The sequence below is a fragment of the Microbulbifer variabilis genome (assembly GCF_023716485.1).
Taxonomy (GTDB): Bacteria; Pseudomonadota; Gammaproteobacteria; order Pseudomonadales; family Cellvibrionaceae; genus Microbulbifer; species Microbulbifer variabilis_B.
In genome coordinates, this window is record NZ_CP092418.1 from 1 (window position 1) to 57,671 (window position 57,671).

The following is a 57,671-nucleotide window of genomic DNA, read 5'->3' on the forward strand; positions in this document are numbered from 1 at the left end:
AGGTATACTGCGCCGATCTTATTTGACGGCTAGGGCACTCCAGTCCTTTCATGCCGTTGTCTCCGTGGTCTTACCATTTTGGGGTTTTGGGGGGTTTCTTGACTGAATCCGTTTGGAAGCAGTGCGCGAGCTGTTTGCAGGATGAGCTGCCATCTCAGCAGTTCAATACCTGGATCAGACCGCTGCGCGTCAATCCCGCGTGTGCAGAAGGCGAGTTGCGACTGGTTGCACCAAATCGCTTTGTACTGGACTGGGTTGGCGGTAAATTCCTTCATCGTATCCGCGAGCTGGTCCACCAGTTCTCTCCTGGACAGCCACTTCAAGTAGGGCTGGAGATCACTGCTCGTCGCCCCGCGCGTTTTCAGCGTAGTCGCGCAGCAATGGAAGCGGCACCTGTACCGGCTCCCGTGCCCCCTACGGCTCCGGTTGCCAGTGCTATGCCGCCGCCGATAGCACCTACAACTTCCCCAGCACCTTCTGTTTCATCGGGTTTGGTGGATTTTTCCACAACACCTGGTGTGGTTTCTCCCTCTGTCTCTCAGGGGTTTATGAGCCATGCGGAGCCACAGGCTCCTGTTTCCAATCAGCCGCTGAATGGTGGCGGCTTTGGTGGTGGCCCTGGTGTAAATCCTCATTCAATACTGGAAGAGGAGACCAACTCCAGACAGGTCAGCAAGGGGGAGCAGGCGGTATCCGATATTCGTCCTGCGGTAATGAACGACATGGTGCGTTCTATCCCGGAACAACCCGCGCGGCAGGTTGAGGTTGAGGGTGCCATTAAGCACGGCAGCTCCCTCAATCGAAACTTCACTTTTAAATCTTTTGTTGAAGGCAAGTCCAACCAATTGGGCTTGGCTGCTGCGCAGCAAATCTCCGACAACCCTGGTGGCGCCTATAACCCGCTCTTTATTTATGGTGGTGTGGGCCTGGGTAAAACACACCTTATGCATGCGGTGGGCAATGCGTTGTTAGAGCGCAATCCCAATGCCAAAGTGGTCTACCTGCACTCTGAACGTTTTGTCGCGGATATGGTGAAGGCTCTACAGCTCAACGCCATCAGCGATTTCAAGCGCTATTACCGCTCTGTGGATGCGCTGCTGATTGACGATATTCAGTTCTTTGCTGGTAAGGAGCGCTCTCAGGAGGAGTTTTTCCATACCTTTAATGCGCTTCTCGAGGGTGGCCAACAGATTATCCTGACCTGCGACCGCTATCCCAAGGAGATCGACGGCCTTGAAGAACGTCTCAAGTCCCGCTTTGGTTGGGGCCTGACTGTGGCTGTGGAACCGCCTGAACTGGAGACGCGGGTAGCCATATTAATGAAGAAAGCGGAGCAGTTCGGTGTAGAGTTACCCCACGATTCCGCTTTCTTTATCGCGCAGCGTATCCGCTCCAATGTACGCGAGCTAGAAGGCGCCCTGCGCCGTGTGATAGCCAACTCCCAATTTACCGGCCGTGCCATTGACGATGTATTGGTGCGCGAGGCCCTCAAGGATCTACTCGCCTTGCAGGATCGTTTGGTGAGTGTGGACAATATTCAACGCGTGGTGGCCGAGTACTACAAGATCAAGGTGGCCGACCTGTTGTCCAAGCGCCGCAGCCGCTCTGTCGCGCGTCCGCGTCAGGTGGCTATGTCTCTGGCTAAAGAGTTGACCAACCACAGTTTGCCAGAGATTGGCGATGCCTTTGGCGGGCGTGACCACACTACGGTCTTGCATGCCTGCCGCAAAATTCGCGAATTGCAGGAGTCTGATGCGGATATCCGCGAGGACGTAAAGTTACTGACACGGTCGTTGACCACTTAATCGAATAACTGACAAACAAGGCGAAACTACCGATGAAATTCAATGTGAGCCGGGACGCCCTGCTGAAGCCCCTACAACTGGTAGCCGGTGTCGTTGAGAAACGCCAGACCCTGCCGGTCCTGGCCAATGTATTGATGCAATTACAAGGTCAGGAGTTGTCCCTGACTGGTACTGATCTCGAAGTGGAAATTGTCGGCCGCTTGCCGGTGGATGGCGTGGAAATGGAAGGTGAAGTAACTGTTCCAGCACGCAAGCTGCTGGATATCTGTCGCTCATTACCGGATGGCGCTGAATTAAAATTTGAGCGCGATGGCGAGCGCCTGGTATTGCGCAGTGGCCGCAGCCGTTTTCAGTTATCCACTTTACCCGCAGCGGACTTCCCCAATCAGGAGGAAGCCAGTGCCCAGACTCGATTCGATATTTCTCAGCGCGAGATTCGCCGTCTGATTGAGGCAACCAGCTTTGCCATGGCCCAGCAGGACGTGCGCTATTACCTGAATGGCCTGCTGCTGGAGTGTCGCCCACAGCAGCTGCGCGCAGTCGCCACTGACGGTCACCGCCTGGCACTGTGCGACCGCGATGCTCCGGGCTTGAATGTATCGGCACCCATTCAGGCGATTGTACCGCGCAAGGGCGTGTTGGAATTGGGGCGTTTGCTGGAAGATAGCGACGTGCAGGCGCAGGTAGTATTGGGCAACAACCACATCCGTGTGATGAGTGGCCAGTTCACCTTTACCTCTAAGCTGGTGGATGGCAAGTTCCCGGATTATGAGCGCGTTCTGCCACGTGGTGCCGGCAACGTGGTCTATGCCGACCGTCAGGGCCTGCGTCAGGCTTTCTCCCGAGCAGCGATTCTTTCCAATGAAAAATATCGTGGGGTACGTTTGCAGGTCTCCGAGGGTTTGCTGCAGATTGTGGCCAATAACCCCGAGCAGGAGGAGGCCGAAGAGCAAATGATGGTGGATTACGTGGGGGAGCCCATGGAAATAGGCTTTAACGTTTCCTATTTGCTCGATGTTACTGGTGCTATTCACAGCGACCAGATTCGCATTAGTCTGGCGGATGCCAACAGCAGTGCTTTACTGCAGCAACCTGAGGACGGAGATGCCCTCTACGTGATTATGCCGATGCGTCTGTAAGCCCTGGTTAGTAAGCATTTGGCTCACAATCGAGAAGGGACCGCACTGTATTATCAACAGGCGGTCCCTTTATTTTTTCTGAATATTGCCGCTGAAATTTTCCCAGCCAGCGGGGCGAGGGGTCTATGGCGCTGACCCGCCTTCTGATTTCTAATTTTCGAAATATCTCTCACGCCGATCTGCTTTTGGACACTGGGGTTAACCTGTTCTGTGGCGTCAATGGCAGTGGCAAGACTTCCATTCTTGAAGCTGTTCATATGTTGGCTACAGGCCGCTCTTTTCGGTCTCGCCAGCACAAATCGGTTATCCGCCATGATCATTCAGGGCTCACGGTTTTTACCCAGCTGGATACGGGCTTCAATCTTGGGGTCGAGCGCCTAGCTGATGGCGGTGGCCGTGTGCGTATCAACCAGGCGGCGGCTGAGTCCAGTTCACAGCTTGCTAACTGTCTCCCCTTACAACTGATTAACAGCGATAGTTTCTCCGCCCTGGATGGCGGCCCTGGAGTGCGCAGGCGACTTCTGGATTGGACAGTGTTCCACGTGGAACATCTCTTTGCTCAGGAATGGAAAAACTATCAAATCGCACTGAAGCAGCGAAATGCCTTGTTGCGACGTGGTAAAATCGATCCGGACGCGATCGGGATTTGGGAGCATCAGTTGTCCCAAAGTGGCGAACAGGTGGATACCCTGCGTCGCAGTCAATTCGAGCAATTGCGTGCGGCCGTAACAACGCTACTGGAAGAGTTACCTCCCAGCCTGCTAAATCGGGTGGATATGAGTTATCGACGCGGTTGGCGAAAAGAGGTTGAACTGGCCGAGGCGCTTAGAGAGTCTCGGGATAGTGATCTCAGTCAGGGACATACCCGCACTGGGCCTCACAGAGCAGATCTCCGTTTTACCGTTGCAGGTGAGCCTGCACACAATGTTTTATCCCGTGGCCAGCAGAAAATGCTGGTATGCGCCGTACGCACGGCTATGGCGCAGTTGGTTTGTCGTCACCGAGAGAAACCGGTATTTCTTGTGGACGACCTTCCAGCAGAGCTGGATGATCACAATCAGCATGTTTTTGCCCAGTGGGTTGGTCGTTGTGCCAGCCAGGTACTGGTAACCGGAATAGATGAGGGCACTACAAGCCGCCCCTGGCGACAATTGGAAGCCCCTTGGAATTGCCCAAAAGTGTTCCACGTGGAACATGGGAATATCAGCGCCGATGCATCGGCTGCATAATAAGTTGAATGGAGCGAATAAATGTCAGAGCAGCAAAGCTATGACTCGAGCAGTATCAAGGTACTCAAAGGCCTGGATGCGGTGCGCAAGCGCCCCGGAATGTATATCGGTGATACCGACGATGGCACCGGCCTGCACCACATGGTGTTCGAGGTGGTCGACAACTCCATCGATGAAGCACTAGCAGGCCATTGCGATGAGATTCGCGTAACCATCCATCCGGATGAATCGATTTCTGTCTCAGATAACGGCCGTGGTATTCCAACAGAAATCCACCCAGAAGAGGGGGTTTCTGCAGCAGAAGTAATTATGACCGTGCTGCACGCCGGTGGTAAGTTCGATGACAATACCTATAAGGTATCCGGTGGTCTGCATGGCGTGGGTGTGTCAGTAGTAAATGCGCTGTCAAAAGAGTTGAAGCTGACTATTCGCCGTGGGGGTAAGATCCACGAGCAAACCTATCATCACGGTGTGCCCCAGGCTCCACTGGAGGTGGTGGGAGATAGTGATACCACCGGCACCACCGTGCACTTCAAGCCCTCTGCAGATACCTTCAGCAATATCGAATTCCATTTCGATGTACTGGCCAAGCGCTTGCGCGAGCTGTCCTTCCTCAATTCAGGTGTACGTATTGTCTTGAAGGACGAGCGTAGTGGTAAGGAAGAGGTCTATGAATACGAGGGCGGCTTGAGTGCCTTTGTGGAGTTTCTTAACCAAAACAAAACTCCCATCAACAAGGTGTTGCACTTCCAGAGCCAGCGCGATGACGGCATCGCCGTAGAAGTGGCGCTACAGTGGAATGACAGTTTCCAGGAAAGCATTTTTTGCTACACCAACAATATCCCCCAGCGCGATGGTGGCACCCACCTGGCAGGCTTCCGCGCGGCACTGACTCGCGGTTTGAACACCTATATTGAGCGCGAGGGCCTGGGCAAAAAGGATAAGGTCAACACCACCGGTGACGATGCCCGAGAAGGGCTCACTGCGATTATCTCTGTGAAGGTACCGGACCCGAAATTCTCCTCGCAGACCAAAGACAAGCTGGTTTCCTCTGAGGTGAAGCCCGCTGTTGAGCAGGAGATGGGACACCACTTCAACGACTACCTGTTGGAGAACCCCCAGGAAGCCAAGTCCGTCGTTACTAAAATGATCGATGCGGCGAAAGCCCGTGAGGCGGCGCGTAAGGCGCGTGAGATGACCCGCCGTAAGGGTGCCTTGGATATCGCTGGTCTGCCCGGAAAACTGGCAGACTGCCAGCAGAAAGACCCAGCCTTGTCGGAAATCTACCTGGTGGAGGGTGACTCTGCCGGTGGTTCTGCTAAGCAGGGCCGCGATCGTCGTACCCAGGCGATCCTGCCGCTGAAGGGCAAAATCCTCAATGTGGAAAAAGCGCGCTTCGACAAAATGCTTTCCAGTGCCGAAGTGGGCACCTTGATCACCGCACTGGGCTGTGGCATCGGTAAGAGCGAGTTCAACCCGGACAAGCTGCGTTACCACAGCATCATCATCATGACCGATGCCGATGTGGATGGAGCCCATATCCGCACCCTGTTGCTCACCTTCTTCTTCCGTCAGATGCCGGAGCTGATCGAGCGGGGCCATATCTACATCGCCCAGCCGCCACTGTATAAGATTTCCAAGGGTAAGCAGGAGCAGTACCTAAAAGATGAGGGTGCTCTGACTCAGTTCCTTACCAACGCCGCCCTGGAAGGCGCCACATTATTTGTGAACCCGGATGCCCCTGGACTATCTGGCGCTTCTCTGGAGAGCCTGGTGGGCGAGTATCGCAGTGTGCTGGCTACTATTGATCGTCTGTCCCGCCTGTATCCAGAAGAGGTGCTGCGCAGCATGATCTACCTGCCCAGCTTGTCTCAGGAGGATCTGCAATCCCAGGAGAAGGTGGCTGAATGGTGTGCTCAGCTGCAGGAAAAACTTGCCGATGAGGAGAGCGGCGGAACCCGTCGCCATGAAGTGACTGTGCAGGAAAATACCGAGCGCGGTCTATTCCTGCCCCATATTCACATAGTGGCGCACGGCGTTGGCAGCGACTACCTGATCAACCACGAGTTCTTCGATTCCGCTGAGTACGCGTCTGTTTGCGCTCTGGGTGAGAAGATGGTGGGTCTGTTGGAAGAGGGTGCCTTTATCCAGCGCGGCGAGAAGCAGCACCCTGTTGGCAGCTTCCCTGAAGTGATGGACTGGCTGATGGGTGAGAGCCGCCGTGGTTATGGTATCCAGCGCTATAAGGGGCTGGGCGAGATGAACCCGGAGCAGCTTTGGGAAACCACCATGGACCCAGAGAGCCGTCGTATGCTGCAGGTAACTGTTGAAGATGCTATCGCAGCAGATCAGATCTTTACCACCTTGATGGGGGATCAGGTAGAGCCACGCCGTGACTTTATCGAGACTAATGCCCTAGCGGTGGAAAACCTGGATGTTTAAGTCTTCCAGACGCTCTTACGCTTAAAAATAGATGGATTGCCTGGGGCGGTTTTATACCGCTCCAGGTAAGTATTGATCGAAATCACCCCGCCAGCTTGCCTTCCAGCTTATCCTCAAGGCGCCTGAATAGACTCACAATAAACTCTCGAAAGACTTTAAAGCGCAGTACATTGCGGTGTTCCGGTGTAGAGACCAGCCACAGATCGTGCAGGCTGGAAGGCTCCGCGCCGGGTAAGCGAATTACTCCATTAATCCCATCGGCGAGAAAGCAGGGAAGCCTGGCTAAGCCCAGTCCACTTCTGACGGCTTCTAGCTGTATCAGGCCATGGCTGATCTGATGTTGATAGGGCAAATCTGGATAAGGGGTGTTTTGAGCCCAGTTCACCTTGCCATCCTCACTACTCCAGCCGAGCCAGCGGCCGTGCTCTGGTAGAGATTCTGCAATATAGGCTGGCGAGCCGTAACAGCAACTAGGTAGGTTGGTAAGCTTACGGGCAATAAACCTTTCGGGTATCTCAGCACCTTTGGGCAGGATTCTCAAAGCCACATCCGCCTCGTGCTTCTCAAGGCTGAGCACCTGGCTGGTCACTAGGAGCTGAACGTTTATCTGCGGGTAGGCGTTAGTGAACTCATTAAGGTGCGGAATCACAAGATGGGCAGCCACGACATCAGGCATGGTAACGCGTATTTCCCCAGAGAGCCGATGGCTACCACCCTGCAAGTGTTTCTGTGCCGCGTCGAGGTACTGCTCTGCGGATTTGGCATAACCGAGCATGGCTTCTCCATCTTCGGTTAGTTGATAACCTTTGGAGTTACGGTAAAACAGTCTGGCTTGAAGCCTCTCTTCAAGAGCGTCAATACGGCGGGATACAGTGGAGTGGCTTACTCCAAGGTCTTCGGCAACGCTGCGGGCACTATGACTCCTGGCAACCGCAATAAAGAATTGAATATCAGTCCATTCAATGGATCCTTTATGCAACACAGTGTCCTATTTTGTTATATTCCGTTGCAAATAGTGTCCAGCTAATCTGTCTCTCGTCAATATTTATTGCACCGAACATCCTGGGAGAATCCAATGAAAATCGTTCAAGTTAAGAGAGAAGTTGCCATAGACCGCCCGATTGAGGAGGTCTGGAAAGTGCTTGCTGTGGATTTTGATACCGCTTACCAATGGATGACGCTGATACCGCATTCCTTTGCCAAAGAGGGTACACCGGTTGGCAATGCCAGTGTAAAAGGGCGTGTCTGTGTACTGACAAATAAAGGCCCCAATGGTCTTGTCGCCGATGAAACCATCACAAGATTTGATGATAAAAAGCATGAGCTGGATGTGTCTGTAGAAACCAAGAACACACCGCCAGGATTTCCGGTGAAGAAAAGTTTATCGCAGTTTAAATTAGAGGCTTTATCCGAAAATGGGACAAGGGTGAGCTTCACTGCGAACATGGAGCTGGGTGCCATTGGTGGCGTACTGAGCCCGGTAGTGAAAAAAATGACGGGCACACAGTTTGGTAAAATGTTGGAGGACCTAAAAAATCATTTGGAAAAAGGCCGGCATCTTACCGGTGAGGCCGCTGCTTAGTTGGCTGAATATTAAGAATATAGTTTTATAAGCCCTTCTGTTTCTGCTATCAGCAAGCAGAAGGGAATGGGAAAAAAGCAAAGATAAAAAAATATTTTTTGCAGAGAAATCTGACAAAAGCCAAAATTATGAATTAATCGCTATGCATAAATAAGAACTATTTGATCGCGGAAGATTGGGTATTTTGGAAGAAAAACTAAGGGAAAAAGAAAGTTTTTAAAAAAAGGCGGAGAAAAAATTCCCCCGCCGATCTATGAATTTATTTCTCCAGTAATAACCCGCACTCGCGATGTTCTTCACCCTTGGTCGGATCGAAATACACATCATTGTCCGGCAGTTCGTTTTCGTAAACGTACTCTTCTACATCAATCTCTTTCAAATGAAACATTGGCGCTACGCGAATGGTGCCGTGATTCCCCTGGGTAAAAACATCCAGGTTTTTACGGTGTGCATTCTGATCGTGACGAATGCCGTTTAACCACACATCCGGTTTCAATTCCTGCATGGCGCGGTTAAACGGCTCGAGCTTGACCGTACGCGAAAAGAAGTCGTGCTCGGGAGTATCCAGGGCTGGAATACCACCGTATACAGCGTTGTAGTGGGCCGCGGACATCTTTGGAGAGTAGGTACGCAGATTGAGGCTCAGCTGTTTTACCACATTTTCAATATGGCGATAGGTCTCAGGAGTGTTGTAACCGTGATCCACCCAGATCACCGGAATATCCGGCTTGGCTCTGCTCACAAGATGCAGAAAGGCCACAGCAAGGGGGCGGAAATTGGTAAAGACTACCGGGTTCTGGGCCTTTTCCATGGTGAATTGCATGATTTCGCTGGGTTTAGCCTCAGCAAAAGTCTGATTCAATACTGCCAGGTTGGCATTGTGATGAAAGAAGCGGCCTCTCGAAGACTGCAGGGCATTACTGGAAGCGTTGTGTCCCATAAAAATCAGCGCATTGGAAAACTAGAATGGATGTCATGCTACCCGGATAGCTTGTCGCGTAGAAACAATAAAAAGGAGTGAATCAATAAGCTTCGGTTATAAGTAATGGGTTCAACCTCGGATATTAGGTTATGAACTCAGGGGCGAAGACCTCCACAGGACATAAAAATCTGATGCTGGCCATATTCGGCATTGTATCCGCGTTGTGTTTCTACAAACCCATGTTTTTGCAGGAAATAACGCGTGCGCAGGTTTTCACGAAATACTTGAGCCTGGAGTTGTTTACATCCCCTGGCAACAGCCTGAAGTAAGGTGGCGCCAATACCACAGCCGGTGAACAGTGGGCTAACACAGAGGTGGGCGATGTTATCCCTGTCCACCAGGGTAATAAAAGCCTCCGCAACGGCGCTGTGGCGGCCGGTAAAGACCAGGCATTGGTTGGATCGGCGGCAGTCTCTACGAAATTCACTTCGGCGCTGCAACCAGAACTGACGGGGCAGCGAAGGGTGTGAATTTGTTACAGCGTGTAGCCAGAGCTGTTCCAGCCTATCCAACTCTTTGAGTTCTGCCATTCGTATCATGGGCATTCCCAAAGTGGATACATGGGCCCAATGCTAGTCAGCTCAAAGAGTAGATCCTAGGAAACATCCAGTTATTAGGATAGAAACTAAAAACAAAGAGGTTTTTTCCTCGTAAAGGCGCCAAAAAACAAAAAAATGTTCTGTCATATCCCACCCTTCTAAGTGGTAAAATACAATCATTCTTATTAACAAAAACAATTACAAATCACTTAGATTCATTGGAGGGTTCATGAAGAGATTTTTCCTGTCGCCAATGGCTTTTGCCCTGGCGGTTGCTGTCGCAGCTCCCAGCCTCGCTGAGGAACGTTTAGAGAGCGTATCCGTTATTGGTAACTCCGATTCTGTCTCCAAGCTGCCGGGCTCCGCGCACCTGGTTGATGCCGAAGAGCTGGCAAAATTCGAGTTTGTGGATATCAACCGTATGATGCGCTCGGTTCCGGGGGTCTACATCCTTGAAGAGGATGGCTACGGCCTGCGCCCGAATATTGGAATTCGCGGTGCCCAGGGTGGGCGCTCCGCCAAAATTTCCCTGATGGAAGATGGAGTCCTGGTGGCTCCAGCACCCTACTCGGCACCGGAAGCGTATTACTTCCCGAGTGCCGGCCGCATGGATGCCATTGAAGTAGTGAAGGGCCCCGCTTCGTTGCAATACGGCCCATTCACCGTGGGTGGTGCGGTAAATATGTTGAGTACCCCCATTCCCACTTCCAGCCAGGGGATGGTGCAGCTGGAAGCCGGTGAATACGGTGAGACCCGTGTGCACGCACACTATGGCACCAGCACAGAAAATACCGGCTGGCTACTGGAGACCCAGCAACAGTATGCCGACGGTTTCCGCGAAATTGATCGATCTGGCAGTGCAGATATCGCCAAAGAAGACTATCTGCTGAAAGGTCGCCTGCAATCCAATGCGGATGCGACCTACCGCCAGCAGTTGGATATAAAGTTGCAGTACTCCGAAGAGGAGTCTGGCATGAGTTATCTGGGCCTAACGGATGCCGACTTTAAGAAAGATCCGAACCGTCGATACGGTATCAGCGCCCTGGATGAAATGCAGAATCGCCACAGCACTATCCAGCTGAACCACAGTATCGAACTGAGTGACAGTTTTACCCTGCATACCCAGGCTTACTACAACAAGTTTAAACGCGACTGGTTTAAGGTCAGCGAGGGTGACTTGATAGATGCTGTTAATACCGGCGGCAGTGTTGATGGAGTTTTAGACCCTCAAGCGGTTTTGGATGGTACTGAAGATTACACCTTCGGTGTTAAGCACAACAATCGTGAGTACGAGGCCAAGGGCCTGCAGATCAGTGCCGATTGGCGCTTTAATACTGCTTCCGTTAGTCATGAGCTGTCCTTTGGAGTGCGCCAGCATCGAGATGAGGTGGATAGATTCCAGCCTGTGGAAAACTATGAGCAGGTTGATGGCAAATTGGTGTATCTGAGCACAGATATTCCCGATACCGCTGAAGAAAGCAGCAATAACCGTGTTGAAGAAGCGGATGCAACTTCGTTCTTTATCTACGACGATATCCAGCTGAACGATAAGCTGACTCTCACTGCTGTTCTTCGCTACGAGGATATAGAGACCGAGCAGCAGCGTTATAACGACGCCGAGCGTACCGAGAAGGGCAGTTATCGCACCAATCAGGTGGATGAATGGCTGCCAGGTTTGGGACTTGTTTACCAGGCAAGCGAACAGTGGAGCCTGCTGGCAGGTGTGCACCGTGGCTTCGCCCCTCCCGGCGCAGGTGCAGCCGATGGCCAGGGGCCGGAGTTATCCACAAACTATGAATGGGGTGCTCGCTTCGATAACGGCAGCCTGAATGCTGAGTTGATCGCCTTCTACAGTGACTATGAAAATGCTGTGCAAAACTGCTCGGTGGCGGTGAAATGTCCCAATGGTGCCGAGAGTGGTACCTACCAGTTGGGTGAAGCAGAAATCAAAGGGCTGGAAGCTACGTTTGGAAGTGAGTGGGTGCTCACAAACGGTTGGATACTACCGGTGCGGGCAACCTATACCTTTACTGATGCAGAAATCAGTGAAGATAGTGACGGTAATGACCTGCTTGCCGGCGATAATCTCGAATATCTGCCGGAAAATGTTTTTGCCGTATCCGCCGGCCTCGACAGCGGTGCAGCCTGGCGTTTAAACCTGACCGCGGCTTACCAGGACGAGATGTGTGTGAATACCGGTTGTAACCGGGGGAATACCGATAAATTCGATTACACAGAGTCTCTGTGGGTTGTGGATGCCGCTGCGCACTACGATTTCAGCGCAGACCTGACCGGTTACCTGAAAGTGGATAACCTGTTTGATGAGCAGGTGATTATCAGCCGCAGTCCCGATGGTGCCCGCGCCAACCGGCCGCGCACCGCCACACTGGGTATGAAATACGTTTTCTAATCCCACAGAGTGACAGAGCACTCAATTAGAAACCCCGGCTTTCGCCGGGGTTTCTTTTATAGCGAATAAGTGCACGCTACCAGCGGCTGCCGCCCAAATGGGCAAAGTGGGCCTTGAGGTAGTTGGTCTCAGGAATTGCCGGATGTATTGGATGGTCTGCGCCCTGGCCACCGCTGGCGAGTATTGAAGCTCTACGACCCAATCGGTGCGCAGCACCGCGTATACAATCGAGCAGTTCTTCCGATTGAAGATGCATAGAACAGGAAGCACTTACTAACAAGCCGTCCTCCGACAATAAACGCATAGCCAGTTCGTTTATGTGGCGGTAAGCGGCAAGGCCGGCTTTGTGATCTTTGCGTCTTTTAATAAACGCGGGGGGGTCTAGCACTATGACATCAAACTTCTCGCCCTCGGCCATCATGGCCTTCAGAACCTCCAGCGCCTTACCTTGCACCGTATCCAGTCTGTCGGCAAAACCGTTGTGCTGTGCATTCAATTGACACCAGTCCAGGGCCTGCTGCGAGGCATCTACACAAACTGCGTGACTGGCGTCGTTGGCCAGAGCCTGGATTCCCCAGCCGCCCGCATAGGAGAAGAGGTCCAACACACGCTTCCCCCGTACCCAGCGGTTTAACAGGCGGCGGTTTTCGCGGTGATCGTAGAACCAACCGGTTTTTTGCCCCTGGTGAACTGGCGCCAAAAGCGGAACGCCATTTTCCTCAAAGGGCACTAGTTCTGGTACTTCTCCGTAAGCAATCTGGTTAATGAGGGGCATATCCTCAACTGCACGGCCTTGGTGATCATTGCGCAGTAAAATTCCTGTAGGTTGAGTCAGCTCGATTAACTTATCCACAACCACCTGTTGGTAGCGATCCATGCCCCAGTTGCTGACTTGTACGACTAGATGATCGTTAAAGCGATCAACTACCAGCCCCGGTAGGGCATCGGAATCTCCGTAAACCATACGGTAGCTGGGGTGGTCGAAGTAGCGTTGCCGCTGTAGCAATGCGGTTTGCAAGCGCTCACCAATGTCGTCTTCGGAAAAATTGTCCTTGCGGCTCAATAGGCGGGCGCAGATTAATTGGCTGGGGTTGACCCAGGCTGTGCCCAGAAGTTTACCCTGACTATCCAGAACCTGGCACTGGCTCCCCGCTTCCAAGCCTTTCAGCGGGGAGCGCTTGGTGTCCACCTCATTACTGTATATCCACAGGTGGCCGCGCTTTAAACGGCGCTCTGCGCCGCGATTCAATATTAATTCCGCCAATTGGGGTCTCCGTAAGCTGGGGTGATTCGCGGAGGCAATTGTGCTTGGCTCGGGGGATAGGTCAAGGATTTCGAGTCTTTGTGGATAAACAGGATCGATGTGCAGTGATCAAAGAGCAAAGTACGAGTAAAAGTGTGAATAACTAGCTACTGGGTCATCTTGTGGATAACCCACAGGAATTCAGATATTAAGTAAGCAGAGTAGCTCACTAAGGATGTGAGCACTTACAAACATAATGTATTCTCGACAATAAATGTAGTCACAACCTCTGCAGGAGGAGGGGTATTTAGCAGAAATGGTTGGTAAAGTGCGAATTAATCGGCAGAATTTACCGCCAAGATAAAATTGTGCCTTGTTGGCGTTGTGGAAAACTCTATCAATGAAATTGACTCAGGACCAGTCTATTCAAATTGCCATGTTTATCTATCCGGGCGCTTCCAGCTTGGATGTGACTGGGCCACTGGAGGTTTTTGCTCTGGCCAATCATCTCCTCCGTGAGGAGGGGCGTTACCCTTCTGACTTTTACAAAATCCAGTTATTGGCTGAAGAATCCGGGCTGGTACAGATGGGCACGGGTGTAAAGCTGTATGCGGATTGTGGATATCGTGAGGTGAAAGATATCCACACCCTGTTGATGAGTGGTGGGCCGCCTGGAAGTTCTAAAGCCCTCTATTCCCAAACAGACATTCTCGACTGGCTGTGTGAACAAAAACAGGTGGTTAAACGGATGGGCTCAATTTGTAATGGTGCTTTGATTTTGGCTAAGGCTGGGGTGCTGGCTGGTCATAAAGCAACTACCCATTGGGCAAATGTGGATGAGCTACGGCAGTTTGCCGATATTGAAGTAGACCCTGATGCAATTTATGTATGTGATGATCATATTTATACCTCGGCCGGTATTACCGCAGGTATTGATCTCGCTCTGGCGTTAGTCGAGGAAGATCACGGGCGTAGTTTGGCACTGGCAATCGCCAAACTAATGGTCCTCTATCTCAAGCGGGATGGCGGCCAGCGGCAATACAGCAGCCACTTGATGAATCAGCAACAGAGTGATCGCTTTGCCAGGCTTGTGGAGTGGATTTACCAAAATTTGAATCAGTCTCTCACAGTAGAAAAATTGGCACAGGAATCTGCTATGAGTCCCCGTAATTTTTCTCGCTGCTTTCTCAAGGAGCTGGGAGTGACCCCAGCGCGCTTTGTCGAAAATATCCGTGTGGAAAAAGCCTGCCAATTATTGTCTGAACAAAACCTGTCGCAAGAAAAAATAGCCTGCCTCTGTGGCTTTCAATCCCAGGAGCAATTGAGACGCACGTTTCGAAGACATAAAGGCATACTTCCCAGTGAGTTTCGTCGGCGTTTTCATTAAATAAAACTACAAAGGCAAACTCATAATCCATCGTGAAATAATATTATTTTGTGTTCGGCTGTGTTCAATTGAGAATTAAATGAATTATTGGCCTTTTGATAATTTTTTAATTCTCCTGAATGACTGCTTTTTCAACTAAAAAAGATGAATAGTTACAGTATGGGAAAAACACTTTCTTAGATTGCTCCCCAATTAAAATGTCAGAATTCGTCGTAAGTGTGTCTCTTGTTCCAATAGCTGCAATGTAATAATTCTAGGTTCAAAATTTTTAGGTACGTGTTAACCGTTAGATCTCACAGATATGGCTTAGGGGCTAAATAGATAGATCAGATGAAAAATAAAAAGTTTGTGTTGGGTATCTTTGCCCTGCTGTCTTGTATTGGCTATTTGCTCTGGCCGGTTTATCAATTTTATGCCTGGTCTCTGGATTCGTTACCACTTAGTCCATTTGGTTGGCAGGCGTTAGCCACCGAGGCACCATCGACACAAAAGCTTTACCAAAAAGAGCTGCAACCGGCAGCAGATCAGTCGCTTAAAGCCATTGAAAAGCATCGCCAGAAGATTGGTTCTCCTGCAATTTCTGCTGCAGTCTCGGCTTGTGGCAAGCTTGTTTGGGCTGGCGCATCTGGATGGGCAGATTTGGAAGAGCAAATACCTGTTACCACTGAGACACGTTTTCGTATCGGCAGTACCTCTAAGGCTCTGACTGGAACAGCTCTGGCGCGCTTGGCACAGAAGGGAAGTGTTGACCTTGACAGTTCAATATCAAACTACCTAGAAGCATTGCCCAACCCGGAATGGGCAGAGATAACTCCACGCCAGTTGGCCTCTCATATGTCGGGTTTACCACATTATAAGAAGAATTCTGATTGGCTTGGTTTGTATAAGACACTGGAACTGGACACTCATTACGACAGTATGTATCAGGCCCTGGAAATTTTTGACAATAGTGAATTGTTATTCCAACCAGGCACAAATTTTTATTACAGCACCTTGGGCACTGTTCTTCTGGGAGCAGTTCTGGCTGGTTCAGAGCAAAAAAGCTATTTGAATGTGATGGAAGACGAAGTCTTTATTCCTGCCGGAATGAAAAATACTGAGGTCTCTCCATTAAATGGCAATATGGAAAGAAATATTGCCCGTTTCTATAAAAGTAATGGTTTAAGCGGGGATGAACTTCGCCTGCGTGAATGGCGACCGGTGGATTTAAGTCATCGTCTGCCGGGAGGTGGTTTTATTTCCACACCCACTGACCTGGTAAAGCTTGGTGCACACTATCTCGACGACAACTTTTTAGCTGCTGAAACCCGGGAAGTTTTTTGGTCCCCACAAAAGCTTGCTAATGGAGAGGTCAATAAGCAGCACTATGCGTTGGGTTGGCGGTACCGAGAACAAGAAATTCCATCTGTGGGAATAGTGCGTCATGCTAATCATGGTGGTGTCAGCCGCGGCAGTCAAAGCTGGTTGATGATTATGCCGGATCACAACCTGTCAGTGGCAGTAAATATCAATCGTAAAACAAAAGCTTTTTGGGATTTTGGTCGTATCTCAATGGATATTGCTAAAGCTTTTATTCGGCAACAGGGTAAATTAGGTTGTAAATAAAAAAACCGGCCAAGACCAATAGCTCGGCCGGTTTCTAAAAATACCCCCTCTCTGTCAATCATTGGAGGGAATGGCTTTCTATTGGGTATTCACCATAACTTCGGTTTCGGCAAATACGGTCTCACCGTTACCGTGGCTGAGAATTCCCAAGGCTCGGGTACCAGGGGAGATATCCTGCCACTCCAGATTGATAGTGCCACTACTATTTATTTGTGCCTGCGGCGGAGCTGTGAGCTGGGTATTGCCGTTGTCTCCACTCAGGTTAAAGTTAAATAGGGTAAATGGCGTAGGGCCCTCCGCAGAGGCGTAGTCCACTACGAATACTGCATACTGACCTGCGGAGGGATTGACCAAATCGACAGATTCAGCGGAAGTCGGTGAACCGCTGGTGCCCACCTCTGGGAAGTCGGGGCCGGGGCCGTAGACTTGTAAATCCAAGTCGTCGCTGCCACTACCATCGCCCACATCCGCATCAAATAAGGCTACGCGGGCAAGCTTTGTACCCTCCGGAATATCGAAGAAAATCAGCTGGTTTTCTCCATCCTCAACGCTACCAGGGAAAGGTACGCCTTCCGCTAAGCCGTTGATATCCACTTGATAGTTGCCGTTATAACCAAATTGTACGGGCAGGTTTACTGCACCATCGCTGCCATCGACACTGATCTTCTGAGTTGTGGATAGTGGAACCGGGCGTACAGCGATAGGACTGCGTACTTCCTGGCGTAAACCAACAGATTTCCAGCTTAATTCGCCAAATACCCACTCGTTCATGGCCGCTTCTTCGGTAACCGTAAAGGTAACTTCAAACTCGGCGCTATCTCCCTCTCTAAGGCGTAGGGTTTTAGGGTTAACACTGACCTCGACACCTGCGGGTGCCTCTACAGAAGCCCAATACCATCTCTGGCCGCGGCCGACGCTGGTGACACGGCGCTTGATGGTTTGGGTGCCAACCAATTCACCGATGCCGATTGATGGCAGGTTGAGATCACTGGAATCCAAAGAATAGCCAGCGGAAACCAGTCCCTCACAGGTACTGGCCTCGATAATCTGCGGCTGATTTTCTGCGCCACAGAGGAAGGCTAGATAGTCGTTGAAACCGGCATCGTAGACTAGACCGGGGTCGAAAGCCGCGGCGGGCACTATAGCGCCAGCACCAATATCGAAGGGATCAGCGGCTTCGGGTCCGAAGGACTTTTGCAGGTTGGTGCGCGCTGTACTCATCAGTGCGGATTTGGCCATAGCCGGGCTCCAGTCCGGATGAGCCTGTTTTAACAGGGCCATAATACCGGCGACATGGGGGCTGGCCATGGAGGTGCCATTTTTGGCGGCGAATAGGTTGCCGCCACTCAGTACTGGTGAAGTACCGGCGAGAATGCCTACGCCCGGTGCTGCCACATCCGGCTTGATAATATCCGTCGCACCCACGTTGTGGCCGCGGGAAGAAAAGCTGGCGATGCGGTCTTCGCGGGAAATCTTCAGCTCTGGATCCAGGGTGCCCGTGGCCCCCGAATTCTCAACCAGCATGGCGCCATCCGCATGGCGAATCATCACACCGGGGATCGTAGTATCCGGTGCCGACATAACGATCGGATCCATACGGTCTACAGCACTGCCGTCGTTATAGACAACAATGGCCACTGCGCCGGCGTCTGCAGCATTGTTGTATTTAGTACTGAAGGAGCATCCCCCACGCTTCACCAGCGCGATTTTGCCTTCAATGGCCTCGGAGTTGGTGAGTGCGGAGCAGGCCTCCAGAGGGGCACCCACAACAACAGGTGCCGATAGTAGACCTGCATCTTCCATAGTGATCGGGCCGTTGCCTTCACGGGCATCGTAGGTGCCCACAACCGCTTCAGGGGCATCCACCTGCAGGGCCGTGCCAAAGCTCTGGTCGTCTTCGGCGGCCGCCACTGCGGTAATCCAGGGGACACCAGAAGGCGTGCCCATTGTTTGTGGGCCTGGGCCATTATTGCCGGCAGAAGTGGCAACAAAAACGCCCGCATCGGCGGCAAACAGGAAGGCGATCTCATCGGCACCGGTAAAAACGGTACTGGAGCCACCCACTGAGAAGTTGATGACATCCACACCGTCGGCCACGGCTTCGTCAATAGCAGCCATGGAGTCTGCCGAGGAGCAGCCGCTATCGTCCGGGTCTGGGGCATCCCAGCACACCTTATAGGCCGCGATACGGGCACGCGGCGCCATACCGGTCAGGGTTTTCCCATCTGGGGTCACTACACCGTAGTTCCCTGCGGCAGTGGTGGCGGTGTGGGTGCCGTGTCCGTCCGCATCCCGTGCAGAGAGAAACTCGTAATCCGCCAGAGTCTTGTTGGAGAGGAAGGCGTCTGAAAAAGACTTGGCCTTGATCAGTTTGTTATTGCAGGTAAAGGCGGCGTCACCGGGGTTAAAGTCTGTGTTACCAAACTCACAGCCCTCACCGATAAAGGATTCAGGCACCGGACCATAGGAAATATTGACGCCACGATTGCCCTGCCGTGGCGTTGGAACATCCATCAGGCTCGGGTGTTCTGGATGAATACCCGAGTCGATGACACCCACGACCACATCCTCACCGGTGATTCCCCAGAGCCAGGGACTGGGTGTATTTGTCAGGCCGAGGAAGTCTGCAGTGGAATCGGTATGCATTTTCAGCAGGCGATCTTCCCAGACGCCTTTCACATCTTTATGGCTACGCAGTGCTTCGGCATCCTTTTCACTCATAACTGCGGCAAAGCCGTTAAAGGCCGCCTTGTATTCATGCACTTTGCGTGCGCCGGGCACCGCGGAAAGCACCTGTTGACGACGTGTTTTGAGAAAATCGGAGTAGTGGCGATAGCTACTACTGCGCGGGTCAGCCTTGCGACGTATATTGGACTTAGCGCTGGAGAGGCCCGCGACTGTGCCGCTGTAGGTGGAGAGTGGCTCGCCATCGAGCTGTACGATATAGACCTTTTTATTCTTTTGGATTTCGGGGGTGAGTGTGTCTGCTACTGAGGCTGCGAAACTACTGCCAGAGCACAGCAGGCCCGCAATAAGCGAGGAAATTATTTTTCTTTTCATTGAGTTGTCCCATTTTTTATTTTAACAGGCGGGTAGAGGTGGGAGAGAAAGTGCGCTGTTTATCCAATGTCACTGACACCCAACAAGCCATCCTTGGTCTGGCAGAGCGCGCTTTCACTGGGATAAAGCCACCCGACCTGTGACTCGCTTTTAAAGTAATGTGTCGCAGGACTCAATAAACTGGCGTCATAGTCATTGTTTTGTACTATTTTTGCTAACTGGCGAGAAAGAAAAAAACGTAAGTCACAAATGCGAGGTGGCGCAGTAGTGGAGAGGGTTTCTGATGACGCTTTTCCGCGAGATTGGAAAAGCTCATTAAATTTAGAGGGCTGTAAAAGAGAGATCAGTGGGCTCAGGGGCCCACTAGAAACAGGCTGAAACTGGCTAAGTCGGCAAACACAGCGGTTTCCGCCAGACGCGGATCGGGGCTCTCTACTAGCTGTTGCAGGGTTTCTGCGCCTGCACCGGTTTTTAGTAGTACCGGCTTACACCCCTTGACCAGGGCCAGCTGTAAATCGGCCAGTTTATCACCGAGCAGATAGCAGCCATGCAAGCTGGTGTCGAATTCCGCTTCGATGGCATCCAGCAGGCCCGCCTGGGGTTTGCGGCAACGGCAGTTGTCTTCAGGCCCATGGGGGCAGTAGAAAATCGCGGCAATTTCACCGCCTGCATCCTCTACCTGGGAACGCATCTTGGCGTGTATCGCCTCCAAGTCATCCAAGTCAAACTGGCCCAGGGCCAGGCCGCTCTGGTTGGTGGCAATCACCAGTTGGTGGCCAGCCTGACTGAGCGCAGCCAGTGCTTCAATACTGCCGGGCAGGGGCTGCCATTCGTCTGCGGATTTTACGAACTGGTTGGGGTTTTGATTAATGACCCCATCGCGGCCAAGAAGAATTATTGCCATGTCGATTCGCCTGTTTCGTTGAGGCGGGGCGCAGAGCCCCGCTTCAAGTCGCTATTACTTGGCTGGAACCAACAGGGAGATGTCGGCAACTTCGAGGAACAGTGCACGCAGCTGGGCCAGTAGGGCCAAGCGGTTGTTGCGCAGTTGCTCGTCGTCACTCATTACCATCACATGGTCGAAGAAGTTGTCCACGGTTTCACGCAGGCCCGCCAGGCCGGCGAGTCCTTCGGCGAAAAGCGCATCGCTATACAGCGGTTCAACTTCTGTGCGGGCAACCTGTACTGCGGCGAACAGGGCTTTCTCCGCTTCCTCCTGCAATAGTGCTTCATCGACACTGCTGGGCACTGTGCCATCCAGCTTGGCAAGGATATTGGAAACGCGTTTGTTCGCGGCGGCCAAAGCACCGGATTCTGGCAGCTGGCTGAAGGCGTTAACCGCGTGCACACGGTTGTCGATATCCAGCGGGCGCGACAGCTTGCGCGCGGCAACCGACATAAATACCTCGGCGGCAATGCCCTGATCCTCGTAGCGGGCGCGGAAGCGCTCCAGTACGTATTGCAGGGTCTGCTCTACCACCTTGTCGTATTCACCCAGGGCGGTGCGCGGGTAGTTGTCGCGGGCCAGTTCCAGCAATTCGCGCAGGTCCAGATCGAGGCGCTTTTCGACGAGGATGCGGATGATGCCCAGGCTGGCGCGGCGCAGGGCGAAGGGGTCGCGGGAGCCGCTGGGGGGTTGGCCTATGCCGAAGATGCCGACCAAAGTATCCAGGCGATCCGCCAGGGCGATTACAGTGCCGGTGTCGCTGGCAGGCAGCTCGTCACCGGCAAACTTGGGCATATACTGCTCGTACATGGCCTTGGCCACATCCAACGGCTCGCCGTCATTTTCGGCGTAGTAGTAGCCGGCGATGCCCTGCATATCGGCAAACTCGAACACCATCTCGGTAACCAGGTCCGACTTGCACAGTCGGCCGGCGCGCTCGGCCCAGTCGCCGTTGCTTCCGGTTTTCTCAGCGATGGTGCGGGCCAGGGCGGCTACCCGTTCAGTCTTGTCGTAGACGCTACCCAGGTGCTGCTGGAACACGATTTGGCGCAGTTTCTCGCGGCGTGATTCCAGGCTGGTCTTTTTGTCGGTCTCAAAGAAGAAGGCAGCATCTGCCAGGCGCGGACGGATTACGCGCTCATTGCCGTGGATAACCTGGGCGGCATCCTGGCTCTCGATATTGGACACGGTGATAAAGAACGGCAGCAATTGGCCATCTTCATCTACCACATGGAAATATTTCTGGTGCTCCTTCATGGAGGAGATCAGGGCTTCAGCGGGTACTTCCAGGAAGCGCTCTTCGAAGCGGCCGGTGAGGGCGACAGGCCATTCAACCAGTGCAGTCACTTCGTCGAGCAGATCGTCATCGATGACCGCTTCACCATTGACGTTGTTGGCTTCGGCGATCACTTGGGCGCGAATGGCTTCGCGGCGCTCGGCGAAGTCAGCCATTACGTAGCCGGGTTCGCGCAGAACCTGTGCATAGTCGTGGGCGGAGTGGATCTCCAGTTCCCGACTGCAGTGGAAGCGATGACCACGGCTGGTTTTTCCGGCTTTCAAGCCGAGTACTTCACCATCTACGACCTTGTTGCCAAACAGCATGACGAGCCAGTGCACCGGGCGCACGAACTCTTCGCGGCGCGCACCCCAGCGCATGCGCTTGGGAATAGGAAGCTGAGCCAGTGCCTTTTCGACAATACCAGCCAACAGGGATTCAGTTTCAGCGCCTTTCTGTTCACTGATAAAGGCCAGGCGCTCGCCTTTGTCGGTCAATTTGCGTCCCAGCGCTTCAACGGTTACGCCGTTGCTGCGGGCGAAACCCTCTGCGGCCTTGCTGGGCTTGCCTTCTTTATCGAAGGCGGCTTTGACGGCCGGGCCCAGCTTTTCAATTTGTTTGTCTTGCTGCTTATCCGCCAAACCGAATACCGCTACGGCCAGGCGGCGAGGGGCTGCGTAGGCTTTCACTTCGCCAAAAGACAACTCGGCGCCTTTGAGGCCTTGGGTAATACCATCGGCGAAAGCGCTCATCAATTTGTGTAACGCCTTGGGTGGCAGCTCTTCGGTGCCCAGTTCTACCAGAAAATCCTGAGCCATTACTGCTTCTCCTCTTGCTCGATGTCTTCCGCCAAAATATCTGCTCGCAGTGCTTCATCTGCCATGGGGAAGCCTAAGGCGCGGCGCGCATCGTAGTAAGCCTGTGCCACGGCGCGGGCCAGGGTGCGTACGCGCAGGATATAGCGCTGGCGCTCGGTCACTGAGATGGCGTGGCGCGCATCCAGAAGGTTGAAGGCGTGGGAGGCCTTCATAACTTGCTCGTAAGCGGGCAGCGGCAGGCCCAGCTCAATCAGGCGTGTGCTCTCGCGCTCACAGTGATCGAAGGTGGCGAATAGGAATTCCACATCGGCGTGTTCAAAGTTGTAGTGGGACATTTCCACTTCGTTCTGGTGGAAAACGTCGCCATAGGTGACGGGGCTGCCGTCCGGGTTGCGGGTCCACACTAAATCGTAGATAGACTCGACCCCCTGCAGGTACATGGCGATACGCTCGAGACCGTAGGTGATTTCGCCGGTAACCGGGTAGCACTCGAGGCCGCCCACCTGCTGGAAGTAGGTAAATTGGGTGACTTCCATACCGTTCAGCCAAACTTCCCAGCCGAGGCCCCAGGCGCCCAGGGTTGGGGATTCCCAGTTATCTTCCACAAAGCGGATATCGTGGATAGCCGGGTCTACGCCCATAGCGCGTAGGCTGTGGAGGTACAATTCCTGGATATTGTCCGGGGATGGCTTCATCACTACCTGGTATTGGTAGTAGTGCTGAAGGCGGTTGGGGTTCTCGCCGTAGCGGCCATCGGTGGGGCGGCGGCAGGGCTGTACATAAGCCGCGTTCCAGTTTTCCGGGCCTATGGCGCGCAGGAAAGTGGCCGGATGAAAGGTGCCGGCGCCCACTTCCATATCCAGAGGCTGTAGAATGACGCACCCTTGGCGCGCCCAATAATCCTGTAGGGCAAAAATAAGTCCCTGGAAGGTACTGAGATCGTATTGCTTGGACACCGCTATCTCCGGATCAGTATCTGCTGTGGGCAAAGGGACGCAATTATAGCGGCAGCGACTGCTGCGCTTAAAGCGCTATAGCCGCGTCAAGAGGTTTCAATGGCCATACTTGGGCAACACGACCACTTTAAAGTGGTTTTTGTATAGGAAGTAGTGAGTGGATATTAAGGGGCGCCTTGCTGTAGGGGCACTGAAAATCATCGGCAAATTGCCGTTGCACTGGTCGCGGCGATTGGGTTGGTTTGCTGGCAAAATGGTTGTGTGGACTCGTTCCGAAGGCCTGCGCCTGAGCCGCATTAATCTCAAACTCTGCTATCCGGCAATGGACCCCAAACAGCGTGAAAAGCTGGCGAGGGAGAGTGTGATCAACACGGCCATGGCGGGGTTTGAAATGGCGTCACTGTGGAATACGCCCTGGGCAAAAAATGAAAATGCCATTGTTCGTGTGCGCAATCAGCAGTTACTCAACGCCGGTGAGACCGATGGGCGCGGCACCATTGTGTTAATGCCGCATACTGGCAACTGGGAAATATTCGGCCTGTATGTAGGTACCTTGTCCCCCTGTGCTGTACTTTACCAGCCTCCTAAAATAGAAGCCCTGGACCCGGTGATTCGCAGCGGGCGCGAAGTAACCGGCGGCAAGATGGTGCCCACTAATGTGCACGGGGTACGCGCGCTGCTTAAATCATTGAAAGCGGGAGATTTAGCCCTGATTCTTCCCGACCAGGAACCGGATATGGGCGGTGACTTTGCCCCGTTTTTTGGGCGCCCGGCCCTGACGATGACCCTGGTGCACAATCTGATACAGCGCACCAAGTGCCATGTGGTTTTTGGGTTTGGCAAGCGTGTAGAAGGCGGTTTTGAGCTGGTTTTTGTCCCCGCAGAAAAAGCGATTTACAGTGAAGAGCAAAAAGTATCCCTGGCGGCGATGAACCGCGGTGTGGAGGCCTGCATCGCCCAGGCGCCGGAGCAGTATCAGTGGGAATACAAGCGCTTTCGCAGACAGCCGGAAGGCAAGAGTAAAATTTACCGCAAACAAACATAGGGGCCTGAGCGGCCCCTATGTATATCGGCATCTAGGTAAAATTTACGTCGCGTGGCGAAATGCCACAATTACCGGCATACGCGCGGCGCGCCAGGCGGGGAAAAAACCACTAACAAAGCCGATTACCAACGCCAACACGGCGCCCTGCACGAACAAGTCTGGGGACATCTCAAAACTGAACACCACCTGGGTAAAACTGCCGCCCAGGGTTGAGGTATTTAGGCCGTCGAAGAACAAGTAGGCGGCCAATGACCCCAGTAGTCCACCGGCCACCGCCAGTACCATCGCTTCAGCAATCGTGCCGCAGAAAGCGGAAAAATTACTGAAGCCGAGGGCGCGTAGGGTGGCAATTTCCTTGGCACGGTCCGCCACTGAGGTGTACATGGTATTGAGTGCACCGGCCAGGGCACCGAGGGCCATCACCGCACTGATAATCCAGCCAAAGGTGGCGATGTACTGCAGTTGTTTACCCTGACTAGCGAAGTATTCTCGCTCGGTCTGCGCTTCGAGATTAAGGCGCGGTTCCCGCGCAATGGTTTCCTTGACCGATGCCAGGCCGTCGTCATTGTCCAATTGCAAGCGAATGGACTGATAACTGCTGCCACGGTTGTAATGGCTCTGGATTGTTTTGATATCTGCCCACAGCTCACTTTCAAAAATATTGCCCCCTGTGGAAAAAACTCCGACAACTGTCCACAGGTTTTTACCAAAGCGCACTTCCTTGCCAATCTCGAAACCGCTGAATTCCCGCAGGACACCCTCGCCGACAATCATTTCATTGGTTCCGGGAACAAACATACGGCCTTCGGTTAAGTGCATGTTGGTGCGCATGGCCATACCGGTTTGGTTGAGTCCGCGCAGGGGGATATTGGCCTCGGTACCACTGGACTTTTTGATACCATCCACAATGACATAGAGTTCCGGTGAAACCTGTGGGCCGTTGGCGTCGCGGGCGACTCCTGCAGATTCGCTAATCAGGTTGACCTGATCCTGCAGGATCACCGAGTTGAGCTCGGTGGAGGAACCCTCGCGCATCAGGATGGCGATCTGGTTGGAGCCGGCGCCGCGCATAGTTTCTTCGAAGCCTTTGGCCATGGCGAGAAATGCCAGCAGTATTGCCACCACCACCGCCGAGGCCAGTACCATCGCCAGTGACATCCACAGGCGCCGGCGCAGGCTGCCCAGATTCATTAGGGTCACTGAAATAATTTGTGCAATTAGAGAGCCCATTGGCTTTCCTCCGGTTGGGCTTGATCAATCGGGCACCTATAGTGTTAGGAACTCGATCTGATGTATTTAGGGCTGACGATTAAATGCTGAGACAATATTCAGTCGCAGCGCGTTAAAAGCCGGTAGCAAGCCGGTAATAATTCCCAGCAGCAGCATAAAAAACAGCGCCTGCAGAGCGATATCGCCATCGAGAATCAAGTTGGGCAGGAAACGGGCGAGAAAGGTTTTTATTCCTTCAACTAACAGCCAGGCCGCAGTGAGTCCGGAGAGACCGCCGATAAATGCGACCAACAGGGATTCTGATAGCACCATGCGAAAAATACGTGCGCTGGAAAAGCCCAGGGTTTTGAGTACAGCTATCTCGCCGGTGCGCTCGCGAATTGCCAAGGCCATGGTATTGCCAACCACAATCAGAATGGTGAAAAACGCGGTAAAAACCACCGAGAAAATAATCAAACCGATATTGCCAATTTGCTCGATAAAAGCTTTATTAAAGGATTTTTCCGTACTGGTATCGGTTTCACTTTGCGAATTGGCAAAACTGTCATCAATGGTTTTGGCTACTTTCTCATTGAGAGAGGGATCGTCAGTAGTGAGTGCCATCCACCCTATCCAATCATTGCCAAATGTCTGAGTTTCCATGAAGTATTTATAATGGAATAACATTTGGCGAGTATCGTACTGCTCGGTATCCCCTTTAAAAATTCCTGAGACTACAAACTCCCAGGTATAGCCACCATCTTTATGGGTGAATATATTTGAGGAGATAGGAATCCGGTCACCAATTTTCCAGCCATATATTTGCGCGAGTTTCTCACCTATCAGTGCGCCCTGGCGATTGTTAAACCAAGCCTGTTTTTGCTCATCCGGAATCACTATTTCTTCGTAAACGCGTAAATAGGATTCGGGGTCCACTGCCAGCGAGACAATTTGCCTACTTTGTTCCTGATAATAACCGCCAAACCAGTTCAGGTGGGTGACATCTTTTACTCCCTCGACCGCAGCGACTTTTTGGAAATAAGAGATGGGTAGAGATTGGGTGAAATTAATCCGGTTAAAAACTACCAGGCGATTATCAGCGGATAACTCCACACTGGAATTGAGTGCAGATTTCAAACTGGTCACTGCGCCAAAAATTAAAAAAGCGATAAAAATTGCAAAGCAGGTGAGAAATAACCGCAGAGGTTTCCTCGTCATGTTTTTATAAATTAAATAGAGATCGTTCATGCCACTATTTCCCTCTGCACAAATTGTCCCTTGTCGAGATGCAGGGTGCGTTTTGCGTATTTGGCTGCGGCCGGGTCGTGGGTAACCATGACGATGGTCTTGCCGTGATCGCGGTTGAGTAGTTGCAGCATCTCCAGGATTTCATCGGCGGTGGCGCGGTCGAGATCACCGGTGGGCTCGTCACACAGAATGAGTTTAGGATCTGAAACAATTGCGCGGGCGATGGCCACCCGCTGTTGCTGGCCGCCGGACATTTCACTGGACATATGTTTGGCGCGATCGCTCAAGCCCACCAAAGCGAGGGCGGTTTCGACATTTTTGCGGCGCTGTGCCTTGGAGAGCTTGGTTAACAGTAGCGGTAGTTCTACATTGCGTTGGGCATTGAGCATCGGCATCAGGTTGTAGAACTGGAAAATAAAACCAATATTCTGCGCGCGCCAACGGGTTAGGGCGCTCTCATTGAGGGAGTCTATGCGGGTACCATCAAACCAAATTTCCCCGCTGGTGGGTTGATCGACACCGCCGAGCATATTTAACAGAGTGGTTTTTCCGGAGCCGGAAGGCCCCATAATGGCGACAAAATCTCCTCGCTCAATACTCATATTGAGATCGTCAAAAATAGAGATTTTCTCTTTACCTTTGATAAAATTCTTGCCGACATTTTTTAACTGAAACAACACATCTTCAGACATCTGTAATTTCCTTTTTTAATGAATAATTAGAGCCGTAGTCTGTGCCGTTAAAGAGCGACTTCCTCCCCGGCCAGGAAGCCGACCTTCACCCCCATATCCGGTAGGATACGGGCGTCTTTTTGATCGATACCGATACGCACACGCACCGTAGCTTTGGCGCGATCGGCGGTTGGAATAATTGCCACCACCGTGGCGGGAATATCCCACTCCGGGTAGGCGTCTAGATTCGCGTTTACCCTTTGACCAGTGGAGACCCGGCCGATAAATGCCTCATTGACATCCACTTCAATTTCCAGGGAGTTCATATCCACAATGGTACAGATACCGGTGCGGGTGAAACCGCCTCCGGCGGAGCTGGGTGCGACAATTTCTCCGGGCTGAGCATTTTTTTGTGTAACGATTCCCGCAAAGGGCGCGCGTATCGTGTGATCCTCCAAGCGCTCCCGCTGTCGCTCGGCTTCCAGTTTAGCCACCTCAATATTTGCCCGAGCGCTGTTTAAATCGGCTCTCAAGCCTTCAACAGTGGCCTCACTCTGGGTGAGTTGTGCTTTGCTGGAGTAGTTTTTTTCACGCAAGCCAGCGAAACGCCGGTACTGACGCTCTGCTTCTTTTAGCTTGGCGAGAATACTGGCTTCCTGGGCTTGCAGTACCTGAATCTGCGCACGGGCAAATGCCAGGCTGACGCGCGCTTTGACGTCGTCGAGGCGGGCTAGCACTTGACCTTCCTGTACCTGCATACCCTCCTCGACATCTACACTACTGATCAGTCCCATCACCTCTGCTGACACCGTGGCCATGCGTCGCGCGGTGATATATCCGGAGGCATTCAACACCGTTTCCAGGCGTGTGCCTGTGGGAAGGGCAGATGGCGTAGTGTGTGTGTTGGCGGGGGTTGGGATTGTGTTAGGGCTTGCGGGTGGGTCTTCGGCCAAGAGGGAGGCGCCAAAAAAACCAACTAGCAGGCCGGCGACTGCACCGGAGGAAGCCGCCAGTAGGGTTTTTCGGGGCGATGACGATAAATCATTGGGAGCCGTATCCCGGTCAATTTTCAACTGACCGAGCAGCTCACTGGTGTTTCTGCTCATACAGCCATGTTCTTATTGATTACTTCCTGTAAAGAACAACTGTGGCAGAAACTAAAAAATATTGCTATTCGATCTGACTTGCGGCGTTGGCGCCAAATTAGTGGCGCCAAAAGGCGGGGGTTAACAGCACCAGCAGGGTGAAAATTTCCAGGCGTCCCATCAGCATGGCGAGGATCAGAAACCACTTGGCCACCTCATTGACTGAACCGTAGTGAGATGCGGCCTCACCCAGAGCCGGGCCGATATTGCTCAGGCAGGAGGCCACCGTTGTCACAGAGGTGACGAAATCTTCGCCGGTGGCAATCACAATAATCGAGAGAATAAAAAACGACAGCACATAGACGGCAAAAAAGCCCCACACAGCATCGGTTACCCGATCGGGTACGATCTTGCGGTTGATCTTAATGGGTATCACCGCATTGGAGTGCACCAGGCGATTCAATTCGCGCATACCGGATTTCATGATCAACATGCCGCGCACCGCCTTGATACCACCAGAGGTAGAGCCGGCACAGGCGCCGAGAATACCCAGAAGAAGCAATGCGTAGGGAAGGAATACCGGCCAAGCGGAAAAGTTTTCAGAGGCAAAGCCGGCAGTGGTACTGATAGAAACCACCTGGAAGAAACCGTGTAGCAGGCTGTTGCCTGGTGAGAAGATATTCAGAATCCACAGATAACAGCTGATCAACAGGCCGGCCCCCAAAATCAGCATTACATAGAAACGAAATTCGGAATCGCGCCAGTAGTGCTTGAGGGTTTTATTGCGGAAGGCGTAAAAGTGCAGGCCAAAGTTAATTGCCGCGGTGAACATGAAAATAATGCAGATCACCATAATGGCCCGGTTGTGAGCGTAGAAGCCCATACTGGCATCGTGGGTGGAAAAGCCGCCGTTAGCCACGGTGGAGAAGGCGTGTCCCACGGCATCGAACACGGTCATGCCCGCCCACCAGTAACCGATGCCGCACAGAATGGTCAGGATTACATAAATCACGATCAGTGCCCGCGCCGTCTCGGCGATACGCGGTGTCAGCTTGGTATCTTTCACTGGGCCGGGTATTTCCGCTTTGTACAGCTGCATACCACCGATGCCAAGCATGGGCAGGATTGCCAGTGCAATAACAATTACGCCGATACCACCAAACCACTGCAGCTGCTGGCGGTAGTAGAGGATGGCTGGAGGCAGGGAGTCCAGGCCGGTAATTACGGTGGCGCCGGTGGTGGTGAGCCCGGAAATCGACTCAAAAATCGAATCGGTAATACTCAGGTCCGGCTGCGGACTAATAATAAACGGCAGGGAGCCGAAGCTGCCGAGGATTAGCCAGAATAGCGAAGTCACCACAAAGCCGTCGCGGGTACGCAGATCCTGGCGCAGATCGTGCACCGGCAGCCACATAAACAAGCCGGTCACCAGAGTGATCACAAAGGCAATAACGAAGGCGTTGTGGGTATGGTCCTCATACCACAGGGACACGGCGATCGGTGGCAGCAGTGTCAGGCTGAACACAGTGAGGAGAATTCCGAAAACTCGCGCAATTACCGCAATTCGCATTGGCGCCTGTCAGCCTGTTATCTGTTGTTACTTTATATATATGGACGGCGGAGTTTGTAATCGCCGGACTATTCAATAAAAAATATGATTTAGAAAAAGCCGAAGCCAACCTGGAACAACTGCTCCACATGACGTGTCTGGCGGCGATCCACCAGGAATACAATCACGTGATCGTCGCTTTGCACAATTACATCGTCGTGCGCCATCAACACTTCGCTGCCATTTTCTGTTTCGCGCACTATGGCACCGATGGAGGCGCCCTCGGGCAGATCGATATCCTCGATTTTCTTTCCCACCACTTTGGAGGTGCGCTCGTCGCCGTGGGCGACAACTTCGATCGCCTCGGCGGCACCGCGACGTAGAGAGTGCACATTAACCATATCGCCGCGGCGCACATGGGTGAGCAGGCTGCCGATAGTATTTTGCTGGGGCGAAATGGCAATATCGATTTCCCCGCCTTGCACCAGGTCCACGTAGGCGCGGTTGTTGATCAGGGTCATCACCTTGCGCGCGCCCAGGCGTTTGGCCAGTAGCGATGACATGATGTTAGCTTCGTCATCGTTGGTGAGTGCGAGGAAAACATCGGTGTCCTCAATATTTTCTTCCAACAACAGCTCTTGGTCCGAGGCGCTGCCGTGCAAGATAATGGTGTGGGACAGCTCCTCGGATAAAAATACGCAGCGTTCATGGCTGCGCTCAATAATTTTAACCGAGTAGCGGTTTTCCAATTTGGTTGCGAGCCGCAGGCCAATATTGCCACCACCGGCAATTACCACGCGCTTATAACCGTGTTCCAGGCGGCGCAACTCGCTCATTACCGCACGGATATCGGCGCGTGCGGCGATAAAAAATACCTCGTCGCCGGCCTCGAGCACCGTGTCCCCCTGGGGAATGATCGGCCGGTTGCGCCGGTAGATGGCCGCCACACGAGTATCCACCTTGGGCATGTGCTCGCGCAGATAGCGCAGCTGATGGCCTACCAGAGGACCGCCCTGAACTGCCAATACAGTGACCAGCTGCACGCGACCACCGGCGAAATCCAGCACCTGTAGCGCGCCGGGATGTTCCATCAGGCGTGCGATATATTCGGAGACCAGCTGCTCGGGGCTGATCAAAACGTCGATGGGAATCGCCTGGTTGTCGAATAACTCGGGGTACTGCAGATAGGAAGAGGCGCGCACGCGCGCGATCTTGGTGGGCACACGGAACAATGAATGGGCAATCTGGCAGGCTGCCATATTGGTTTCATCGTTATTGGTGACCGCCACCAGAATATCGGCATCCTCAATGCCGGCATTCATTAGCACGTCGGGATGGGAGGCGTGGCCGTTAACCACGCCAATATCAATGCGATCACGCAACTCGCGCAGGGTTTTTTCGTCGCTGTCCACCAGCACAATATCATTGCGCTCGGAGGCCAGAGCCTCCGCCAGTGAGCCGCCCACCTGGCCGGCGCCGAGAATGACAATTTTCATATCGGATGAGACTCGCGGCTAGCGCTGCTGTTATTCGGCCTTGCTGAGCAGAGCGTAGTAGAAACCGTCGCCGCCACCGTTATGGGGTAACAGTTGCATTCCAGCAACTTGTTTTTCACCCCAGGACTTACCGTGCAGCAGTTGCGGGGTATTGTCGCTCGCATCGTCGGTCTCCGCAACGAAGGCGGCGACAACTTCACTATTTTCGGCTGGTAACACTGAACAGGTGGCGTATAACAGACTGCCACCGGGTTTGAGCAGTGCCCAGGTGGCGCGCAGAATTTCCGCCTGCAGCTTGGCCAGCTCGGCGATATCCTCGGCACGGCGCAGCAGTTTGATATCCGGGTTGCGGCGAATCACCCCGGTGGCAGAGCAGGGTGCATCGAGCAGAATACGGTCGTACTGCTGTCCATCCCACCAGGCATCCGGCGCAGCCGCATCGGCGCAAATTAACTGTGCGGAGAGGCCGCAACGTTCGAGGTTTTCCTGCACCCGATCGAGTCGCTCCTCCTCGATATCCAGGGAACTCAATTCTATAGCGGGCTGCTGCTCCAATAGATGGCAGCTTTTGCCTCCCGGCGCGGCACAGGCATCCAGCACCCGCTCGCCTTCACAGGGTGTCAGCAGTTGCGCTGCCAGCTGGGCGGATTCATCTTGCACACTCACCAGGCCCTCGGCAAAACCGGGCAGAATTCCCACAGGTACTGCTTCGAGCAGGGTGATGCCAACCGGAGAGAGGGTACAGGCCTCGGCGGACAGGCCGGTCTCGTCGAGCTGCTGCAGGTAATCCTCGCGGGAAATGCGCGCGCTGTTGACCCTCAAGGTCATGGGGGGGTTGGTATTGTTAGCGCGAAAAATCTCCGACGCTTGCTCTGGCCAGGCGGCTTTGATCGCCTGTTGCATCCAGGCGGGGTGCATAGAGCTGAACTGGGGGTTGCCGGACAATTTTCGCTGCAAACGCTCGCGTTCGCGTAAAGCGTTGCGCAGTACGCCGTTGATCAGGCCAGTGGCGCGATCCAACTTGAGACTGCGGGCGGCATTGACCGTGGCAGAGATAGCAGCGTGATCGGGGATGCGGGTGTATTCCAGTTGATACAGGCCCAGCAGGATCAGTGCGCTTACCAGGCTATCGCTGGGGGTTTTGCGCAGTAGCTTGGTAGCGATCAGTTGCAGGCGCGGGGCGGTGCGGGCACTGCCGTAGCACAGCTCGCGGAGCAGGGCGCGGTCGCGCTCCTCAACCTTGTCTTCGGCTTTAGGTAACAGGCGTGCCAGTGAACCTTGCGCTTCCAGTAGTGCGGCCACCACTCGGGCTGCTTCGGCGCGTACATCTCTACTCATAGTGATCCCAATTGTGTTCCGGGAGTGAACAGCGCCCGGTAGCCTTTCAAAATTTCCGCTGCGGGCAGCGCTTTTTTACCGGGTAGCTGAAGTACTTGCAGACGCAGGGCTTCGCGACCACAGGCGACCAGAATACCCTCGTCATCGCTGGCTAGAATGATGCCGGGCGTATCGCTGTGGCAGCCGCGTTCCAGGCTGGCGCTGTAGATACGCAGGCGTTGTTCGCCTTTAGTTTCGCTATAGGTAGTCCAACACACCGGGAACGGATTGAAGGCGCGGATCTGGCGCTGCAGTTCTTGCGCCGGGCGCTGCCAGTCGATGCGCGCTTCCTCTTTGCTGATTTTATTAGCGTAATTGGCTGTAGCATCATCTTGAGTCACCGGCTTGGCGGCGCCTGAGGCCAGCTGCGCTAGGGCTTCAATCAGAGCCGGGCCACCGAGTTCGGCGAGCTTGTCGTGCAGGCTGCCTCCCGTATCTTGCTCAGTAATGTCACAGCGGCGCTCCACCAGTACCGGACCCGTATCAAGCCCGGCTTCCATTTGCATGATTGCCACACCGCTGTGGCTATCTCCCGCCTCGACGGCGCGCTGAATGGGAGCGGCGCCGCGCCAGCGCGGTAGCAGGGAGGCGTGTACGTTGATACAGCCCAGTCGCGGGGTGTCCAGCACTGCTTGCGGTAGGATCAGTCCATAGGCCACCACCACCATGATATCGGCGCCGAGTGCCGCCAGCTCTTCCTGAGCTGCCTGGTCACGCAGGCTCTGCGGTTGATACACGGGGATATCGTGGGAGAGGGCCAGCTGCTTGACCGGGCTGGCCAGCAGTTTCTTACCGCGCCCCGCCGGCCTGTCCGGTTGGGTGTAAACGGCGATGACAGTATGGTCGCTGTCGAGCAGCGCCTGCAGATGCACGGCGGCAAAGTCCGGCGTGCCGGCAAAAATGATATTCACTGGCGGATTCTCAGATCGAGGGGTGGAGATGGCGCCGGGCCAGCCGGCGGCCAGTTCTTATAGATCAGGCGCGTCGGCGCTGGGACTTTTCCAGCTTGGAGCGAATGCGGTTGCGCTTGAGTGGGGAGATGTAATCCACGAACAGTTTGCCATCCAGGTGGTCAACTTCGTGCTGGATACACACTGCCAGCAGCCCCTCTGCCTCTATGGCAAAAGGTTCGCCGTTGCGATCCAGCGCCTTGACTCGCACTCTGCGCGGGCGTTCTACCGTCTCGTAGAAACCGGGTACCGACAGGCAACCCTCGTCGTACTGGTGGATCTCCGGGTCCAGTACTTCGATCTCAGGGTTGATAAATCCGTACGGCTCGCTGCTGTCTTCGGAAATATCCACCACCACGACGCGCTCGTGCACATTGACCTGGGTGGCGGCGAGGCCTATGCCAGGTGCGGCGTACATGGTTTCGAACATGTCCTCCAGCAGTTGACGGTGCGCGTCGGTAACTTCTGCGACGGGTTTGGCGATCTCACGCAGGCGCGGATCGGGAAATTCCAGTATCTCGAGTTTAGCCATAACACCTGTGACAAACTTCTAGTATTCGTTGAACGTGCGCTGATAACATTATGATCGCGCTCAATATTTACCGAGTGGACCCCGATTTTCGCTGGCGCCTTGCGCCCGGGGCCGGCCACATTTCCTGTAGAAGGGTGGTTCGGCGCTGAGAATTATAGCGATAAAGAGCATAGGAATGCTTCCATGAAAAAAATAATCCTGGCCGCCGTCTCGATGTTGGCGGTCGCCCTTGGCACCCAAGCGCAGGATCAGGTGCGCCTGAACCCCAGCCATCCGGATGCCTATGTTGTGCAAAAGGGCGATACCCTCTGGGATATCTCCAGTGAGTTTCTGGTACAGCCCTGGTATTGGCCGGAGATCTGGCAAGTAAACCCCCAGGTTGAAAACCCTCACTTGATTTACCCCGGCGACAGCCTGCGCCTGGTGTATGTGGATGGCCAGCCGCAACTGCAGCTGCAGCGCGGCCCGCGGGCTTATCAATTGTCCCCCGGTGTTAATGGTAACCGCTTAACGCCGCAGATTCGTCGCCAAGCCGTGGAGGATGCGATTCCGGCGATTCCCCTCGATGCCATCAATGCCTTCCTCTCGCGCACCCGTATCGTCGAGCCCAATGCCTTCGAGGGTACGCCCTATATTGTGTCCGGTTCCGATAACCACATTTTGATGGGTGCCGGCGATACCATCTACGCACGCGGTGATTTTGAAGTGCCCCTGGCCTCCTACGGTCTCTACCGCCCGGGCCCGGTGTATATGGACCCTGTTAGCAATGAGACTCTGGGACGCCAGGCTCTTGGGATAGGTGAAGTGGATTTGCTACAGCTGGATCCGGATAATCGCCCTGGATTCTCCGTCGCCACCCTGGGCGTGGCCAGCACCGCCCGCGAGATCCGTCTCGAGGATCATTTGATGCCGGTGGAAGAGCGCTCTATCGATGCTCTCTTTCACCCCAGTGCCCCGGCCGTGACAGTGAATGGCTTGATTGTTGGTGTCGATGAGGGGGTGACTCAGATTGGTAAATTCGACGTAGTTATCCTCAATCTGGGTGAGCGCGATGGCATAGTGCCTGGCAATGTGATGGCAGTTTATAAGCGCGGTTCTGTAGTGCGTGATCGTATCGCCGGAGACAGCGTGAAGCTGCCGGATGAGCGTGCTGGTGAGATGATGGTTTTCCGCACTTTTGAAAAGATGAGCCTAGCGCTTATTCTCGAAGCTGATCGCCCCTTGGCGGTGATGGACTCGGTGCGCAATCCCTAAATAAGCATAGAAATCGAGCGGCGCCTCTTGCTGTTTGGAGCGCCGCAAATCTGAATACAACCTCTCCTGTAAAACAGACAAAAATGGTGAGCCCGCATGGATGCGTTGACCGCCAGCATGGCCCTGCTGCGTTTAGAGGGCCTGGGGCCCGCCCGCTACTGGCAGCTGCTAGAGCACTTTGGCAGCCCCGATCGGGCCTTACTTCAATTCCCCCCAACTTTGTTGAGCAAACTACCGCCGCGGGCCCAATCCCAGTGGCGTGATTGTTGTCGTCTTGGCCTGCAGAGCGAATTGTTGGAGTGGGTGGCAGCCGAGCGCGCCCGCTGTGCACAAATCGGCGTGCAGCTGCTGTACCACGGTGATGCAGGTTTCCCGAATTTGCTCGCAGAGATCTCGCGACCACCGCCAATACTCTATGTGCGGGGCGAAGCTGCTGCTCTCACCCTGCCCCAAATCGCGATTGTTGGTGCGCGTCGCGCCACGACTTCTGGCCTGGATAACGCTCGCAGTTTTGCCATGGAGCTCGCTGGATCCGGTTTTGCCATCACCTCGGGGTTAGCACTGGGGGTGGATGCGGCCGCGCACCAGGGTGCTTTGCGGGGACAGGGAGCCACGATTGCGGTGCTGGGCAGCGGTGTCGACTCCGTCTATCCGCGTCAGAACCGCGCCTTGGCGGAAGAAATCCTGAGCGCGGGTGGCGCCATTGTCAGTGAACTTCCACTCGGCAGTAGCGCTGAGGCGAAAAACTTCCCGCGTCGCAACCGGATTATCAGTGGGCTCTCTATGGGAGTACTGCTAGTGGAGGCTGCAATGCGATCGGGGTCGCTGATCACTGCGCGGCTGGCGTTGGAGCAAAATCGAGAGGTTCTCGCTATCCCCGGCTCCATCCACAACCCGATGGCCAGGGGCTGTCACCACCTGATTCGCGAGGGGGCAACATTGGTGGAGACCAGCGCAGATATCGCCGGGCAGCTGGGGGGGCTGTTAGCGGAGCCTGCGGATAGTGAGCCCCTAAGCAATACCCTGCTGGATAATCAGCAGCTGTCAGTGTTATTAGCCCTGCAGGGAGGGCCTCGCAGTATTGAGCAGTTGGCCGTGGATACTGGGGAGCCGGCGGGTGAACTGATGGCGCTGCTATTGCAAATGGAGTTGCTAGAGCTATTGGAGCAGCTGCCCGGTGGGTATCAATTGACGGCTCAGGGAGCTGCCTGTTGTCTCCAGAAAGAAGGCGTGGCCACCTGAATCCTCCCCTGAAGGACCAGCCGCCGAGCGATTCGCGAAGTCAAAGCGCTGCGTTAATACTCTGTGGACTCGAACACAGGAGGCAAGTCATGGCGAATAATTCCAAGCTCACCACGGATGCTGGCGCACCCATCGCGGATAACCAAAACAGCCTTAGCGCCGGACCACGTGGCCCCCTATTGATGCAGGATTATCAACTGCTGGAGAAGCTCGCTCATCAAAACCGTGAGCGGATTCCCGAACGCACGGTACATGCCAAGGGCTGGGGAGCTTACGGTACTCTGCGGATTAGTGGAGATATTGCCAAGTACACCTGCGCCAAGGTATTGCAGCCCGGTGCTGAAACACCAATGATAGCCCGCTTCTCCACTGTAGCCGGAGAGTTGGGAGCGGCGGATGCCGAGCGCGATGTGCGCGGCTTTGCCCTCAAGTTTTATACAGAAGACGGCAACTGGGATCTGGTGGGCAATAACACCCCGGTCTTCTTCGTACGCGACCCCTATAAGTTTCCCGATTTTATCCACACGCAAAAACGTCATCCCCGCACGCACTTACGCTCCCCAACAGCCATGTGGGATTTTTGGTCGCTATCTCCAGAGAGCTTACACCAAGTTACGATCCTGTTTTCAGATCGCGGCCTGCCAATTTCACCTATGCATATGAATGGTTACGGCTCCCACACCTACTCTCTGTGGAACAGTAGTGGCGAGCGCTTCTGGGTGAAGTTCCACTTCAAGACCCGCCAGGGGCACAAATTTCATACCGATGCCGAAGCGGAGTCAGTGATTGGCCGCACTCGCGAGAGTTATCAGGAAGCCCTGTTTGGTGCGATTGAGAAGGGTGACTATCCCAAGTGGAGTCTACAGCTACAAGTAATGCCTGAGGCCGATGCTGCCAAGACAAATTACAACCCTTTCGATCTCACCAAAGTGTGGCCACATGGGGATTACCCGCTGATTGAGATTGGCGAAATGGAGTTGAATCGCAACCCCGATGATTATTTTGCCGAACTGGAACAGGCAGCCTTCTCTCCCTCAAACGTAGTACCGGGCATTAGTTTCTCCCCAGATAAAATGCTACAGGCGCGAGTGTTTTCCTATGCCGATGCCCATCGCCACCGTTTGGGTACTCACTATGAGAGTCTTCCTGTAAATGCACCTCAATGCCCAGTGCATAACTACTATCGAGACGGCGAGATGAATACCAGCGGGATTCGCACAGGCAATCCCGATGCTTATTACGAACCCAACAGTTTCAACGGCCCGCAGCAAGACTCCAGTGCCAAGGAGCCGCCACTAAAGCTTTCCGGTGCTGCCGATCGCTACGATCATCGTGAGGGCAACGATGATTACGGCCAAGTGCGTGCGCTTTTCAATCTTTTTGATGACGCCGAAAAACAGAGACTCTTTGGCAATATTGCCAGAGCCATGGCCGGAGTTCCGGATGAGATAGTACAGCGACAATTGACTGAGTTTCACAAGGTGCATCCGGATTATGCTGCTGGTGTTAAAGCTGCATTGTGAGCTGGACAAAAATTTCATTACCGATCATTTAAAGAAGGGTTGTCGATAAACCACGGCTTCTGTGGAGACGTTTGGCAACACCTTGTGCATGGTTGCGCAATCCGCTAGATTTTGGCGCTTGTCCCTACTTTGACAGTTGAGAGAGTTGAAATGAGCAAGCCTTTTGTAGCGATCCTGATGGGGGCCGGCCCCGATCTGCCAGTTATGAAAGCCGCCTTCGGTGTACAGGAGAAGTTAGACATTCAGCAGTGCGAAGCGAAGTAGCAGCGATACTGTCATGAGGTACTCTCCGCTTGCTGTACAGAAGGCTGCCCGTGCTCTTGCGGCGGGCGGTGTTATCGCGCACCCCACCGAGTCCGTGTGGGGCCTCGCCTGTGATCCAAATAACCTGCAGGCCGTAAGGCGCCTGCTGCGCCTGAAGAACCGCCCACTGGAAAAGGGTCTGATCCTGGTTTCCGGTGAGGAGGAAAGTTTTAGTCAGCTGCTCGACCCACTCAGCGCCGAGCAGCGCGAAAAGATGCGGGAAACCTGGCCCGGACCCGTGACTTGGCTGGTGCCCCATCGCGACCGCATACCCTATTGGGTCTGTGGCGCCCATCCCGCAGTGGCCCTGCGTCACACCGACCACTCTTTTACCGCTGCGTTAACAAGGGCTTTTGGCGGTGCTATCGTATCCACTTCTGCCAATCCGGCGGGGTGTCAACCTGCTCGGCACAAGTACCAGGTACTTCGCTATTTTGGTGATGCCCTCGACTATGTCGGCGGTGGTTCCACCGGGGGCCGAAATTCCCCTAGTGAGATTCGCGACCTGCTCAGCGGAGAGCAGTTGCGGGCGGGCGGATGAATTCTTTAAAACGAGTTAGTGTTTCCCAATGAGTGATATTGATACCAAGGAAGTAAAGGGCTACCTGCTGGATCTACAGGATCGAATCTGCAGCGCGCTGGGTAGCGAGGACGGCCTGGAGTTTCACGAAGACGCCTGGGAGAGGCCCGGCGGCGGGGGCGGTAGAACCCGGGTGTTGGAAGAGGGAAATTTAATCGAGAAAGGTGGGGTCAATTTCTCGCACGTCTATGGTGACGGCCTGCCGCCCTCTGCCACGGCCAGCCGCCCAGAGTTGGCTGGCTGCTCTTTCGAAGCGATGGGGGTTTCTTTGGTGATCCACCCGCGCAACCCCTATGTACCCACAAGTCATGCCAACGTGCGCCTGTTCGTGGCCAAAAAGCCTGGCGCCGAGCCGATCTGGTGGTTTGGCGGGGGCTATGACCTCACTCCTTACTACGGTTTCGAAGAGGATGTGGTGCATTGGCACAATACTGCAAAGAGCGCCTGTGCGCCCTTTGGTGAAGAGATCTATCCGTGCTTCAAGCAGTGGTGTGACAAGTATTTTTACCTGAAGCATCGTGATGAGGCCCGCGGAGTAGGCGGCCTTTTCTTCGATGATTTTAACGAGGGTGGTTTTGAAAACGCCTTTGCCCTAACTCGCGCCGTGGGTGATAGTTATTTGGATGCTTACCTGCCCATTATTCAAAAGCGCAAGGATACGTCTTACGGCGAACGCGAGCGGGATTTCCAGCTTTACCGCCGCGGCCGTTATGTGGAATTTAACCTGGTATTCGATCGCGGCACCTTGTTTGGCCTGCAGAGCGGTGGGCGCACCGAATCTATCCTTATGTCATTGCCCTCGCTGGTGAGTTGGAAATACGACTGGCACCCAGAAGCAGGTTCGGCGGAGGAAAAACTCTACACGGATTTTCTGCCGCATAGGGACTGGGTATAACCCCAGGTCACGCACTACGGAGGTTCGCTGTGCAACAAACGCGATTGGAAGCCATCAACTCGCTATTTTTGGATTACAGGCGTCACTTTGAGACCGGGGATGCGGAACAGATAGCGGACTATTACCGTTTTCCTCTGCATTATTACCGTGAAGATGGCAACAAACTGGCGGTAGATCGCGGCGCCTTCGTGCAGCAGGTTGAGAAGCTGCTCAACGCTTATAAGCGCCTGGAGGTATGCCAGATACTCGGCACTGTCACTGAAATCATCGAATTGAATGATTACAGCAGCTTGGCCAGTGTACGCTGGACCCTGTTACATCACAGAGAAGAGGACGATAAGACCCTCGAACTCTACAGTTCACACACACGTTACCTGCTCACAGATACCGAGCAGGGCCTTAAAGTCGACGCTTTAGTACTGGTCGATGAAAGTGCCAAGATCCGCGAGGCGGCCAGGGCGCGCAAGAGGGCCCAGTCGTGAGTGACCGCTATGCAGTGGTAGGCAATCCCGTCGACCACTCCCTGTCTCCACAAATTCACACCGCCTTTGCCGCCCAGGCCGGTGAGGACCTGGTATACGAAAAGCTACTTGCCCCTCTCGATCGTTTTACTGAGTCGGCACAAACCTTTTTTGCCGAGGGTGGGCGCGGCCTCAATGTGACAGTGCCATTTAAGCTTGAAGCTTGCGAGCTGGCTGATGCGCTTACCGAGCGCGCGGCCGCTGCCGGTGCGGTGAACACCCTGGTATACGGAGAGAGTGGAAATCTGCTGGGCGACAATACCGATGGCGCCGGCTTGGTTTCAGATATCCGCAACAATCTGGGTTGGACAATTCAGGATAAGCGGGTGTTACTTCTGGGGGCCGGTGGCGCCGCCCGCGGAGCCCTATTGCCGCTGCTGGCTGAGCATCCCTCGCAGCTACATATCGCTAACCGCACCGCCGCTAAAGCCTGTCAGTTGGCAGATGAGTTTTCCCACTATGGGGCTATGACTGCAGGCGGACTGGATCAGCTGTGTGGAGGTTTTGATCTGGTTATCAATGCCAGTTCGGCGAGCCTGGGTAACCAGTTGCCCCCCCTGCCTGAACACCTTTTTACAAGCACTGGTCGGGCCTATGACATGGTCTACGGTGCAAAGCCGACGCCTTTTGTACACTGGGCCCGTGAACTGGGGGTTGAAGCAGCTGATGGTCTCGGCATGCTGGTGGGGCAGGCCGCGGAAGCCTTCTATTTATGGCGCGGGGTGAAGCCCCGTGTTGAGCCGGTGCTGGCGCAGTTGCGGCGAACACTAACAGCCTGATTAATGCGGCTGAAGTTATAACAACAAAAATTAAGAGGATGCTGGCTGTGCGCGAGTGGTTGCGTAATCTCTCTATGTGCTTTGCGGTGGGTTGTTTCGGCGGCCTTTGTTATGCCCTGGGTCTGTGGGCTATGGGCAGCTACGGGTTTACCCGCTGGTTGGGGGTAGACTTGGCACCGCACCTCAGTAACGCTTATCTATACCAGCGTATCGTTTGGGGCGGGCTCTGCGGTCTGTTGTTCTTGCTCCCCTGGCGCAATGCTTGGCTATTGCGCGGTGCTTTATTGTCACTGCTACCTGCCGCTTTCTTGCTGTTCTACCTCCTGCCCCAGCGTGGCTATGACTATGGCGCTTTTGTGCTGGGAACTATGACTCCGCTAGTGATCGTTCTCGCCTGTGCTATTGGCGGTATTGCCGCATCCGCGCTGCTGCGACTACAAGGTAAGTAAAGTAACTGAGGCCAGTTAGGCACCGCCGCAAGTGACTGCGGCGGCTGCTCCGATCAGGCCTCAAACTCAATTTCGATAAGGCTACAGCTCTGGGTGTGGCCCATAGCTCTCTTGATGGTGGGATATACAGAGGCGGTGGCGACGCTGACGCCCAGCTCGATTCGCTGTTTTTTATCCAGCTGCTCAGAGATACGCTGGTCCAACAACGGATCAATGTTTTTGTAACTGGCCAGCGCGGTGGCAAAGTCAAAAATATCCTTGAGAGGCTCCGGTAAATTACTGCCGCCCTGAATGCAGGCCTTTACCAGTTGCGGAGCGACATTGGCTTCCAACGCCATGCGCACATTCAATTGCAGGCAGGCACCGCAGTCCGCCACCTGCATGGCGGCCAGTTTGCTCACCCAAAAAACCTCCAGCGGTAAGAATTCCCGGTGCATTGACAGGGGCTGGAACTGTACAAATTTTTCAAAGCCCTCTGGAGACGAGCGTAAAAACTCTTTTAGATACTCCATGTCGTAACGATATTTCTTGGAGAAGGCATCCATTTCTTGCAGCTGCTGCTGTTCTGTCATCTCTATGGCTCCTATTGCCGGTGATAGAAAGTCGGACCTCCTCGGCCCTGCAGCCAAGTTTTATCGGTATTGCTGTTAGATAAAAATTAATAACTATCGGACTTATCGATAGGTGGGCTGTAATAATTACCGTATAGACGCCGAGCTTCCCGGGCGAACCAAAGGCCGGCTTTGCCTTGAGCTGTTTTTGCCGACCACAACAGGTCGACATCCAGGCTCCAGGCGCTCAGTGCGCTGGTGAGTTTCAGCTCCACCAGTTTTCCACTCTTCAGGAAAGGGCGAGCCAGCTCATAGGGCGCGTTGACCCAGCCTATGCCTTTGCAGGCCAGATCCAGGGCCTGTAGCAGGGAGTCGCAGACCCAGACCTGCGACGAGAGCTGCCAGCGTTGTTGGCCCTCCTCCATGGCTGCGATTATTTGCCGGTGGCGCGCGGCCTCACGCAGAGAGCTAGGCTGCTGATGCGCCAGTGGATGGTCCGGTGTGGCCAGGCAGAGAATTTGTTGGCGTCCAAGTGTGTTGAACTCTAGTGCGCTCGGGTAGCTGCCGCCGCTTGTCACAAACGCAAAATCGGCTTCGCCTTTGGCGATACTCTGCACTGCCTGATGATGACTGGAACTGCGCAGTTGCAGCTGGGTGTGGGCAAAATGCTGGCTGAAGCTTGCCAGTACATCGTTGAGGCGATCGGGCATCACCAACTCCTCAAACAGGATACGCAGCACGGGTTCCTCGCCGCGCTGGTAGGAGTCCGCAGCCTGCTGAAAACGTTGCAGCTGTCCCAGCGCTTGGCGGGCAAGCGGCAACAGGGCCATGGCCGCAGCTGTGGGGTGTGGGAATTTTCCGCTACGGTCGAAAAGGGCGAGTCCCAGGTCCAGCTCAAGATTCTGAATACAGGCACTTACCGAGGATTGAGCACGCCCCTGTTCGCGGGCAACAGCGGAGAAAGAGTCCAGCTCGCAGGCGCGTACAAAAGTATGCAATTGATCAGTATTCAGATTGAGCATGAGTGTCGAATCGCCCGGCGATGAGTTATTCAATATCCTGGCGGAGATATTGATCCTTCAGATTCACATAATTTTGCGCAGAGTAGCTAAAAAACGCCTTTTCCTTGTCGGATAACGGGCGGGCTTTGCGGCAGGGGGAACCCACATAGAGATAACCGCTCTCCAGGGTTTTTCCTGGTGGTACCAACGCGCCGGCTGCTAAAACGACCTCATTTTCTATAACCGCACCGTCGAGTACTATGGCGCCGATACCGATCAAAATCCGGTTGCCGATGCTACAGCCATGCAGGCAGGCCTTGTGGCCAATTGTGACGTCTTCGCCGATTGTCAGTGGCCACCCCTCGGGATTAAACGGCCCCGCATGAGTGATATGTAATACTGCACCGTCTTGGACACTGGTACGGGCACCTATCTGAATTCGATGCATATCCCCGCGTACCACCGCCATTGGCCATACAGAGCAATCATCACCCAGAGTGACATCGCCAATCACAGCTGACTGTGGGTCAACAAAAACACGATGGCCAAGTTGCGGGGATTTCTCGCTCGCAGAGTCGTTGTGGCTGCGCAGTGGGGACATAAAGAAGCTCCTGTACAATGAATCCTCTATCATAGCTGTATCCTATTTCGAGCACAGGGTCCCGTATGTCCAATCCATTGTTGAATATCCCTCTTCTGCCACCGTTCACCCAGCTGCAGCCCGAGCAGGTTGAGCCTGCCATTGCAAAACTCATCGGAGACTGCCAAGGGCAGTTACAAAGAGGCTTAGAGAACCCTGGCTGGGAGAGCACCTTGCAGTCACTTGAACAGGTTCAGGATCAACTCAACCGGGCCTTCTCTCCGATCAGTCATCTCAACAGTGTACTGAGTGGTGAATGGAGAGCGCCCTATGAAGCGGCGCTTGCTCAGGTAACTGCCTATTGGACTGAGCAAGGGCAAAACCGCGAATTGTACGAGGTGTATCAACAGCTGGCGGCCTCGCCGGAATTTGTGAGCTGGCCGCAGCCGCAAAAGAAATCTGTAGAGTTGGGTTTACGGGATTTCGAATTGAGTGGGGTCGGCCTGGAGGGTGAAGCTCGGGAGCGCTTTGCAGCCAACAGCAAGCGCCTGGCTGAACTTTCCAGCCAGTTCGCCAACAATGTTTTGGATGCTACCAATGCCTGGACCTGGCATACGGAAGATAAGGCAGATTTAACTGGCTTGCCGGAAACCGCTATAGCGGCGGCGAAAAGTGCGGCAAACACAAAAGGCAAAAATGGTTGGTTGATCACTCTAGAGGGTCCGAGCTATTTGGCGGTAATGACTCATGCGGAGAACCGAGAGTTGCGCCGGTTGGTGCATACCGCATTTGTGAGCCGTGCCTCTGAGGTTGGGCCCAACGCTGGAGAGTTCGACAATTCAGGAGTGATGGAATCTATCTTGGCACTTCGCGCAGAGCAGGCCCAGCTATTGGGAATGGCTAATTACGCCGAGTTATCTCTGGCCAGTAAAATGGCGCCAGATTGCGAAGGCGTATTGGAGTTTCTCAATGACCTGGCGAAGAGAGCCAAGCCCGCAGCCGAGCGGGAAATGGCTGAATTACGCTTATTTGCCAGCGAAGAGTATAAGTTAGAAGAGCTTCAACCTTGGGATATTGCTTGGGTTGCGGAAAAACTCAAGCAGCAGCGTTATGCCATTAGCCAGGAAGAGCTACGCCCTTACTTCCCTTATGCCAAGGTTCTGGAAGGTTTATTCGCCGTAGTGGAAAAGCTCTTTGGAGTTGCTGTGCAGGAAGACACTACTGTGGAAACCTGGCATAAAGATGTACAGTTTTTCTGGCTTTATCGCAATGGTGAACGTATCGCGGGCTTTTATCTGGATGCCTTCGCGCGAGAGAAAAAGCGTGGGGGTGCCTGGATGGATACTGTTGCCACACGTCGCCAAGGTGAAGAGGGCTTGCAGCTGCCTATCGCTTATCTGGTGTGTAACTTTAGCCCCGCAGTAGGAGATATGCCCTCTCTGCTAACACATTACGAAGTCACTACCTTGTTTCACGAGTTTGGCCATGGCCTGCATCACATGCTAACGCAAATTGCTATAGCGGCGGTTTCGGGTATCAATGGTGTGGCCTGGGATGCGGTAGAAATGCCCAGTCAGTTCCTGGAAAATTGGTGTTGGCAACCTGAGGCGATCGCCATGATCTCTTCTCATTACCAAACTGGAGAGCCGTTGCCTGCAGAATTACTAGAAAAAATGCTTGCGGCAAAGAATTTCCAGTCCGCTATGTTCACTGTGCGACAACTGGAGTTTGCAATTTTTGATTTTCGACTTCACGCCAGTGAAGAAGTGATGGAGACACAGAAAATTCAGCAGCTGATGTCAGAGGTACGCACCGAGGTGGCTGTAGTTCCTGTGGCTAAGGAAAATCGCTTCCAGCATGGTTTTAGCCATATTTTTGCCGGTGGCTACGCTGCAGGATATTACAGCTATAAGTGGGCAGAGGTGCTCTCAGCAGACGCCTTTTCACTATTTGAAGAAAAGGGTATTTTTGACAGTGCAACTGGCGAGAGTTTTTTGCATTCTATCCTCGAACAGGGTGGCAGCCGGGATGCTTTAGACCTGTTTGTAGAATTCCGAGGTAGAAAACCCGATGTTGATGCACTATTGCGTCACTCAGGTATTGAGCAGCTTGAATTAAATATCAGCCCGGCCTGAAAAGGCCGTTAAGTCATGCATGTTGAGCAGTAACTATGGTCGATCAGGAAAATTCCGGTGGGCATTCCAAAAAAACCAAAAAACGATTTATTGCTGGCGCTGTTTGCCCACGCTGTAGCGAGATGGATCGTATAGTCAATTACCAGGAGGATGGAAAAAATTTTCGTGAGTGTGTTTCCTGCGGATTTAAAGATGAAATACGCCTGCAGTCCGCGCCTTCTGAGCTATTAACCCGGGTTAGTACCGGGCAGGGAAAAGAGGCGAGTGAAGAACCGGTAAAATTTATTCAACCTACCAAAAAAAATAAGTAGTGAAAAAGGCAATTGTAGTTATAGCCGTGCTTGCCATTGCAATTATTGCTGGCTTGTACGGCCTAAATCATTATCGAAAAATTCAGAAACAGCAACTGGAGCAGACCTCACATCTATTGGCCAGTTGCGTCAACCAAGGACTTCTCAGCCTATTTCGTTTACAGGCAAATGATTGGCACAAGAATCCAGGCTTTGTTCTGCAACAGCAGCGATCACTTAATGAGAGTGTCGAAGGGCTACCGGAAAAGATTTTAGAGGGAAAATCCTTTAAGAAATGGGAGTATGCTGTCGATATCTGTAATAAATTAACAAGAAATAGCAATTTACAACATATTACTATTTTCAGACCGCTTGCCGACCTCGCTTCATTTGAAATGTCAGATGCTGCTACGTTTAAAAGTAGAAAGTCACTGAGAAAACGTAAGAAAACTATTGGTGCACTGAGAGAGTCAGCACAGGCAGCAGATAGATACCTGAAAGATTTACGCAGTGATATAAGTACTCAGATGAAAGTTTATAGATTTTCTGATGAAGAAAAAGCATTTATTCAAAAACAAATAAACACAGAAGTTCTGGACTATTATCAGAAAGGGGATTTTTCACTTAATAATGCCAATGTATATCTTGAAAGATTATCAACCTTTTATAAGTTGATGGCCGAAAATCCGAAAGCTTACACTGTGCGTAGTGGCAGTCTTTATTTTTATGATCGCTCTCTAAGAAGCAAAATTGATATTTTGAATCGAGCAATTTTACAAGGAGAAAGCGAGTTCTTTTCCAACTACACTCAGATTTTGGACAGTAAGCAGATAAGAGCTTCGGGATTTTAAAAATTGTGAGCGGGCATTAATACATTATTGTTCCCGCTCAATATTTGTCATCCCGAGATTATTGTTTTTATTTCCTGAAGCCATGAGTTTCATAGATTAATAAAACTCCTAAAAAATGTTTAAACATTGATTTTCTAATGGTTTTCAGTCTAAACAATTTTTGTACATCATCTCCGATATAAATTCAGTATCATACTACTCTATTCTGTATTCAGCTGAATAATTCAGCTGAATAATTCAGCTTATTACAAGCCAGAAGCCCTCTAAAATTTAATTTATAAAAGTAATAAATTATTTCTTAATCCATGTGTCGGTTACAGTGTAGTATCGAAAGTAAGCAAGAAGGCCTAAAGATCGTGCGCCAATCCACAAAAAAAGACTAAACCATATGCCATGGTTTCCCCAATCTCGAGTTAACCACCAGCTTGGGAAAAAAATTAGAATAGTAGCTATAAACATAGTATTGCGCATTTGTCGGCTCTTTCCGGCGCCAATAAAAACACCATCAAGTTGGTAACTCCATACGGCTAATAGCGGCAGAGCGCAAAGCCACCAATAAACGTTATTTACTTGCTGGATCACACTAGAGAGATCTGTAAACAACTTTATTATTATTGGCTGACAAAATATCAACAATAGAGTAATAAAGAGTGCACTTCCTAAAGCCCAAATGCCTGCGGCATTGACCACTTCCTGAAATAGTTTTTTTGATTTTTTTCCTATTGATTCACCTACTAATGCCTCAGTTGCATGGGCAAAGCCATCCAGCGCGTAAGAAGTCATCATTAATAGTTGTAATAATATTGCATTGGCTGCAAGGGTGGAGTCTCCTTGGGCGGCCCCTTGAGCAGTAAAGAATGTAAATGTTAATAACAGCAGACAGGTGCGAATAAATAAATCTGTATTGATTTGTAGTAACTCAAACCAAGGCTTCCACTCTATCCATGGTTGAAATTGAGGGGTTTGAAGACACTTTTTTAATGCTATCCAAATTTTAGGATTAACACGCTTAAGTAAAAATAATCCCATCAGCAAGGCGAAAGTGTCAGCACAAACTGTGGCTATCGCAGCGCCTTTTGCCCCTAAACCAAGACCGAGAATAAAAAGAAAATCCAAAAGGATATTGAGTATATTTGCTGCTAGCAAAATATATAGTGGAGCCCGGCTATCCTGTCGGCCTATAAAGAAACCCAATATGGCAAAGTTAACTAGTGCAAGAGGAGCACTTATCAGACGAATCTGTAAATAAGCCACTGCATGTGGGCTGGCTGCGCTACTGGCATTCATCCAACCAGCAATATTGTCCAGCAAAGGATAGGTAATAATCTGAAGTAGTGCCCCTAATGCTATTGCTAATAGTATTGCTCTTAGCAACCATTCAACACCACCATCCTGACTGCGTGCAACGACACCAGTGGTGCCCATGCGAAGAAAACCGAAGGCCCAAAGCAGCATTGTCATAACACTTGCGCCAATGGCTACTCCAGAGAGGTAAACGGCCGAAGAAAGGTGACCGAGAATTGCGGTATCTACTGCCCCAAGTAAAGGAACTGAAATATTACTAAGAATCATAGGCCAGGCAAGATTCCAAACCCGTCTCATGCTTCTTGTATCAATTGTTAGGTACTTCATAGGGGCTACTTATGATTAATAACTGTACGAAAAAAACGTATCAGTTTGGAGTTTTGTCTGATGTATTTTAAGAGGGATTAGTACCGTTTTGGCATATAAATCATCTGTTACTAAGCTGTCGATTATACCTTATTGTTCAATTTGATGATTGTTGAAGACAGGATTGGACAGAAGGGAGCAATAAAGGAGAGCAATTTTATACAAGCAATAAAGTGGTACTGAAGTGGAAAGTCTGTGTGAATGCACAACGCAAATAATCTTTTTAATACAAATTAATCGTCCCGGGACAACAGAACTTGAGCTTATTGCAAAATAGGAGTTATATCATCAAATAATGATTAAATTTATTTGAAATTTCCTATGCAGGAAGTTGGTTTGAGCATAATTTATCGCTATAAGGCCTGATTGACTTTTCATTGACAATATGTTCCTGTTGTACCTGCAGTAGTTGCGACAAATAAAGAAACACAGGTTGTTGGTTGTACCTTCCGGGCGACGACATCTGAAGTAAAAATTTTTTTACTAAAATAACAAGTTGCACTGACGGCAGTAATGCGGGGATGTCACCTCGTCCAGTGTATGTAGTCTTGTGTTGCTACAGTATGTCCAAAATTATTGAGTGGATTTAACCCTGTAACAGTATATAGACAGGGCTATTTCAGCTATCCGTGAAGGCCGGCGGCCAAAAATAAAATTCGGGTTTTCGAAGGAAACCCGCAACCACGGAGATCTGTAGGCGATGTTGAGAGGCTTTGATCGGCTGTTCGCCTTGCTGGCCGCTTCGCTATCTGTCCAATCCGTACTGGCGGAAGAGCAGGCTGTTGAGCGCTGGGGGGTCAATATGCCCAAAGGGGTGACAGAAGTTGCCCAAACGACCTATGAATTACACATGCTGATTTTCTGGATTTGTGTAGCCATTGGTGCTCTTGTATTTGGTGTCATGTTTTACAGTATGTGGCGTCATCGTAAGAGTAAGGGGTACAAGGCTGCACAGTTTCATGAAAGTACAGCTGTGGAGCTGGTGTGGACAATAATTCCCACTGTCATTCTGATTCTCATGGCTATTCCTGCGACCAAAACCCTCTATGAGATCTATGATACCGATAAAGCGGATCTAGATATCATGATTACGGGGTATCAGTGGAAGTGGAAATACGACTACATTGGTTCGGATGTTACTTTTTTCTCAAATCTCTCAACTCCACGCAGCCAAATTAATAACGAACAGCCAAAAAGCCCAAACTATCTATTGGAAGTTGATGAACCCTTAGTTGTTCCTATTAAGAAAAAAATTCGATTCTTAATTACTGCCAATGATGTGATTCATGCTTGGTGGGTACCTGACTTAGCTGTAAAAAAAGATGCTATTCCAGGTTTCATTAATGAATCCTGGACACGTATTGAAGAGCCTGGAATTTATCGCGGGCAATGTGCAGAACTCTGTGGCAAAGATCATGGATTTATGCCGATTGTTGTAAAAGCTGTTCCCCAAGAAGAGTACAACGCTTGGCTGGATGGGCGAGTAGCCTCTGCAGTAAAAATGCGCGAGCTTACGGGAAAAACTTTTACTTTTGATGAGCTCTTTGCACAAGGGGAAAAAGTCTATAACAGCATGTGTGCAGCCTGTCATCAGCCAAATGGAAAAGGGGTTCCCGGCGTATTTCCAGCGATTGCCGGATCAAAAATTGCGACAGGTCCCCTGAATACCCATCTCGACATAGTCATTGATGGATCACAGGTAAACCCCGCCATGCAAGCATTTGGAGAACAGTTATCTGAGGTGGATATAGCCGCAGTGATAACCTATCAACGCAATGCTTTTGGTAATGAAATGGGCGATACGGTTCAGCCCGTTGATATCCTTAATTTTAAGAATAAGCAGTAAGCGCTAGGGGATTTTAACATGGCACACGGACCTCAAACTGGCTTGAAACGCTGGCTATACACCACAAACCACAAAGATATTGGTACTTTGTATCTTTGGTTCAGCTTTGCAATGTTTTTCCTGGGTGGCTGTATGGCACTCATTATACGTGCTGAGCTTTTCGAGCCTGGACTACAAATCGTACAGCCAGAATTTTTTAATCAAATGACGACCATGCATGGATTAATCATGGTCTTTGGGGCGGTAATGCCGGCATTTGTCGGGCTAGCAAACTGGATGGTCCCGATGATGATCGGCGCTCCAGATATGGCATTACCACGGATGAATAATTGGAGCTTTTGGATTTTACCTTTCGGTTTTGCAATGTTGGCATCGACCCTCTTTATGGAGGGGGGAGCACCTAACTTTGGTTGGACATTCTATGCCCCCTTGTCGACAGAATATGCACCACCGAGCGTCACGTTTTTTATATTTTCCATTCATATTCTGGGTGCATCTTCCATTATGGGAGCCATTAATATCATAGCGACCATTCTGAATATGCGTGCTCCAGGCATGACTTTAATGAAAATGCCACTTTTCGTCTGGACCTGGTTGATCACTGCTTATCTTCTAATCGCAGTGATGCCAGTACTAGCTGGTGTAGTGACGATGATGCTGATGGATATCCACTTTGGTACCAGTTTCTTCAGCGCTGCAGGTGGTGGTGACCCAGTTCTATTCCAGCATGTTTTCTGGTTCTTTGGGCACCCAGAGGTATACATCATGATCTTGCCTGCTTTCGGTATTATTTCGGCAATCATTCCCACTTTTACGCGTAAACCACTATTTGGATATAGTTCCATGGTTTATGCCACAGCTGCAATTGCATTCCTCAGCATGATTGTGTGGGCGCACCATATGTTTACAGTGGGTATGCCTATAGCCGGCGAGCTGTTCTTTATGTATGCCACTATGCTGATTTCAGTACCCACGGGTGTGAAAATTTTTAATTGGGTTTCTACCATGTTTAGAGGCTCCATGACATTTGAAACTCCCATGTTGTTCGCTATAGCTTTTATTATTCTGTTTGCCATTGGCGGATTCTCAGGATTGATGTTGGCCATTGCTCCAGCGGACTTTCAGTATCATGATACCTACTTTGTAGTTGCCCACTTCCATTACGTACTGGTTCCTGGGGCTATTTTTTCCATTACGGCAGGGGTTTATTACTGGTTGCCCAAGTGGACAGGGAATATGTACAACGAAACTATGGGGAAAGTGCATTTCTGGTTAGCTTTCATCGGATTGAATTTAACCTTTTTCCCGATGCATTTTGTCGGTCTGGCAGGTATGCCCAGAAGAATTCCCGACTACGCACTACAATTCGCTGACTTTAATCAGATGGCCAGTATGGGGGCATTTCTTTTCGGTGCGGCTCAGGTGGTATTCCTCTTTAATGTGGTACGTACAGTCATGGGTGGCAAAAAAGCCACTGATAAAGTATGGGATAACCCGGAGGGATTGGAATGGACGGTGCCATCACCGGCTCCCTATCACACCTTTAGTACCCCTCCGGTTATTCGTTAATTTCTGGTTCTTATGCCGATGAAATTTAGCGAAAATACGAAAGTTTCTGCGAAATTGCTGGCGCTTGCCGCCAGCATGCTGGTGTTCGCTATATTCGTGATGCCACCACTTTATGATGCTTTCTGCGAGATTACTGGTCTGAATGGTAAAACTGGCGGACGTTACGAAGCGGTCCCTGCTGCTATCGATACCAGCAGGTCTATCACCGTCCAGTTTATTGCGAGCAATAATGACAATATGCCTTGGACGTTTTCTCCCAGTGTAATGTCGGTGGAAGTCCATCCAGGTGAGGTTATGGATACCGTTTTTATCGCTTTTAATCCTACTGGAAAGGATATGATCGGTCAGGCCATTCCCAGCTTGGTTCCTTTTAAAGCCGCGGAATACTTTCACAAAACTGAATGTTTTTGCTTCAATCAGCAAATTTTAAAAGCGGGTGAACAGGCAGAGTTACCATTGCGATTTATCGTTGATCCCGAGATTCCTAACAGTGTAAATACCATAACCCTTTCCTACACGCTGTTCGATGTTACGGAAAGAATTTCTAAAAATATCGAAAAAAATAACGAGCCCGAGCGAGAGGGATAAAATTCATGGCTAGTGAAAGCAGTTATTATGTTCCAGAACAATCAAAGCTGCCGATATTTGCCACTATAGGTTTGTTTTTAATTGCCTTTGGTGCTGCGAATTGGATCAATGGTGGTAGCTCCTATATTTTCTTTACCGGTGCGCTGGCTTTGGCAGCAGTCTTATGGTTCTGGTTTGCAGCGGTAATCAGAGAAAATATGGCTGGTCTGAACAGTGAACAGTTAAAGAGATCTTATGTCTGGGGAATGGGATGGTTTATTTTCTCCGAGGTTATGTTTTTTGCTGCATTTTTTGGGGCCCTATACTACATAAGAAACTTCTCTGTTCCTTGGCTAGCTGGAGAAGGCGATAATGGAATATCCAACATGTTGTGGGAGGGGTTTGAGAATACTTGGCCTCTCTATGTGACTCCGGATGCAGCAGCTCATGGTGATACAGCACAATTTATAGGACCTAAAGATGTTATTGATCCGTGGCATTTACCTCTTTGGAATACAATAATTCTTTTATCTTCCAGCGTTACCGTACATTTCGCCCATGTGTTTCTTAAAAAAGGTGAGCGTGGAAAATTTAATCTGTGGCTGGGAGGAACTGTTCTTCTAGGTTTCATATTTTTATATCTTCAGGCGCAAGAATACTATGAAGCCTATCAACATCTTGGACTCACTTTAGAGTCAGGCATTTATGGCACAACTTTTTTCATGTTGACGGGTTTCCATGGAGCTCATGTAACTCTGGGAACGATAATGCTGCTTATAATGTTGCTACGTTCTGTAATCGCACATCATTTCAAACCCAATGATCATTTTGGCTTTGAAGCAGCAAGCTGGTACTGGCATTTTGTAGATGTTGTCTGGGTTGGCTTATTTATTTTTGTATATGTGCTAGGTGCATAATTTATAAGTACATAGGATTCGCCTCAGGTTGAATTAACTTGAGGCGATATAAACTAATATTTATCTGTCCAGGGAGCAGTATTAGCCAAAATGCCGCTTTCGAAGCCATACCAGATGGCTAATAAAAGAAGTGCGGCAAGAGAAATCCGTATACCTAAAGCATAAAGAGTACGTTTAGACTGGGGAGCACCCATATCTCGCAGTAGAAAAAATAAAGCACTGGATAGGCTCACCAGTATCGCGAGAAAAAGAACGACTATAACGATTTTGAGCCACATATAATTATTTTCCATTATTTTATGTAGTAGCACATGACAGTAGAGATACCATCAGTTTCTTCAGATAATACCAGTGTATCATTGATTCGTAACTGGTCGATCACCCTGTTTTCTTTTGGGTTTATTCCAGTTTTTGTGTTGTTGGGATTTTGGCAGCTCGGTAGAGCTGATGATAAGAGAATCATAGATTTAGAAATCAATTCAAGATTGTCATCCCAACCAGAAAATCTACATTTAGTTACGAATTTAAAAAAATTCCTGCCTGTAAAATTAGATGGAAATTATTCTGATGAATATTTCTTATTGGATAATCGAACTCGCACTGGAAAGGTAGGGTATGAGGTTCTTCAAGTCTTTATATCTGGTGAACAGAGATGGCTAATAAATCGAGGCTGGATTCCATTTTCAGCTAGTCGGGATGTAATGCCTGAAGTTAACTACCCTAAAGATAAGATAAAAATCAATGGGTTTTTATACCCGGTTGAAAACTTAAAATCTAAAGAGACTAAAGAAAAAATAATAAATCGAAGAATACAGAATGTTAATAAAGAAATTGTTCAGAATATGACGCTCAGTAATAACAACTGGATTGTTAGGTTAAGTGCTGACTCAGAATCAGCACTCATAACGGATTGGCAATTAGTAAATAGCAGCGTGGATCGACATATCGCTTATGCGATTCAATGGTTTGCTATGGCTGCAGCTTTATTTTTTCTTTGGCTTTTTACTGCTACCAATTTTATAAAAGTAAATAAAATAAATAATTAGGGGTATGATAATGGAAGGAAGAGAAGGGTCCTCCACTCTGCAAGAAAATGGAGAAAAAAAAGCAAATTCTTCTTCAAAAAAAATACAGATATTTTCTATTGCAGCATCGGTATTTCTACCGATTGTTGCGGCTTATATAGTGTTTTATACGGGAGTAGGAATACCTGATGGAACAACTAATCAAGGTGAGTTACTTCAACCACCGATTAATTTTAATGATTTAAAAATATCTTCACTTGAAGAGGAGACACAGTTAATTGGGGGGGAACACCAAAAGTGGAGATATCTCATTATAAGTCCTTCAGACTGTGGTGAGGACTGTGAAAAACTATTATATACCAGTCGCCAAGTGCATATCCGATTGGGTGAGAAAGCCAGCCGAGTTGAGAGGCTTCTTGCAACTCATCATTCCATGACTGAAGAAAAAAAAGAAAAACTACAGTTAGAACATCCTCGTCTAAAGATTTTCAGATTGAATGACAATAGCGTAAATACGCTACATGAACTGACCGACCATAAAAAAATTGATGCTGTTAAAGCAATATTAATAGATCAGGAAGGATTCGCAATGATGATCTATGACAACCAACATAGTGGTAATCAACTATTGAAAGATATCAAACGCCTGTTGAAGTACTCCTATGAAAAATAATGGAGAGTGACATGGAATCGTCAGAAAAAAAGAAAATAAAGCAACCTATAAAAGAGCAATTTGGTTGGCGTTTGAAGTTAACATTGGCTGGATGTGTCTTAGCCATAATTGTTGTTACTTTAGGAGCATTTACTAGGCTTGTTGATGCTGGGTTGGGCTGCCCCGATTGGCCTGGTTGTTACGGCCATCTTACTTGGCCAGATAAAAATCATGAAATTCAAGCGGCTAACTATGCATTTCCAGATACGCCTGTAGATACTAGCAAAACTTGGCCTGAAATGGTGCATAGATACTTTGCAGGCATCCTGCTTTTATTAGTCGCTTCACTTGTTTACATATCCTGGCGTAATCCTAAACAACGCACTTTTAAACAGATACATTTTTTGATGGCCCTGATTACTTTGCAAGCGGCTTTCGGTATGTGGACTGTCACCTTGAAGTTATGGCCTCAGGTTGTCACTGCGCACTTACTAGGAGGAATGGCAACATTATCTATGCTGTGGTTACTCGTAGAAAGAATGAGATATGACAAATTATCAGGTCAATTTAAAAATTACCGTAAACTTCATAATTTATTACCACTTGTCGTTTTGACTGCTATAGCAGTAGTTGTTCAGATAGCCTTGGGAGGCTGGACGAGTTCAAATTATGCTGCACTTGCCTGTCCAGACTTCCCCACGTGTCATGGAGAGTGGCTTCCTAAAGCTGATTTTAAGGAAGGGTTTAATATCCTCCAACAAATTGGGCCAAATTATTTAGGTGGTGCTTTGGAAAGTGATGCACGTACGGCTATTCACTTTATTCATCGTATCGGCGCTTTAATCGTGACCGGACTAGTCCTTAGCCTTTCATTTTTTTCCTGGAAAGCTGGTGAGTATCGTTGGGCCCTTATATTGATTGCTTTGATAGGGATGCAGGTAAGTTTGGGTGTCGCAAATGTAATTATGTTTTTACCACTATCAATTGCTGTTGCTCATAATGCCGGTGCCGCATTTCTATTATTAGGTATTTTAACTTTCTGTTATCGTATTTACTCAGCTGGCTCTATTGAAGTACGAGAAAATAATTCTAAAAAAAATAGAATTATAAAAGATTCAGAATTGGCTGCCGAGTTGTAATGATCTATGTCTTATCAAGGAAGAATTAGAGAAGAAGAATATTATGGCTATACAAACTGCTAAATTGAGCTTCACTAACTGGCGTGATTATTATGAACTGACTAAACCCAGAGTAGTCATGCTGATGATTCTTACATCTCTGATTGGTATGTTGTTAGCTGTTCCAGGAATGGTTCCGTTAGAAATTTTAATATTGGGTAATTTAGGTATTGCCCTTTGTGCTGGTAGCGCTGCAGCGATTAATCATCTGGTTGATCGTTACATTGATACAAAAATGGCGCGTACTAGCAATCGCCCAGTCGCAAGAGGAAGAGTTGAGCCACGCAAGGCCATACTATTTTCTCTGTTGCTGGGTATTCTTGGAATGGCAGTGTTAATGGTATTTGTGAATGTATTAACCGCTTGGTTAACACTGATATCTCTGATTGGTTACGCTGTTATTTACACTATGTTTTTAAAGCATGCCACACCTCAGAATATTGTCATTGGCGGACTCGCTGGTGCAGCACCGCCACTACTCGGCTGGACAGCGGTAACTAATGAAATTCATCCACATGCCCTGTTACTGGTACTGATCATATTTGCCTGGACACCTCCGCACTTTTGGGCACTAGCAGTGCATAGGAAAGAGGATTACGCCAGAGCAAAAGTTCCTATGCTACCAGTTACTCACGGTGTGCCATACACAAATCTGCATATTTTACTTTATACATTTATTTTATTTGCAGTTAGCTTACTTCCTTTTGCAAC

At 51.2% G+C, this 57,671-nt stretch carries 50 protein-coding genes (1 of these 50 running past the window's edge); 28 read left to right on the forward strand and 22 right to left on the reverse strand.

The window, feature by feature from the left end; translation table 11 throughout:
- The first annotated feature begins 98 nt into the window (after window positions 1-98).
- The 4 genes from dnaA (at window position 99) to gyrB (ending at window position 6,615) form a co-directional block, all read left to right on the forward strand.
- Window positions 99-1,805 carry a chromosomal replication initiator protein DnaA gene (gene dnaA, locus MJO52_RS00005; protein ID WP_252083961.1) on the forward strand — a complete coding sequence of 569 codons (1,707 nt, stop codon included), beginning with the start codon at window positions 99-101 and terminating at the stop codon, window positions 1,803-1,805.
- Between the two features lie 32 nt (window positions 1,806-1,837).
- Window positions 1,838-2,944 (forward strand): DNA polymerase III subunit beta, encoded by a 1,107-nt coding sequence (gene dnaN, locus MJO52_RS00010; protein ID WP_252083962.1) that lies wholly within the window; start codon window positions 1,838-1,840, stop codon window positions 2,942-2,944.
- A 125-nt stretch (window positions 2,945-3,069) separates the two neighbouring features.
- Complete coding sequence (gene recF, locus MJO52_RS00015; RefSeq protein ID WP_252083963.1) at window positions 3,070-4,173, forward strand: DNA replication/repair protein RecF; 1,104 nt, start codon at window positions 3,070-3,072, stop codon at window positions 4,171-4,173.
- A 21-nt stretch (window positions 4,174-4,194) separates the two neighbouring features.
- A complete protein-coding gene (gyrB, locus tag MJO52_RS00020) occupies window positions 4,195-6,615 on the forward strand; it encodes a DNA topoisomerase (ATP-hydrolyzing) subunit B (RefSeq protein ID WP_252083964.1) in 2,421 nt (806 codons plus the stop codon).
- Between the two features lie 82 nt (window positions 6,616-6,697).
- Here the strand turns inward: gyrB and MJO52_RS00025 are convergent, their stop codons facing one another.
- The gene (locus MJO52_RS00025; protein WP_252083965.1) at window positions 6,698-7,594 is read right to left on the reverse strand and encodes a LysR family transcriptional regulator; all 897 of its coding nucleotides are present in this window, start codon (window positions 7,592-7,594) and stop codon (window positions 6,698-6,700) included.
- 96 nt (window positions 7,595-7,690) lie between these two features.
- Here MJO52_RS00025 and MJO52_RS00030 point away from each other — a divergent pair, with 96 nt between their 5' ends.
- Window positions 7,691-8,197 (forward strand): SRPBCC family protein, encoded by a 507-nt coding sequence (locus MJO52_RS00030; protein WP_252083966.1) that lies wholly within the window; start codon window positions 7,691-7,693, stop codon window positions 8,195-8,197.
- Window positions 8,198-8,456: 259 nt separating this feature from the next.
- Here the strand turns inward: MJO52_RS00030 and MJO52_RS00035 are convergent, their stop codons facing one another.
- Complete coding sequence (locus MJO52_RS00035; protein WP_252083967.1) at window positions 8,457-9,137, reverse strand: phosphoadenosine phosphosulfate reductase family protein; 681 nt, start codon at window positions 9,135-9,137, stop codon at window positions 8,457-8,459.
- 137 nt (window positions 9,138-9,274) lie between these two features.
- Window positions 9,275-9,718, reverse strand: a complete 444-nt coding sequence (locus MJO52_RS00040; RefSeq protein ID WP_252083968.1) for a GNAT family N-acetyltransferase — start codon at window positions 9,716-9,718, stop codon at window positions 9,275-9,277.
- 229 nt (window positions 9,719-9,947) lie between these two features.
- On the opposite strand from MJO52_RS00040, the gene MJO52_RS00045 reads away from it, so the two are divergent.
- The gene (locus MJO52_RS00045) at window positions 9,948-12,128 is read left to right on the forward strand and encodes a TonB-dependent receptor family protein (RefSeq protein WP_252083969.1); all 2,181 of its coding nucleotides are present in this window, start codon (window positions 9,948-9,950) and stop codon (window positions 12,126-12,128) included.
- Between the two features lie 76 nt (window positions 12,129-12,204).
- Here MJO52_RS00045 and MJO52_RS00050 read toward each other — a convergent pair whose 3' ends face one another.
- On the reverse strand, window positions 12,205-13,392 hold the full coding sequence (locus tag MJO52_RS00050; RefSeq protein WP_252083970.1) for a class I SAM-dependent rRNA methyltransferase: 1,188 nt from the start codon (window positions 13,390-13,392) through the stop codon (window positions 12,205-12,207).
- Between the two features lie 379 nt (window positions 13,393-13,771).
- On the opposite strand from MJO52_RS00050, the gene MJO52_RS00055 reads away from it, so the two are divergent.
- Both MJO52_RS00055 and MJO52_RS00060 read left to right on the forward strand, forming a co-directional pair.
- The gene (locus MJO52_RS00055) at window positions 13,772-14,758 is read left to right on the forward strand and encodes a GlxA family transcriptional regulator (RefSeq protein WP_252083971.1); all 987 of its coding nucleotides are present in this window, start codon (window positions 13,772-13,774) and stop codon (window positions 14,756-14,758) included.
- 330 nt (window positions 14,759-15,088) lie between these two features.
- Window positions 15,089-16,363 carry a serine hydrolase domain-containing protein gene (locus tag MJO52_RS00060; RefSeq protein WP_252083972.1) on the forward strand — a complete coding sequence of 425 codons (1,275 nt, stop codon included), beginning with the start codon at window positions 15,089-15,091 and terminating at the stop codon, window positions 16,361-16,363.
- Between the two features lie 78 nt (window positions 16,364-16,441).
- On the opposite strand, the gene MJO52_RS00065 is transcribed toward MJO52_RS00060, so the two are convergent.
- The 4 genes from MJO52_RS00065 to glyQ all read right to left on the reverse strand — a co-directional run bounded on the left by MJO52_RS00065 (window position 16,442) and on the right by glyQ (window position 23,419).
- On the reverse strand, window positions 16,442-19,423 hold the full coding sequence (locus MJO52_RS00065) for a S8 family serine peptidase (RefSeq protein WP_252083973.1): 2,982 nt from the start codon (window positions 19,421-19,423) through the stop codon (window positions 16,442-16,444).
- Between the two features lie 352 nt (window positions 19,424-19,775).
- Entirely contained in the window at window positions 19,776-20,327 is a 552-nt protein-coding gene (gmhB, locus tag MJO52_RS00070; RefSeq protein ID WP_252083974.1) for a D-glycero-beta-D-manno-heptose 1,7-bisphosphate 7-phosphatase, read from the reverse strand.
- Window positions 20,328-20,381: 54 nt separating this feature from the next.
- The gene (gene glyS / locus MJO52_RS00075; RefSeq protein WP_252083975.1) at window positions 20,382-22,463 is read right to left on the reverse strand and encodes a glycine--tRNA ligase subunit beta; all 2,082 of its coding nucleotides are present in this window, start codon (window positions 22,461-22,463) and stop codon (window positions 20,382-20,384) included.
- Window positions 22,463-23,419 carry a glycine--tRNA ligase subunit alpha gene (gene glyQ / locus MJO52_RS00080; RefSeq protein ID WP_252083976.1) on the reverse strand — a complete coding sequence of 319 codons (957 nt, stop codon included), beginning with the start codon at window positions 23,417-23,419 and terminating at the stop codon, window positions 22,463-22,465. The genes glyS and glyQ overlap by 1 nt, the downstream gene beginning before the upstream one ends.
- A 157-nt stretch (window positions 23,420-23,576) precedes the next feature.
- Between glyQ and MJO52_RS00085 the strand changes: the two genes are divergently transcribed.
- Window positions 23,577-24,464 carry a lysophospholipid acyltransferase family protein gene (locus tag MJO52_RS00085; protein ID WP_252083977.1) on the forward strand — a complete coding sequence of 296 codons (888 nt, stop codon included), beginning with the start codon at window positions 23,577-23,579 and terminating at the stop codon, window positions 24,462-24,464.
- Window positions 24,465-24,506: 42 nt separating this feature from the next.
- On the opposite strand, the gene MJO52_RS00090 is transcribed toward MJO52_RS00085, so the two are convergent.
- The 9 genes from MJO52_RS00090 to def form a co-directional block, all read right to left on the reverse strand.
- Window positions 24,507-25,694, reverse strand: a complete 1,188-nt coding sequence (locus MJO52_RS00090) for an ABC transporter permease (protein WP_252083978.1) — start codon at window positions 25,692-25,694, stop codon at window positions 24,507-24,509.
- Between the two features lie 66 nt (window positions 25,695-25,760).
- The gene (locus MJO52_RS00095) at window positions 25,761-26,921 is read right to left on the reverse strand and encodes an ABC transporter permease (RefSeq protein WP_252083979.1); all 1,161 of its coding nucleotides are present in this window, start codon (window positions 26,919-26,921) and stop codon (window positions 25,761-25,763) included.
- The gene (locus MJO52_RS00100) at window positions 26,918-27,613 is read right to left on the reverse strand and encodes an ABC transporter ATP-binding protein (RefSeq protein ID WP_252083980.1); all 696 of its coding nucleotides are present in this window, start codon (window positions 27,611-27,613) and stop codon (window positions 26,918-26,920) included. The genes MJO52_RS00095 and MJO52_RS00100 overlap by 4 nt, the downstream gene beginning before the upstream one ends.
- Before the next feature lie 47 nt (window positions 27,614-27,660).
- Complete coding sequence (locus tag MJO52_RS00105; RefSeq protein ID WP_252083981.1) at window positions 27,661-28,698, reverse strand: efflux RND transporter periplasmic adaptor subunit; 1,038 nt, start codon at window positions 28,696-28,698, stop codon at window positions 27,661-27,663.
- Between the two features lie 97 nt (window positions 28,699-28,795).
- Window positions 28,796-30,247, reverse strand: a complete 1,452-nt coding sequence (locus MJO52_RS00110; protein ID WP_252083982.1) for a TrkH family potassium uptake protein — start codon at window positions 30,245-30,247, stop codon at window positions 28,796-28,798.
- 89 nt (window positions 30,248-30,336) lie between these two features.
- Window positions 30,337-31,722 carry a Trk system potassium transporter TrkA gene (gene trkA, locus MJO52_RS00115; RefSeq protein WP_252083983.1) on the reverse strand — a complete coding sequence of 462 codons (1,386 nt, stop codon included), beginning with the start codon at window positions 31,720-31,722 and terminating at the stop codon, window positions 30,337-30,339.
- 30 nt (window positions 31,723-31,752) lie between these two features.
- Window positions 31,753-33,060, reverse strand: a complete 1,308-nt coding sequence (rsmB, locus tag MJO52_RS00120) for a 16S rRNA (cytosine(967)-C(5))-methyltransferase RsmB (protein WP_252083984.1) — start codon at window positions 33,058-33,060, stop codon at window positions 31,753-31,755.
- Window positions 33,057-34,010: a methionyl-tRNA formyltransferase gene (gene fmt, locus MJO52_RS00125; protein ID WP_252083985.1), complete on the reverse strand. Its 954-nt coding sequence runs from the start codon at window positions 34,008-34,010 to the stop codon at window positions 33,057-33,059. The genes rsmB and fmt overlap by 4 nt, the downstream gene beginning before the upstream one ends.
- Window positions 34,011-34,074: 64 nt before the next feature.
- Window positions 34,075-34,581, reverse strand: a complete 507-nt coding sequence (gene def / locus MJO52_RS00130) for a peptide deformylase (RefSeq protein ID WP_252083986.1) — start codon at window positions 34,579-34,581, stop codon at window positions 34,075-34,077.
- A 183-nt stretch (window positions 34,582-34,764) separates the two neighbouring features.
- Between def and MJO52_RS00135 the strand changes: the two genes are divergently transcribed.
- The 8 genes from MJO52_RS00135 to MJO52_RS00170 all read left to right on the forward strand — a co-directional run bounded on the left by MJO52_RS00135 (window position 34,765) and on the right by MJO52_RS00170 (window position 42,127).
- Complete coding sequence (locus MJO52_RS00135; protein WP_252083987.1) at window positions 34,765-35,835, forward strand: LysM peptidoglycan-binding domain-containing protein; 1,071 nt, start codon at window positions 34,765-34,767, stop codon at window positions 35,833-35,835.
- 96 nt (window positions 35,836-35,931) lie between these two features.
- Window positions 35,932-37,077 carry a DNA-processing protein DprA gene (gene dprA / locus MJO52_RS00140; RefSeq protein ID WP_252083988.1) on the forward strand — a complete coding sequence of 382 codons (1,146 nt, stop codon included), beginning with the start codon at window positions 35,932-35,934 and terminating at the stop codon, window positions 37,075-37,077.
- Between the two features lie 89 nt (window positions 37,078-37,166).
- A complete protein-coding gene (locus MJO52_RS00145; RefSeq protein WP_252083989.1) occupies window positions 37,167-38,600 on the forward strand; it encodes a catalase in 1,434 nt (477 codons plus the stop codon).
- A 277-nt stretch (window positions 38,601-38,877) separates the two neighbouring features.
- On the forward strand, window positions 38,878-39,444 hold the full coding sequence (locus MJO52_RS00150) for an L-threonylcarbamoyladenylate synthase (protein ID WP_252083990.1): 567 nt from the start codon (window positions 38,878-38,880) through the stop codon (window positions 39,442-39,444).
- A gap of 28 nt (window positions 39,445-39,472) precedes the next feature.
- Window positions 39,473-40,378: an oxygen-dependent coproporphyrinogen oxidase gene (gene hemF / locus MJO52_RS00155; RefSeq protein ID WP_252083991.1), complete on the forward strand. Its 906-nt coding sequence runs from the start codon at window positions 39,473-39,475 to the stop codon at window positions 40,376-40,378.
- Window positions 40,379-40,407: 29 nt separating this feature from the next.
- Window positions 40,408-40,860 (forward strand): hypothetical protein, encoded by a 453-nt coding sequence (locus MJO52_RS00160; RefSeq protein WP_252083992.1) that lies wholly within the window; start codon window positions 40,408-40,410, stop codon window positions 40,858-40,860.
- A complete protein-coding gene (gene aroE / locus MJO52_RS00165) occupies window positions 40,857-41,678 on the forward strand; it encodes a shikimate dehydrogenase (protein ID WP_252083993.1) in 822 nt (273 codons plus the stop codon). The genes MJO52_RS00160 and aroE overlap by 4 nt, the downstream gene beginning before the upstream one ends.
- A gap of 38 nt (window positions 41,679-41,716) precedes the next feature.
- Window positions 41,717-42,127 (forward strand): hypothetical protein, encoded by a 411-nt coding sequence (locus tag MJO52_RS00170; RefSeq protein WP_252083994.1) that lies wholly within the window; start codon window positions 41,717-41,719, stop codon window positions 42,125-42,127.
- 53 nt (window positions 42,128-42,180) lie between these two features.
- Here MJO52_RS00170 and MJO52_RS00175 read toward each other — a convergent pair whose 3' ends face one another.
- The 3 genes from MJO52_RS00175 to MJO52_RS00185 all read right to left on the reverse strand — a co-directional run bounded on the left by MJO52_RS00175 (window position 42,181) and on the right by MJO52_RS00185 (window position 44,280).
- Window positions 42,181-42,699 (reverse strand): hypothetical protein, encoded by a 519-nt coding sequence (locus MJO52_RS00175; RefSeq protein WP_252083995.1) that lies wholly within the window; start codon window positions 42,697-42,699, stop codon window positions 42,181-42,183.
- A gap of 86 nt (window positions 42,700-42,785) precedes the next feature.
- Window positions 42,786-43,700 carry a LysR family transcriptional regulator gene (locus tag MJO52_RS00180; protein WP_252083996.1) on the reverse strand — a complete coding sequence of 305 codons (915 nt, stop codon included), beginning with the start codon at window positions 43,698-43,700 and terminating at the stop codon, window positions 42,786-42,788.
- A 25-nt stretch (window positions 43,701-43,725) separates the two neighbouring features.
- Window positions 43,726-44,280 (reverse strand): gamma carbonic anhydrase family protein, encoded by a 555-nt coding sequence (locus tag MJO52_RS00185; RefSeq protein ID WP_252083997.1) that lies wholly within the window; start codon window positions 44,278-44,280, stop codon window positions 43,726-43,728.
- Between the two features lie 65 nt (window positions 44,281-44,345).
- On the opposite strand from MJO52_RS00185, the gene MJO52_RS00190 reads away from it, so the two are divergent.
- Genes MJO52_RS00190 through MJO52_RS00200 form a run of 3 tightly spaced genes read left to right on the forward strand, consistent with a single transcriptional unit; the run spans window position 44,346 to window position 47,535 of the window.
- Window positions 44,346-46,394: a M3 family metallopeptidase gene (locus tag MJO52_RS00190; protein WP_252083998.1), complete on the forward strand. Its 2,049-nt coding sequence runs from the start codon at window positions 44,346-44,348 to the stop codon at window positions 46,392-46,394.
- Window positions 46,395-46,429: 35 nt separating this feature from the next.
- Complete coding sequence (locus MJO52_RS00195; protein WP_252083999.1) at window positions 46,430-46,705, forward strand: YheV family putative zinc ribbon protein; 276 nt, start codon at window positions 46,430-46,432, stop codon at window positions 46,703-46,705.
- On the forward strand, window positions 46,705-47,535 hold the full coding sequence (locus MJO52_RS00200) for a hypothetical protein (protein WP_252084000.1): 831 nt from the start codon (window positions 46,705-46,707) through the stop codon (window positions 47,533-47,535). The genes MJO52_RS00195 and MJO52_RS00200 overlap by 1 nt, the downstream gene beginning before the upstream one ends.
- A gap of 291 nt (window positions 47,536-47,826) precedes the next feature.
- Here MJO52_RS00200 and MJO52_RS00205 read toward each other — a convergent pair whose 3' ends face one another.
- Window positions 47,827-49,167 (reverse strand): MATE family efflux transporter, encoded by a 1,341-nt coding sequence (locus MJO52_RS00205; protein WP_252084001.1) that lies wholly within the window; start codon window positions 49,165-49,167, stop codon window positions 47,827-47,829.
- 739 nt (window positions 49,168-49,906) lie between these two features.
- Between MJO52_RS00205 and coxB the strand changes: the two genes are divergently transcribed.
- The 4 genes from coxB to MJO52_RS00225 are packed head-to-tail and all read left to right on the forward strand — an operon-like array spanning window position 49,907 to window position 54,105.
- Window positions 49,907-51,052, forward strand: coding sequence for a cytochrome c oxidase subunit II (gene coxB, locus MJO52_RS00210; RefSeq protein WP_252084002.1), 1,146 nt, complete (start codon window positions 49,907-49,909; stop codon window positions 51,050-51,052).
- A gap of 18 nt (window positions 51,053-51,070) precedes the next feature.
- On the forward strand, window positions 51,071-52,621 hold the full coding sequence (gene ctaD, locus MJO52_RS00215; RefSeq protein WP_252084003.1) for a cytochrome c oxidase subunit I: 1,551 nt from the start codon (window positions 51,071-51,073) through the stop codon (window positions 52,619-52,621).
- An 18-nt stretch (window positions 52,622-52,639) separates the two neighbouring features.
- Window positions 52,640-53,209 carry a cytochrome c oxidase assembly protein gene (locus MJO52_RS00220; protein ID WP_252084004.1) on the forward strand — a complete coding sequence of 190 codons (570 nt, stop codon included), beginning with the start codon at window positions 52,640-52,642 and terminating at the stop codon, window positions 53,207-53,209.
- A gap of 5 nt (window positions 53,210-53,214) precedes the next feature.
- Window positions 53,215-54,105 carry a cytochrome c oxidase subunit 3 gene (locus MJO52_RS00225; RefSeq protein ID WP_252084005.1) on the forward strand — a complete coding sequence of 297 codons (891 nt, stop codon included), beginning with the start codon at window positions 53,215-53,217 and terminating at the stop codon, window positions 54,103-54,105.
- A 53-nt stretch (window positions 54,106-54,158) separates the two neighbouring features.
- Here the strand turns inward: MJO52_RS00225 and MJO52_RS00230 are convergent, their stop codons facing one another.
- Window positions 54,159-54,383, reverse strand: a complete 225-nt coding sequence (locus tag MJO52_RS00230; RefSeq protein ID WP_252086046.1) for a DUF2909 domain-containing protein — start codon at window positions 54,381-54,383, stop codon at window positions 54,159-54,161.
- A 33-nt stretch (window positions 54,384-54,416) separates the two neighbouring features.
- Here MJO52_RS00230 and MJO52_RS00235 point away from each other — a divergent pair, with 33 nt between their 5' ends.
- The 4 genes in view from MJO52_RS00235 to cyoE are tightly spaced (at most 43 nt apart) and all read left to right on the forward strand, a layout consistent with a single transcriptional unit that may run on beyond the window.
- Window positions 54,417-55,151, forward strand: a complete 735-nt coding sequence (locus tag MJO52_RS00235; RefSeq protein WP_252084006.1) for an SURF1 family protein — start codon at window positions 54,417-54,419, stop codon at window positions 55,149-55,151.
- Between the two features lie 10 nt (window positions 55,152-55,161).
- Window positions 55,162-55,803 (forward strand): hypothetical protein, encoded by a 642-nt coding sequence (locus MJO52_RS00240; protein WP_252084007.1) that lies wholly within the window; start codon window positions 55,162-55,164, stop codon window positions 55,801-55,803.
- 11 nt (window positions 55,804-55,814) lie between these two features.
- Window positions 55,815-56,921, forward strand: a complete 1,107-nt coding sequence (locus tag MJO52_RS00245) for a COX15/CtaA family protein (RefSeq protein WP_252084008.1) — start codon at window positions 55,815-55,817, stop codon at window positions 56,919-56,921.
- A 43-nt stretch (window positions 56,922-56,964) separates the two neighbouring features.
- On the forward strand, window positions 56,965-57,671 hold the 5' portion of the coding sequence (gene cyoE / locus MJO52_RS00250; RefSeq protein WP_252084009.1) for a heme o synthase. The gene runs 187 nt beyond the window's last position; 707 of the gene's 894 nt are visible here — the first part of the coding sequence; the start codon lies at window positions 56,965-56,967; its stop codon lies off the right edge, out of view.

Bases quoted from the DNA above. Each gene is read 5' to 3' on its own strand.
- MJO52_RS00195 (WP_252083999.1), top strand. From the start codon at position 46,430: ATGGTCGATCAGGAAAATTCCGGTGGGCATTCCAAAAAAACCAAAAAA.
- dnaN (WP_252083962.1), top strand. From the start codon at position 1,838: ATGAAATTCAATGTGAGCCGGGACGCCCTGCTGAAGCCCCTACAACTG.
- MJO52_RS00245 (WP_252084008.1), top strand. From the start codon at position 55,815: ATGGAATCGTCAGAAAAAAAGAAAATAAAGCAACCTATAAAAGAGCAA.
- trkA (WP_252083983.1), bottom strand. From the start codon at position 31,722: ATGAAAATTGTCATTCTCGGCGCCGGCCAGGTGGGCGGCTCACTGGCG.
- MJO52_RS00045 (WP_252083969.1), top strand. From the start codon at position 9,948: ATGAAGAGATTTTTCCTGTCGCCAATGGCTTTTGCCCTGGCGGTTGCT.
- MJO52_RS00110 (WP_252083982.1), bottom strand. From the start codon at position 30,247: ATGCGAATTGCGGTAATTGCGCGAGTTTTCGGAATTCTCCTCACTGTG.
- rsmB (WP_252083984.1), bottom strand. From the start codon at position 33,060: ATGAGTAGAGATGTACGCGCCGAAGCAGCCCGAGTGGTGGCCGCACTA.
- ctaD (WP_252084003.1), top strand. From the start codon at position 51,071: ATGGCACACGGACCTCAAACTGGCTTGAAACGCTGGCTATACACCACA.
- MJO52_RS00040 (WP_252083968.1), bottom strand. From the start codon at position 9,718: ATGATACGAATGGCAGAACTCAAAGAGTTGGATAGGCTGGAACAGCTC.
- MJO52_RS00095 (WP_252083979.1), bottom strand. From the start codon at position 26,921: ATGAACGATCTCTATTTAATTTATAAAAACATGACGAGGAAACCTCTG.
- MJO52_RS00240 (WP_252084007.1), top strand. From the start codon at position 55,162: ATGGAAGGAAGAGAAGGGTCCTCCACTCTGCAAGAAAATGGAGAAAAA.
- MJO52_RS00035 (WP_252083967.1), bottom strand. From the start codon at position 9,137: ATGGGACACAACGCTTCCAGTAATGCCCTGCAGTCTTCGAGAGGCCGC.
- MJO52_RS00185 (WP_252083997.1), bottom strand. From the start codon at position 44,280: ATGTCCCCACTGCGCAGCCACAACGACTCTGCGAGCGAGAAATCCCCG.
- MJO52_RS00170 (WP_252083994.1), top strand. From the start codon at position 41,717: ATGCTGGCTGTGCGCGAGTGGTTGCGTAATCTCTCTATGTGCTTTGCG.
- glyS (WP_252083975.1), bottom strand. From the start codon at position 22,463: ATGGCTCAGGATTTTCTGGTAGAACTGGGCACCGAAGAGCTGCCACCC.
- gyrB (WP_252083964.1), top strand. From the start codon at position 4,195: ATGTCAGAGCAGCAAAGCTATGACTCGAGCAGTATCAAGGTACTCAAA.
- def (WP_252083986.1), bottom strand. From the start codon at position 34,581: ATGGCTAAACTCGAGATACTGGAATTTCCCGATCCGCGCCTGCGTGAG.
- MJO52_RS00180 (WP_252083996.1), bottom strand. From the start codon at position 43,700: ATGCTCAATCTGAATACTGATCAATTGCATACTTTTGTACGCGCCTGC.
- MJO52_RS00230 (WP_252086046.1), bottom strand. From the start codon at position 54,383: ATGTGGCTCAAAATCGTTATAGTCGTTCTTTTTCTCGCGATACTGGTG.
- MJO52_RS00150 (WP_252083990.1), top strand. From the start codon at position 38,878: ATGAGGTACTCTCCGCTTGCTGTACAGAAGGCTGCCCGTGCTCTTGCG.
- MJO52_RS00060 (WP_252083972.1), top strand. From the start codon at position 15,089: ATGAAAAATAAAAAGTTTGTGTTGGGTATCTTTGCCCTGCTGTCTTGT.
- MJO52_RS00225 (WP_252084005.1), top strand. From the start codon at position 53,215: ATGGCTAGTGAAAGCAGTTATTATGTTCCAGAACAATCAAAGCTGCCG.
- MJO52_RS00030 (WP_252083966.1), top strand. From the start codon at position 7,691: ATGAAAATCGTTCAAGTTAAGAGAGAAGTTGCCATAGACCGCCCGATT.
- recF (WP_252083963.1), top strand. From the start codon at position 3,070: ATGGCGCTGACCCGCCTTCTGATTTCTAATTTTCGAAATATCTCTCAC.
- MJO52_RS00100 (WP_252083980.1), bottom strand. From the start codon at position 27,613: ATGTCTGAAGATGTGTTGTTTCAGTTAAAAAATGTCGGCAAGAATTTT.
- MJO52_RS00205 (WP_252084001.1), bottom strand. From the start codon at position 49,167: ATGAAGTACCTAACAATTGATACAAGAAGCATGAGACGGGTTTGGAAT.
- MJO52_RS00090 (WP_252083978.1), bottom strand. From the start codon at position 25,694: ATGGGCTCTCTAATTGCACAAATTATTTCAGTGACCCTAATGAATCTG.
- hemF (WP_252083991.1), top strand. From the start codon at position 39,473: ATGAGTGATATTGATACCAAGGAAGTAAAGGGCTACCTGCTGGATCTA.
- MJO52_RS00190 (WP_252083998.1), top strand. From the start codon at position 44,346: ATGTCCAATCCATTGTTGAATATCCCTCTTCTGCCACCGTTCACCCAG.
- coxB (WP_252084002.1), top strand. From the start codon at position 49,907: ATGTTGAGAGGCTTTGATCGGCTGTTCGCCTTGCTGGCCGCTTCGCTA.
- gmhB (WP_252083974.1), bottom strand. From the start codon at position 20,327: ATGGCAATAATTCTTCTTGGCCGCGATGGGGTCATTAATCAAAACCCC.
- MJO52_RS00175 (WP_252083995.1), bottom strand. From the start codon at position 42,699: ATGACAGAACAGCAGCAGCTGCAAGAAATGGATGCCTTCTCCAAGAAA.
- MJO52_RS00135 (WP_252083987.1), top strand. From the start codon at position 34,765: ATGAAAAAAATAATCCTGGCCGCCGTCTCGATGTTGGCGGTCGCCCTT.
- MJO52_RS00235 (WP_252084006.1), top strand. From the start codon at position 54,417: ATGACAGTAGAGATACCATCAGTTTCTTCAGATAATACCAGTGTATCA.
- MJO52_RS00055 (WP_252083971.1), top strand. From the start codon at position 13,772: ATGAAATTGACTCAGGACCAGTCTATTCAAATTGCCATGTTTATCTAT.
- dprA (WP_252083988.1), top strand. From the start codon at position 35,932: ATGGATGCGTTGACCGCCAGCATGGCCCTGCTGCGTTTAGAGGGCCTG.
- MJO52_RS00145 (WP_252083989.1), top strand. From the start codon at position 37,167: ATGGCGAATAATTCCAAGCTCACCACGGATGCTGGCGCACCCATCGCG.
- MJO52_RS00105 (WP_252083981.1), bottom strand. From the start codon at position 28,698: ATGAGCAGAAACACCAGTGAGCTGCTCGGTCAGTTGAAAATTGACCGG.
- MJO52_RS00220 (WP_252084004.1), top strand. From the start codon at position 52,640: ATGAAATTTAGCGAAAATACGAAAGTTTCTGCGAAATTGCTGGCGCTT.
- MJO52_RS00065 (WP_252083973.1), bottom strand. From the start codon at position 19,423: ATGAAAAGAAAAATAATTTCCTCGCTTATTGCGGGCCTGCTGTGCTCT.